The organism is Erwinia sp. MMLR14_017 (assembly GCF_033657285.1).
Taxonomy (GTDB): Bacteria; Pseudomonadota; Gammaproteobacteria; order Enterobacterales; family Enterobacteriaceae; genus Erwinia.
Window position 1 is genome coordinate 1 of record NZ_JAWVWP010000018.1, and the last position, 40,890, is coordinate 40,890.

Genomic DNA, 40,890 nt, shown 5'->3' on the forward strand with positions numbered 1-40,890 from the left:
CGGGTCGTTAGCTCAGTTGGTAGAGCAGTTGACTTTTAATCAATTGGTCGCAGGTTCGAATCCTGCACGACCCACCAATGTAAAAAGGCGCCCTAAAGGCGCCTTTTTGCTGTGCGCCATTCGTGTAGGATTTGAACCTGCAGCAGGTCGAGTCGAACGAAGAGAGACAGCGTTGCCATGAGCAACGACCCGGCAGGGCGAGGCAGAGCCGAGTCATCCTGCACGACCCACCAATGTAAAAAGGCGCCCTAAAGGCGCCTTTTTGCTGTCTACGATTTATGGATTTTTCTTGGCCGTGCAGCTGCGGCATAGATTAAAGGCTTGTCGCCTGTGGTGCTGGTAGCCGGATCAGACAGAACAGATTGCTGAATTGAAAAGCATGTCGTCTGAAGGGCCAGTAGCCAGGTCAGGAAGAGCGGGCTGAACACAAAAACGCCGTGAACCCCTCCCTGGGGGCTGCGAAGCGGCGTCCATGCCGCTTAGCTTTTGCTTATCAGCCCGCTCTCCCTTCCCCACAGCATTGGTGTTGCCTGTTACAGAAAATCAAAACCAACTTCCAGGTCCAAATCCAAATCCAAATCCAAATCCAAATCCAAATCCAAATCCAAATCCAAATCCAGCATCAAATCTGGTTTTGACCTGTGTGAATACCAGGCCAACCAGCAACACTGAATTTAACGGGTGGCACCCCGGAGTGCATTAGCCGAGTGTCTGCCGCAGGGATGCGGCAGCCAAGTCTCCAGGGATGGATTCACGACGTCTCGGATAAGGCACTCTGGGGTGACGCCTTTGCACCGACCCGGTTTTGACCTGTGTGGACGCCAGGCCAACCAACAACACTGAACTTAACGGGGGCGCCCCGGAGTGCCTTAGCGAGGCGTCTGCCGCAGGGATGCGGCATCAAGGTTTGCGCTAATGCCGCGCAACATACCAAAGTTAACATTTCGCACTACGACGTCCCGAATAATGTGCTCCGTGGTGACGCTTTTCCACCGCACCCGGTTTTAGTCTTTAATAACGTGCCCCGGAGTAATGCTTTTCCAGCACATCCGACTCAGCCCTTAACCGGCGCCAGATTTTTCCAGATATGCATCACTGCATAGCTGCGCCACGGACGCCAGGCTTGTGACAACCGTTCCGCCTCATTGGCCGTCACGCCACCCAGATTCTTCCTTATCACAATATCGCCATGGGGGAAGGCGTCAGGCCAGCGGAGCGCACGCATCGCAATATAGTGCGCCGTCCATTCGCCAATACCCGGCTGAGTCATCAGGCTGATGATAGCCTGTTCAGGATGCGTGGTGGCATCCAGCCTGAGATCCCCGCTTTCACACGCTGTCGCCAGCGCTATCAGCGTCCGGGCGCGGGCACTGACAATGCCCAGGCTGGCTACCTCATCAAGCGTTGCCGTGGCCACTCTGCCTGCAGGCGGTGTAAGCCGGTTTAGCTCAGGGAAGGGAGTCTGGATGGGCTCACCAAAAGCCTCAGCAAAACGCCCTCCAATCGTAGTGGCAGCCTTGACCGTGATTTGCTGCCCCAGAATAGCCCTGACGACCATCTCAAAAGCGTCAAAAGCGCCCGGCACTCGCAGTCCCGCATCTTTTATCAGACTTTCCCTTAGCAGAGGCTCCTGCTCAAGATGGGCGGCTATCCGATCGGGATGGGCGTCCAGGTCGAACAAATTTCGCAAACGCCTGAGTAATACAGGCAGCACAGGCGTAAGAGAGTGAGTAAACTCGACGCTTAACCCCGACTTCTCAGGCACCTGAATCACCCGGACCCAGCCCGTATGCGCTCCCAGACGCACGGTACGCGCATAACTCTGCTTATCCACACTCTCTACGCCCTTTAGCGCACGTAAGCTCAGGAAGGAGAGCAGGGCAGCCCAGTTATAGGGCGGGCGATAGCTCAGCAGTAAAGTTGAGGTTTCACTATTGATCATATGGCCCGGCTCACTTGCCGCTTTTCTTAATCGCGTAGGCGGCATGCGGTACTGACGATTAAACACCTCATTAAAGCGCCGCAGGCTGGCAAAGCCGCTGGCATAGGCCACTTCCGTTACCGGCAATGTCGTCTCGGTTAACAATTGCTTGGCCAGCAGCAGACGGCGTGTCTGCTTCAGTTCAAGAGGTGAAACGCCTAACTCCTTGTGCACAATGCGCCGCAGCTGCCTGAGACTCAGCGAAAACTGCGCGGCAATTTCTTCAAGGCTGTCGATATCTTCAATCAGCCCCTCCTCGATGCGCTGGATCAGCAAATCAGCTACGCGGTGGCTGCTGTCTACCGGGGCGTTACCAGGCGCAAGTTCAGGACGGCAGCGCAGACAGGGCCGAAAAGCGGCTTTCTCTGCCGCTTCGGCGCTGTCAAAAAACAGGCAGTTTTCCTGACGCGGCGGCTTCACCGGGCAGATCGGTCGGCAATAAATGCCGGTGGAAGTCACGCCGACAAAAAACACGCCGTCGAAACGCACATCTCGGGAGGTCATGGCACGGTAAGCTATCTGTGTATCAATCATAAACGGGTTCCGTCATGTTGGCTTCAGGGCAGAGTAGGAGCAATCAGAGTGCTGCGCTAGCCGTTTTCGGACATCTTGTTATCTGAGTTCACTGTCCGAAAACGGCTAGCTTAAGCCTGGTGTTCAGCGATAATAGAGCCTGTCCCTGAAACAGGGCATGACAGAGGGAGAAACCAATGAGCTATTTCTATAAATTGATGCCTTCGCCCGTAGGCGTACTGACACTGATAGCCAGCGACAAGGGCGTCGCCGCCATCCTGTGGGAAAATGAAAACCCTAATCGTGTCAGGCAGATGGCTACCGAAGAAGATCCTGCGCATCCGGTACTGGTGGAAACAGAGCGCCAACTGAAAGAGTATTTTGCCGGCGAACGCACCACCTTTACCGTTACGCTGGATTTTATCGGAACCGAATTTCAGAAAAAAGTCTGGCAGGCGCTGGTGGCTATTCCCTTTGGCGAAACGCGCAGCTATGGGGAGATTGCCCGCCAAATCGGCCATCCTAAAGCTGTCCGGGCAGTTGGGGCGGCAAACGGCAAAAATCCTATCTCTATTATTGCACCCTGCCACAGGGTTATTGGATCTAACGGTAAGCTGACCGGCTTTGCTGGCGGCCTTGAGGCCAAAGCCTTCCTGCTTAATATTGAAATCAGGCAGCCCGGCAATTTCGTTCTTAAGTGATCGCCATCACATCCCGACATCACCCTGAAAATTTCAGCGACACAGGCGACTATTTCGGCTATCGTGTTTAGCATATAAAACAAAGCTGCCGTTGGCTGGCGCGGAAAAGCACATTTCCGCTGTTTTGGTTAAGTTAAAAAAACGAGAGTCGCGATATGAGCCTGATGTTCGATCCTGAAACTGCCATCTATCCTTTCCCGCCCAAGCCTGCCCATTTATCCGGCGAGGATAAGCAGTTTTATCGGGAGAAAATCAAGCGATTGCTGAAAGAGCGCAATGCAGTCATGGTCGCGCATTATTACACCGACCCGGAAATTCAGGCGCTGGCGGAAGAGACCGGCGGATGCGTAGCGGACTCCCTGGAGATGGCGCGCTTCGGCAGCCAGCACGCTGCCAAAACGCTGCTGGTGGCTGGCGTGCGATTTATGGGCGAGACGGCTAAAATCCTCAGCCCGGAAAAAACTATCCTGATGCCCACCCTGCAGGCGGAATGCTCTCTGGATCTCGGCTGCCCTATAGAAGAGTTCACTCGTTTTTGTGATGCGCACCCTGACCGCACGGTAGTGGTTTACGCTAATACCTCAGCGGCGGTAAAAGCCCGCGCGGACTGGGTTGTCACCTCCAGCATTGCAGTGGATCTGATTGAACATCTGGACAGTCTGGGCGAGAAAATTATCTGGGCGCCGGACCGCCATCTCGGGCAATACGTCACGCGGCAGACCGGCGCCGATATTCTCTGCTGGCAGGGCACCTGTATCGTGCACGATGAATTTAAAACCCAGGCGTTGCAGCGCATGAAGGCCCTTTACTCGGACGCGGCGGTGCTGGTTCATCCGGAGTCGCCGCAGGCGATTGTGGATCTGGCGGATGCGGTAGGCTCGACCAGCCAGCTGATCCAGGCGGCCAAAACGCTTCCTCATCCGCAAATGATAGTGGCGACCGACCGCGGCATCTTTTACAAAATGCAGCAGGCGTGTCCGGAGAAAGAGCTGCTGGAAGCGCCAACGGCAGGAGAGGGCGCCACCTGTCGCACCTGCGCTCACTGTCCGTGGATGGCAATGAACGGACTGAAGGCAATTGCAGAAGGCCTCGAACAGGGCGGCAGCGAGCATGAAATTCAGGTCGATGCTGCCCTGCGCGAAGGGGCGTTGATCCCGCTGAATCGTATGTTAACCTTTGCAGCAAGTTTAAAGGGGTAATTCCTGACCCTCTTGATCAGGAAAAGGTGCCAATATGGATTTTTTTAGCACGCATAATATTTTGGTTCACATTCCTCTCGGCACTGGCGGTTACGATCTCTCCTGGATTGAAGCCATTGGTACCGTGGCGGGGCTGCTCTGTATCTGGCTGGCCAGCCTGGAAAAAATCATTAACTACGCCTTCGGCTTGATCAACGTTACCCTGTTTGCAGTGATCTTCTTCCAGATCCAACTCTATGCCAGCCTGCTGTTACAGCTGTTCTTCTTTGTCGCCAATATCTACGGCTGGTATGCCTGGAGCAGGCAGACGGCAGACAATCAGCACGTTCTTCAGATCCGTTGGATGACGCTGCCGAAAGCGTTGGGCTGGACAGCGGTATGTGTGGTGGCGATCGCGCTGATGACGCTCTATATCAACCCGGTCTTCGCCTGGCTCACTAACATAGCGGTATCGGTAATGCAGGGTATGGGGCTGGCTGTGACCCTGCCAGAACTGCAGCCGGATGCCTTCCCGTTCTGGGACTCCTGTCTGATGGTGTTGTCGATTGTGGCGATGATCCTGATGACACGGAAATATGTGGAGAACTGGTTGCTGTGGGTGGTGATCAACGTCATCAGCGTGATGATTTTTGCCCGACAGGGCGTCTATGCCATGTCGCTGGAGTACGCTATCCTGACGCTGATCGCCCTGAACGGCTGCTGGTTGTGGATTAAAAGCGCCCGCGAACAAGGTTCTCAAGCGCGCTCCTGACGTTTAATGATGATGGTGGGCATGAGTATGATCGTGCCCACCGCTTCCCCAGCTCAACTCGCAGTCGCCGTCCGCACATCCCTGATATTCCATCTGCACCGTGGCATGCTCTATCTGATAATGCTCATGTAGCCAGTGATGAATTTTGTGCAGCAGCGCATCATGGTCGTAAGGCGGAATAACGTGGACATGCAGCGTCATCACCGGCTTTTCCCCAACCTGCCATAAGTGAATATGATGCACGTTGCGAATTTCCGGGATACCAAGCGTTAACGCCCGCTTCAGCTTATCCACATCCAGCGACGCTGGCGCGCCCTCCAGCAGTTCATGAAAACTCTCTTTCATCAGCGCCCATGCGCTGCGCAACACCAGTAAAGAAACCAGAATCGATAAGATAGGGTCAACAGGCGTCCAGCCGGTGTACATGATGATCAGCGCGGCGACAATCGCCCCGACCGAGCCCAGCAAATCCCCTAAAACATGCAGTGCCGCTGCCCGAACGTTAAGGTTCTTCTCTTCACTCCCACGATGCAACAGCCAGAATGAGAGCAGATTAGCCAGTAAACCCGCGATAGCGATGCCCAGCATAAAACCGCCAGCAATGGGTTCAGGATGCATAAAGCGGATTACGGCTTCCCAGACAATCAGCACGGTGATAATCACCAGAGCTATCGCATTAATAAACGCGGCCAGGGTGGTCAACCGCAGCAGACCAAAGGTATGGCGGGCATTCGGCTTACGTTGGGCAAACTGAACCGCCAGCAGCGCCATTAACAGGGCTGCGGCATCGGTCAGCATATGTCCGGCATCCGCCAGCAGGGCCAGAGAGCCGGAAAGCAGGCCGCCAGCGACTTCTGCCACCATAAACAGCGCGGTGACGATGAAAGCGGCCAGAAGGCGGGAACGGTTTCCTGTTCCTTCAGAGTGGGTGTGCGCCATAAATTTCCAGTTCAGTGAGTAGACTTTCCGTTAATGATATCAATAAATTCAGATCGGCTGCAGGCTCTTGCCCTGCGCGACATTGTTCAATAATGCGCTGGCACAGTTTTTCGCCGTCGCCATAGCCTAACATCTGCCAGCTGCCTTTCAGGCGATGAGCCGCTTTTTCAGCGTTATCCCAGGCATGCTCAGCCAGCGCCGACTTCAGCCTGTCGCTATCTTCACGCAGGGTGCGCTGAAGCGTTTGACGAATTTTGCCGAAAAAGAGGTCATCTTCGCCGGCCAGCTTCCAGAGCCGTTCCTCCAGACCCGCCATTGACTGAGCAGCCAGGATTGGCTCAATTTCACGCAGCGTGACGGGTTTCAGCAGCACTTTATCGCTTACCGCCAGGATGGCAGGGCGGGAAAGGAGGTCTGCATCGGCAGAACAGATAACAATACGACTATGCGACGATCGCAGACGTTCGCGACGGCGCAGGATCTTTGCCACCGTCAGGCCATCCGGGTGCGGCATGCTGAAATCGATAAAGAGCAGATCATAGTGTTCTTTTGCAGCCAGCAGCGCCCGGCCATCCGGAAAGCACTCTGCTGCAATACCGAACCAGGCAAGCTGCTGTTGCATCACCAGCAGGTTGGTAGGATGGTCATCCACAATGGCTACTCTGAGCGGACTGACAGGTCGGCTGAAGGTAGAGGCAGGCAGCGGTTCGGCGGGAACCCGATCTGCCGTAAGCATTTGCAGAGGAAGGATAACCGTCAGCGTCGTACCGCGCCCCGGCGCAGAGTCCAGCCGGATCTCTCCCGCCATACGGGCCACAATCTCTTTACAGATTGACAGCCCCAAACCGCTGCCCTGTACAGAGAGCTGACGACCGGAAGGGGTCTGATACCAGGGTTCAAAGAGTTTAGCCTGCTCAGCCGCCGGGATGCCGCTGCCGGTGTCGATCACCCTCAGGCAGAGATGCTGCTTCGCCTCATCTGCCGCCAGCGTGACGCGTATCTCGCCCTGCCGGGTAAATTTAATGGCGTTACCGATCAGATTATAGGCAATCTGCTGCAACCGCTGCTCATCAATAAGAATCCATGCCGGTAATGGGGGAACGGCTTCGACCCGGAAAACCGGCCCGTCAGGCCGCATCAGAGGATGATAAAAATCCGCGAGACGGTTCAGCCACTTGGCCGGATCCAGCGGCTGCGGCACCAGAGTAAAACTGTTGCTTTCCAGCTTGGCGTGATCCTGAAGATCGTTCAGCAGCGTCATCAGGGCGGAGGCGCTGCTGTGGATCACGGTCAGATTTTTCGCCGCAGGCTGGCGTGAGACCTCCACTTCCAGCAGCCCAAGAATCGCCTGCATGGGGGTGCGTAGCTCATGACTTACCGTAGCCAGAAACTGGCTTTTCATCTGATTAGCCCGCTCGGCCTCTTCGCGCTCCAGCTCCAGCTGCCGTCGTTGTCTCCGCTCCCGGCGCTGCTCCAGATAACGACGCAGCAGCAGGATTAACAAGAAAAGAATGGCAAACAGCGCGGCTATCAGTACAAACAGAGAAACGGGCCGCATCTGACCCTCGCCGCTCTCTGCCAGCACCGAGCTGTTACTGCTCCAGTTTTCCCGCATACGCTGCTGCGTGTCGGCAGGAATTTGTTGCAGGCTGCTGTTGAGCAGGGTTCTTAACAGCGGAAAGTCAGGGCTGACGCCAAGAGTGATGGGCCATGCGGTATCGCTGGCGGCAAAAGCAAGACGCAGCGCATTACTGTAGCGGGACTGGATCAGCCAGCGGGCAGAAATAACGTTATCTACCAGCGCGTCGATTTGCCCGTTTGCTAACGCATCGTAGAGCGTTTTGCTCTCTTCAAACGTCACAATTTTGACCTCTGCGGGGATCAGCTGCCGGGCAATATCGCCACGCCGGATACCGACGCGCAATCCTTTAAGCTGCTGCCAGCCGGTCACGGGCGGTGACATCTGACCAACGTAAACGCCCCAGAGCGCACGCCAGACCGGTAACGTATTGGTACGCATGGCATCGTCACTGGTTAGCGGCAGAGTGAGTTGGATCATCGCCCGTCCCTGATCAACCAGCGCCTGAGCCTGTTCAGCATTGCTTACCCACCAGGGTTGAAAGCGCAGCCCGGTGTTCTGCCCGATAATATTCAGCAACTCTATGCTGTAACCGCTGGGCTGGCCGCCGGGGCCACGGAAGCTCCAGGGGTAATCATCGCTGATGGCGGCATAGGTAACCACCGGATGCTGCTCTGTCCAGCTACGCTCCATCGGGGATAAGTGGGCTGTATTGGTGTCCTGATAACGGGGAAGCTGGCTGCTCCAGCGACCCTGAATACCGTTAACTACCTCCATTGGCAGCTGCCGGAAAGCGGTGTCGATACGGTCAGTGAGCGGCTGGCTGGTGGTGACGGCCTGCAAACGCAGCTCACCCGGATTGAGGGACGAAGCAAGCTGGTAAATCTGGCCCTGCTGCAGCTGGCTCAGCAAAAAACCGGCGCTGGTTTCATCAGCGACCACATAGTCGCTTTGATTATTCAGCAGGGCATAAAGCGCCTGCAAATCATTGTCCACCACTTTCCAGTGGTGCTTTTTAGCGAAGTCAGGAGAAATAAGCTTTAGCGTGGCGCGGCTGACGGTAATCTGCGCATCAGCTGAGTTAAACATCACCGGGCGGAGGTTATCGCGGCTGCGGTAGATGCGTAGCGGGCTGGAAAACCAGGGCTGTGTTGCGCTTAGTCCGGGGGAGAGCGTTTGCTGCGGGACCCCGAAGATGATATCTAACTTCCCCGTCTGTAAAGCCTGCAACAAGGCCTGCCAGTCGGCATAACTTTCAACCTGAAATTTCATGCCGGTAGTCTGCGTCAGCGCCACCAGATAATCGGCGTTAATACCATAGAGATCCTGGCCCACTACCATATTCCAGGGGGTACTGTTGTCCCGCAGGATCCCCACGCGCAGGATCTTCTCCTGCCAGCGTGCGGGTTGCTCCAGCGGCATCATCTCCTGCGGCAGCGTGATGCTGCTGACAGGCCTTAACGCTGCCTCCGCCCTCAGGCAAAACAGCATAAGCAGCAGGCAGAGAACCCAGCCTTTCACTGCTGAGATTTCCAGAATCCAACCAGCTCCACCACCGAGCTGGCCCCGGTTTTATCCATGATGTTCTTTTTATGTGTGCTGACCGTTTTATTACTGATATTAAGCTGTCCGGCAATTTGCAGGTTAGAGAGGCCTTTTGCCAGCAGGCCAAGGATTTGCTGCTCTTTACTGGTCAACACGCTGGTTGTGACATTACCGGCGCTGGCCGGGAAAGCCTGCTGGCCGCCCAGCACGGCCAGTATAGCGGAGAGAAGCTGCGGCACAGGCTGACGCTTGGCAACGTAGCCGGTCGCGCCTGCGGCTTCAGCCAGACGTTGATAAAGGCGCTCTTCCTGGGCGGAATAAACGATCACTGGCAGCAGGGGAAAATGGCGGCGGATATATTTCAACAGCTGGAGGCCGTCGCCGTCAGGCAGACCAATATCCAGCACGACCACATCCACTTTCTGTGCCGAAAGCTTCTCTCTGGCACTGTTTTCGTCTTCTACCGCTAACAAATGAAAAGGAACAGGGGCATGCGCCAGAGCCGCTTCAAGTGCAACCTGGACCAGCGGATGATCGTCTATCAGCAGTAGCGTAAACATGGAGTTATCCGCGAAAAAACAGGGTGTTCAAGAATAGCGTAATGGCAGGGGGAAGCAACAGGCGCAAAAAAGGAGAGCCACAGCTCTCCTCTTATTCACCAGATGGCGTATTACTGCGTAGTACCATCGGTTTTGGTATCAGCACCTGGACCGACTTTTTTATTGATGTCGGGGCATTTACCATCTTTGCACTGGGTATTCTGGTCAATCTCATTGGCCGTCATTTTTTTGTGATGTTTCATCTTCTGGTGGGTACCGGAAGTTGCATCGCCAGTGTTATTGATTTGACTGTTATCGACCTTATTCGGGGCAAGATTCTCTTTGGCGCTACCTGCTGCCGCACCAGCCTCTGCTGCCTGGTTAGCGGTACCATTATTGCCGCCAGCAGCCATTGCTGCGCCACTGCCCAAAGTCATTGCTGCGGTCAGGAATACGATTGCAAACTTATTCATCATTATGCTCCGTTAAATTTTGAATATGGTTTAACCAAACCCCTGTGAAATGTGGTTTGAATAAAATATCAAAAAAGCTGAAATAACATCCGCACAGGCTCACCCTGTTGAAAGTCGGTGATCTTTATGCGTTTTTTTTAAATGTTCACGCTGTTAAGTGTAGTTCAGGATAGGAAAACAGCAAATCCGATCGCCAATAAGTTCTCTAAAGTCGATTTACAGTACGGTGCACACGCGATAAATTGGGCCTGATGCGCCCGATGTGCATAACGGCCTTTAAAACAGTGGAAAGATTATGAATTATCAGAATGATGACTTAAGAATCAAAGAGATAAAAGAACTGCTCCCCCCGGTTGCTCTACTTGAAAAGTTTCCTGCCACGGAGATGGCGGCAAAGACCGTTTCCGATGCCCGTCAGGCCATTCATAATATTCTTAAAAAAACGGACGATCGCTTATTAGTGGTGATTGGCCCATGCTCTATTCACGACACCGTAGCGGCGAAGGAATATGCAGCGCGTCTGCTGAAGCTGCGTGAGGAGTTAAGCGATTCACTGGAAGTGGTGATGCGGGTCTATTTTGAAAAGCCGCGAACCACCGTCGGCTGGAAAGGGCTGATTAACGATCCGTACATGGATGGCAGCTATCAGATCAATGACGGCTTGCGTATCGCCCGTAAACTGCTGGTTGATATCAACGACACTGGCCTGCCTGCGGCGGGTGAGTTCCTGGATATGATCACGCCGCAGTATATGGCTGACCTGATGAGCTGGGGTGCTATTGGTGCAAGGACCACAGAATCTCAGGTACACCGCGAACTCTCTTCCGGGCTATCCTGTCCGGTTGGGTTCAAAAACGGTACCGATGGCACCATCAAAGTTGCTATCGATGCTATTAATGCCGCCAGCGCGCCACACTGCTTCCTCTCTGTCACCAAATATGGTCATTCCGCTATCGTAGAGACCAGCGGTAACGGTGACTGCCATATTATCCTTCGCGGTGGTAAAGAGCCAAACTACAGTGCGCATCACGTCAGTGCCGTTAAAACCGGTCTTGAGAAGGCGGGCCTGGCGCCGCAGGTGATGATTGACTTCAGTCATGCCAACAGCAGCAAGCAGTTTCAGAAGCAGCTGGTGGTAGCGGATGATGTAGCCCAACAGATTGCGGAGGGCGAAAGAGCGATTATCGGCGTGATGATCGAAAGCCACCTGGTGGAAGGTAATCAGAATCTGGAAAGCGGCGAGCCGCTGGTCTATGGCCAGAGCGTAACTGACGCCTGCATCGGCTGGAATGATACGGAAACCGTGCTTCGTCAGCTGGCACAGGCAGTGAAAACCCGTCGCGGTTAGCAGCCCCAGCAATAAAAAATCCGCCAACTGGCGGATTTTTTATTGCTCAGAAACTTCTCTTCACTGGAAGGGGAGTTTTACTTCGCTTTACCCTGGTTTGCCACGGCCGCCGCTTTTGCAGCGATTTCGTCAGCATCACCCAGATAGTAATGTTTGATTGGTTTGAAGTTTTCGTCGAACTCATAAACCAGCGGCACGCCGGTTGGGATATTCAGCTCAAGGATCTCTTCTTCACTCATGTTATCCAGGTATTTCACCAGCGCGCGCAGGGAGTTACCGTGAGCCGCGATGATCACTTTCTCGCCGCTTTTCATACGTGGCAGAATTGACTCGTTCCAGTAAGGCAGCACGCGGTCAATAGTCAGCGCCAGGCTTTCGGTGGTAGGCAGCTGCTCTGGGGTCAGTTTGGCGTAACGTGGGTCATGGCCAGGGAAGCGCTCATCAGCACGATCCAGCTCTGGTGGGGTGACGGCGAAGCCGCGACGCCACTGTTTAACCTGATCGTCGCCATATTTGTTGGCGGTTTCCGCTTTATCCAGACCCTGCAGCGCACCGTAGTGACGCTCGTTCAGGCGCCAGGATTTTTCAACCGGCAGCCAGACCTGATCCACTTCGTCCAGAATGTTCCACAGCGTATGAATGGCACGTTTCAGCACGGAGGTATAAGCGAAATCGAAGGTAAAGCCCTCTTTTTTCAGCAGCTGACCTGCGGCTTTCGCTTCGGTACGGCCTTTATCGGAAAGGTCCACATCGTACCAACCGGTAAAGCGGTTTTCATTATTCCACTGGCTTTCGCCGTGACGTACCAGAACCAGCTTAGTTACAGCCATAGCTTAACTCCTTAATAATCTGACGTTTCTATGATAATGGTAAACCGGAAATTGCGCGTCACACCCTGGCGGCAATTTTACAGGCCATTACCATAACGGAAATCTGCGCACCGCGTAAGCCTGTCACGACGCTGATGCGCGTTTTTCATGCGCTGAGTCAAACCGCCGTCAGGCGGTAGCGCGTCACCGACTGATACGATTCACCCGGTTTCAGCCAGCAGTCTGGCTGCGGCCACTCCGGGTGATTCGGCGAGTCAGGCAAAAACTCGCTCTCCAGTGCGATACCCTGAAACGCAGTATAGACGCCCTGTTCACGAGCCGGGGTGCCTTGCAGATAATTGCCCGAGTAAAATTGCAGCGCAGGCGCGGAGGTAAATACGGTGAGCTGCAGTTGACCATCCTCAGACCAGAGTTCAGCCGCAGGCTGAGCTTCCTGCTGAGGGTTGAGCAGGAAAGCATGGTCATAACCTTTGACGGCGCGCTGGTCCTCATCCTGCAGGAACTCTTCTGCCACCGTTTTAGGCTGACGGAAGTCAAAGCTGGTGCCTGCTACCGCTTTGAGCGCAGCATTGGGAATACCTTCGCTGTCAACGGGCAGATAGCGCTCTGCATGCAGCTGGAGTTTATGGCCGCGTGCATCGCCATGCTGCGCATCAAGGTTGAAATAGGCATGATTGGTCAGATTGACCGGACAGGCCCGATCGGTAGTAGCGTGATACTGAATGGTGAGCGTGTTGTCATCTTCCAGGCGATAGAGCAGGGTAACCAGCAGATTGCCCGGATAGCCCTGATCGCCATCCGGCGAGTCCAGCTGATACTCCACTTCCTGTTCTGCCTGACGCACAATTTGCCAGCGACGGTTGTGGAACCCTTGCGGGCCGCCGTGCAGCTGATGCGGTCCCTGGTTGGCGGCCAGGGGCCAAGTTTTGCCTTCCCGGCTGAAGGTGGCGTTAGCGATACGGTTGGCATAGCGCCCCACGGTTGCGCCAAGATAGGCCGTCTGTTTCAGATAATCTGAAGGCGTGGCGCAGCCCAGCAGCGCTTCACGGACGCGGCCATCTTTCATCGGTACGCGCGCGGAGAGCCAGGTTGCGCCCCAGTCCATAAACGTCGCCACCATGCCGCCCGCGTTGCGCAGGGTGGTGATGTGCCATGGCTGACCGTCAGGCGCATGAGAAGTCTGTTCTGTCAGCACAATCCGGCTCCTTCTGATGCTTTGCAGACATAGAAAGTCTCTTTGATGCCCGATTTGGCTTCATACTGCTCAACCACGGCAGCTTTGACTTCATCAACCAGATCCAGCGGCATCAGCGCCACCACGCAACCGCCGAAACCGCCGCCGGTCATACGCACGCCGCCGCGATCACCCAGCGTCGCTTTTACGATATCCACCAGCGTATCGACAGGGGGAACGGTGATCTCAAAATCGTCACGCATTGAGGCGTGCGATTCGGCCATCAATACCGCCATACGGGCCAGATCGCCTTTTGCCAGCACGTCGGCGGCTTCCAGCGTACGGGCATTCTCGGTCAGCACGTGGCGCACGCGTTTCGCCACTATCGGGTCAAGGCTGGCTTCCTGTGCCTGGAACTGCTCAAGCTTCACGTCCCGCAGAGAGGTGTGGCCAAAGAATTTAGCGCCCGCTTCACACTGTTCGCGACGGACATTGTACTCGCTACCGACCAGACTACGACGGAAGTTGGTATTGATGATCACCACCGCAATCTCTTCTGGCATCGGCACCGGACGCGTGCTCAGCGTGCGGCAGTCCAGCAGCATGGCGTGATCTTTTTTGCCAAGAGCGGAAATCAGCTGATCCATAATGCCGCAGTTACAGCCGACGAACTGGTTCTCTGCTTCCTGACCGTTAACCGCAATCTCTGCGCCCTCTAACGGCAGCTGATAAAGCTGTTGGAACACGGTGCCTACCGCCACTTCCAGCGAGGCAGAGGAGCTGAGGCCTGCGCCCTGCGGCACGTCACCGGCGATAACCATATCCACACCGCCAAAGTCCTTGTTACGCTTCAGCAGATGTTTAACCACGCCGCGCACATAATTGGCCCACATCTGATCTTTCAGCGGTTCAATGGGTTCGTCGAGCGAGAAAATATCTTGTTGTTTATCGTAATCTGCGGCAATAACGCGAACCTGCCGATCGTCACGCTTAGCACAGGCGATGACCGTCTGATAATCGATAGCGCAAGGGAGAACAAAACCGTCATTGTAATCGGTATGTTCACCAATCAGATTGACGCGCCCTGGTGCCTGAACAGTGTGGTCGGCGGCATAACCAAATGCGTCGCTGAAAATCTGGTGAGTCAGAGTCTTTAAAGTCATTGTTATGCTCCCGTCTCGCGGAAATGAATATCACTGACGGAACGCAGACGTTCGGCTGCCTGTTCCGCGGTTAAGTCGCGCTGGGTTTCTGCCAGCATCTCATAGCCCACCATAAATTTTCGCACCGTGGCGGAACGCAACAGCGGTGGATAGAAGTGGGCATGCAGCTGCCAGTGATCGTTGGCTTCACCATTAAAGGGTGCGCCATGCCAGCCCATGGAGTAGGGGAAGGAGCACTGGAACAGGTTGTCATAACGGCTGGTGAGTTTTTTCAACGCCAGCGCCAGATCGCTACGCTGGGCATCATTTAAATCAACCAGACGTTTACTGTGCGCCTTCGGCAGCAGCAGGGTTTCGAACGGCCAGGCCGCCCACCACGGCACCACGGCCAGCCAGTGTTCGGTTTCCACCACGGTACGACTGCCGTCGTTCAGCTCACGGGCAGTGTAATCCACCAGCATTGGCGAGCCGTGCTGTTCAAAATAAGCGCGCTGCAGATCGTCTTCGCGTTTGGCTTCGTTCGGCAGGAAGCTGTTGGCCCAGACCTGGCCATGAGGATGCGGGTTGGAGCAGCCCATCGCCGCGCCTTTGTTCTCGAAAACCTGCACCCAAGGGTAGTGCTGACCCAAATCGGCGGTCTGCTCCTGCCAGGTTCGTACCACCTGCTCCAGATTGGAGAGCGTCAGTTCCGGCAGCGTTTTACTGTGATCGGGTGAGAAACAGATTACCCGGCTGGTGCCGCGAGCGCTCTCACAGCGCATCAGAATATCTTCGCTTTCCGGCGCGTCTGGCGTGTCGGTCATCAGCGCGGCAAAGTCGTTGGTAAAGACGTAGGTATTGGTGTAGTCGGGATTTTTATCCCCGGTCACGCGGGTATTGCCAGGACAGAGGAAGCAGTCTGGATCGTGAGCAGGCAGTATTTCCTGGGAAGTGGTTTCCTGCGCGCCCTGCCACGGGCGTTTGGCGCGGTGAGGAGAGACCAAAATCCACTGATCGGACAGTGGGTTATAGCGGCGATGCGGGTGATCGACCGGATTAAATTTTTGCATGTTGAGTCCTGATAACCTTCTTTATGCGTCGATAGCCTTAAAGAAAAATAGCACAGCGCGGGAGAATAAAGCGTGATCAAGTCTGGATAAATGGAATCGTTTACACAAGTTGAATAATCCGAACTGTCAGGAAAGACGGCAAAAAAATCCATGCCTGAATAACAGGAACGATATTTTAGTGGTAGCGGTTACATGAGAAAAAGTCCCGCCAGACTGGGTTTAGCCCGCTTTATCTGCGGGCAGGGGCAACAAGGGCGAGCAAAGGAATTTTCAGAAAAGGGCGAAATGGCGGCCAGCGCTGTTTTCCAGCCGCCAGCTTTTCAGTGCGCTTTTTCAGATAGCGCATCACTCTGGTAGCGATAGCTATCGCCGTCTGGGAGGAAGGTCAGACGATGCGTGATGCACTGCGGCGCATCTTCTGCATGATGCGAAACAAACAGCAGTTGCGTTTCGCCTTCCGCAATCAGCACATCAACAAAGCGACGCACCAGCTGGCGGTTGATCGGGTCCAGCCCCTGTAACGGCTCGTCAAGGATCAGCAGCGCCGGATGTTTCACCAGCGCACGGGCAATCAGCACCAGCCGCTGCTGCCCCCAGGAGAGGTCATGAAACGGCGACTCCGCCAGCTTTTCCATGCCCAACAGATGCAGCCACTGCTTCGCCAGCGACCGCTGTCGATCCGACACTGCCTGATAAATGCCGATTGAGTCGAAATAGCCGGAGAGGATCACGTTGCGCACGCTGCTGCTGACGCGGTAATCCAGATGCAGGCTGCTGCTGACATAGCCAGTATGCTGTTTGATATCCCAGATGGTTTCACCGCTGCCGCGTCGGCGGCCAAACAGTGTTAAATCGTTGCTGTAACCCTGCGGATGATCCCCGGTTACCAGACTCAGCAGCGTGGATTTACCGGCACCGTTCGGTCCGACAATCTGCCAGTGCTGGCCTGGCTTCACTTCCCAGCTAAGGTGATTGATGACAGGTTTATCATTGTAGGAGACCACGCCATCGCGCAGCACAATAAGCGGAGTATCCGCAGCCAGCTGAGGCTTGAGTGAGGCATCGTCAGGCTCGGGCAGCGTCATGCCGGTAAGCTGTTCGCTGTGCGCCAGTTGCGCTACCAGCGCCTCTGCAAGGATCGCTTTGCGCGGCCCCACGTGCGTCAGCGTGCATTCAGCCAGCACGCCTACATTGCCGATAAAGTCGGGGATATCATCAAAGCGGTTCAGCACCAGCACGACGGTACAGTGCTGCTGATGAAGCTCAGCCAGCACCTGGGCAAGGTTCGCGCGCGAGGCGACATCCAGCCCATCAAAGGGTTCATCCAGCACCAGCAAATCTGGCTGGGCCATCAGCGTCTGGCAAAGCAGCGTTTTACGGGTTTCGCCGGTAGAGAGATATTTAAAGCGACGATCCAGCAGGTGGCTAATGCCAAACAGCGCCGCCAGCTGCTGGCAACGTTCAGGATCGGCCCTTTCCTCCTGAATGATGTCGGCGGTGGTGCGGCCGGTATCCTCTTCACCGGGACTGAGCAGGTCGGTATTGTTGCGTTCCCACTCCTGTGCAACCAGCTGTTGCAGCTGTTCCAGCGAAAGACGAACCGGACGAACGAAGCTGCTGGTCAGCTCGCCTTTAGCGTTTTTCAGCTCGCCAGCCAGCACGCGAGCAAGAGAAGATTTACCGCTACCGTTAGCTCCGACAAAAGCCCAGCTTTCGCCAGCCTGCAGAGTTAAGGCATCAAGGGTCAGGGTTCGGGTATCGCTAAGGTGAAACGTGCCTTGCGAAATATGCAACGTTGACATTTTTCATTCCATTTTTTGCACTGTAACCGAAACTATTAAACCCTGACGCCCTGCTTGTCAAATTGCAGGGTAATAATCAGAGCAGCGTGGCGATAATGACTTTATCGGCGTTGAAATGTGCTGTCACCGCCATGCCCTGCTGAAGCTGTTGCTCACTGACCCGTTCATTGGCGAGGGTGGCACAAAGCGTTTCACCGCCGGGAAGGGCGATCAGCACTTCACTCTGCGTCTCGCCTTTTTCGATATGGCTGACGGTGCCGTCAAGCTGATTCTCCGCCTGTGAAGGGCTGCTGGTGACGTCAATCCACGGCGCTTTGATCAGCACCAGCACCTCTTTGCCGCTGCTCAGCGCCAGCCGGTTAGCGCTGGTTTCCGTCACAGCGGCCTTAATCCTGGTGCTGCCATCGGCCAGCAAAACCTCAATATGCTGCATTACAGCCTGTTCGTCGCGTTCGCTAACGGTGCCAAAGAGCTGATTACGCGCGCTGGTTTGCAGGGAAAAACGGGCAATCGCCCCCAGCAAACTCCCCAACGGGACATCATCCTGAAGCACATCAAAGGCTTTTTGCTGAATTTGTTCCAGCAGAGCAAACAGCTGGATCAGACGCTCGCCATAGGGTGTTACCTGAGCACCGCCGCCCCCTTTGCCGCCGGTTGCCCGTTCGACCAGGGTACGGTCCGCCAGGGTGTTCATTTCGTTAATTGCATCCCAGGCGCTTTTATAGCTGATACCGGCCAGTTTGGCGCCCTGGCTGATAGAGCCAGTCTGCTGCACCTGCTTAAGCAGTTCGATACGTCTTGGGTCTGCAAACAGGCGCTGTTGCAGTTTCAGGATCAGGGAAAGTTCAGCCTGCATAGTGGCGTTCGCTCCGGCAAGAATAAGAAGGGGAGAAGTGTACACCTTTGTGCCTGCCGGGCGTAAAAACAGGTAAAACGCACAAAAAGGGCAGTGCACTTTTTTCCGCTGTAGATACAATGGTTTTTTTCCAATTCATCAATGGAGGCTCCTGTGGTGGAATTACTTATTGGTCTGGGTGAAGCTATCCTGATGGTTCCTGTGGTGATGGCAATTATCCTTGGCCTGATTTACGGTCTGGGTGAAGTGTTCAACGTGATTTCCAAAATTGGACATTCGAAAGAGCAGCCAGCAAAAACCCGTCAGTAACCTCTTCTGATACGCCCGGCTCCTGCCGGGCGTACGTTTTTTTCTTCCCCGCTTAACTTTTTCCCGCCTGGTGCCGATAAACTTCATGACAGGGTAAGTAAAATCGTTATATTACAATCTACATAACGACCCTTGGAGAAGACCATGTCTGTACAATTACGTCATGTCATTGTGGCTGCCACGCTTTGCGGCCTGGCGGGGCAGGCGACGGCTGCAGAAAACATAACCGTGTTTGCTGCTGCCTCACTGACTAATGCCCTGCAGGAAATTGCCGACCAGTATCAGCAAGGCAAAGAGGTGAAGATTGTCTCTTCCTTCGCTTCCTCCTCTACGCTGGCTCGTCAGATAGAGCAGGGCGCGCCAGCCGATCTGTTTATCTCTGCGGATCAGCAGTGGATGGATTACGCCATACAGAAGAAAACTATCGACGAAGCCAGCCGTTTTACTCTGTTAGGCAATGAGCTGGTGCTGGTGGCGCCAACGGAAAGCAAGCCGCAACCGGTGACAATCTCTGCAAGTACCAACTGGAAAAGCCTGCTGAAAGGGCAACGTTTGTCGGTGGGCGATCCCGACCACGTTCCGGCCGGCATCTATGCCAAAGAAGCGTTACAGAAGCTGGGTGCCTGGGATACTCTCTCCTCCCAGCTCGCGCCGGGAAACAGCGTGCGCGTCGCTCTGGCGCTGGTAGAGCGTAACGAAGCGCCATATGGCATCGTTTATGGCTCTGATGCCATTGCCAGTAAAAAAGTCACGGTGGTGGGCACCTTCCCGGAGAAGAGCCACAAGCCGGTTGAATACCCGATGGCGATGGTGAAAGATCGTAATTCTGCCACCGTCACCGCCTTCTATAACTATCTGAAAGGGCCGGAAGCGGCGGCCATATTCAAACGATATGGATTTACGCCTGAATCATGATCCTCAGTGACCCCGAATGGCAGGCGGTAGCGTTGAGCCTGAAAGTCGCCTCGGTGGCGGTTCTCTTTAGTCTGCCCTTTGGGGTTTTGATGGCCTGGGTTTTAGTCCGCTGCCGTTTTCCCGGCAAAACTTTGCTGGACAGTGTGATCCACCTGCCGCTGGTGCTGCCGCCGGTGGTGGTGGGCTATCTGTTGCTGACCAGTTTTGGCCGTCGCGGTTTTATTGGTGAATACCTGTATGACTGGTTTGGTTTCACCTTCGCCTTTAGCTGGCGCGGCGCGGCGCTCGCCTCAGCGGTCATTGCCTTCCCGCTAATGGTCAGAGCGATAAGGCTGGCGCTGGAAGGCGTCGACAGCAAACTGGAACTGGCTGCCCGCACGCTGGGCGCGGGACGCTGGCGAGTCTTCTTCACCATCACGCTGCCGCTGACGCTGCCCGGCATCATTGCCGGAACCGTGCTCGCCTTCGCCCGCTCGCTGGGTGAATTTGGCGCAACCATCACCTTCGTTTCCAATATACCGGGTGAAACCCGAACGCTGCCCTCTGCGATGTACACTCTGATAGAAACGCCCGGTGCGGAAGGCGCAGCGGCGCGCCTCTGTGTGATAGCCATTCTACTGGCGCTCTGTTCACTGTTGATCTCTGAATGGCTGGCCCGCTGGGGCCGGAAACGGCTGGGGTTATAATGCTGGAACTTCATTTTACGCAGCAGCTTGGCGACCATACGCTGACCCTGAATGCACAGCTTCCCGCCAAAGGTATCACCGCAATTTTTGGCGTTTCCGGCGCGGGTAAGACCTCGCTGATTAATGCTATCGGCGGACTGACAACACCGCAGCAGGGAAGTATCAGGCTTAATGGCCGGGTGCTGAGCGATGCGGAAAACGGCATATATCTTCCGCCGGAAAAGCGCCGTGTCGGCTATGTTTTTCAGGATGCGCGACTGTTTCCCCATTATCGTGTCCGCGGTAATCTTGAATACGGCATGGCTAAAAGCATGCGTCCCGAATTTGAGATGCTGGTGAAATTGCTGGGCATCGAAGCGCTGCTGACACGTTTTCCCGCCTCGTTATCGGGCGGAGAAAAGCAGCGCGTGGCGATTGGGCGCGCATTGCTGACGGCACCGGAAATCCTGCTGATGGACGAGCCGCTGGCCTCGCTGGACCTGCCCCGAAAGCGTGAACTGCTGCCTTACCTGCAAAAGCTGGCAAAAACCGTTGATGTGCCCATTCTCTATGTCAGCCACAGCCTGGACGAAATTCTTCAGCTGGCTGACAACGTACTGGTGCTGGACAACGGCAGCGTGAAAGCGTTGGGCACGATTGAAAAAGTGTGGGCCAGCAGTGCAATGCGCCCCTGGCTGCCACGAGCGGATCAAAGCAGCGTGATGCGGGTTCAGGTGCTTGAGCACCATCCGCACTATGCGATGACCGCGCTTTCGCTGGGCGATCAGCATATCTGGGTCAGCCGGGTTAATGCCCCGCCCAAAACGCCGCTGCGCCTGCGCATTCAGTCTGCTGACGTGTCGCTGGTTCTTCAGCCGCCGGTAAACAGCAGCATTCGCAACGTGGTACCCGCCCAGGTAGCGGAACTGCTGGAGACAGATGATCAGATAGAAGTGAAGCTGATGGTGGGGCAAAGCGAGCTGTGGGCGCGTATCACGCCCTGGGCGCGCGATGAACTGATGATTAAACCGGGCATGTGGCTCTATGCCCAGATCAAAAGCGTGTCGATTATCGCCTCGTCTTATAGCAGCATAAGATAGAGGCCTGGCTACAGTTGCCCGTGCACCGCGATACTGCCGCTCTGTTTATAACACTTCGCGGTAGATAGTTTCCGCAATACCTGGCTCAAGGTTGGTGCCGATTACGCGGCCTGCACGGGCTTTGATCGCGTCATCAGCATTGCCCATCGCCACGCCGAGGCCTACCGTTTCCAGCATGCTGAGGTCGTTGTAGTTATCGCCAAAGGCCAGCACGTCGCTCATCTGATAACCTTCTGAGGCTACCCACTGCGCCAGGCGTTTGCCCTTGCTGTTACCCGCTTTGGCAATATCGACCTGATCGTGCCAGGACCATTCGCACGCCAGACCCATCTCTTGTTCAACACGATCGGCAAACTGCTGCAATGCACGCGTGTCAGGATGGGAGAGGGCAAACTTCCAGATCGACTCCGCATCCCTGGCGGCCTGGGCCAGGCTGTCGACTTTATTGAACACCGGACGCTGATGCTCTGGCAGAGACAAGCCCCAGTTGATGGTGCGTGTGACATGGCCGGTTTCGGTCTGATAGAGCATGGCGTTATCAACATAGAGCAGACCGTGGATCGCCGCTTCATCCAGCATTTCAACTACCCGCAGCGCCTGGTCTTTCGGCAGCGGATCGGACTGTATGACCTTTTTTGCTTGATAATCATACAAGTAGGTGCCGTTGCAGCAGATTGCAGGTGTATCTAACGCCAGCGCCTGATAAAAAGGATGGATAGCGACATGATGACGACCGGTGACGATGGCCACCTTGATGCCCGCCTGCTGAGCCTTTTTCAGGGCTTCCAGCGACTCAGGAAGAATGGTTTTGCGCGGCGTTAACAGGGTGCCGTCCAGGTCCAAAGCAATGATGCGATAACTCATAAACAGTTCCGGATGTGGCTAAACAAGAGCCAGTGAGTGTACACCCTGTGATGAGGTTAACAAAACCAGACGCCACAAAACTCCCCCCATGGGAGGGAAAAACACGCTACGCTTTGCCACAGGCCAGCTTACCCAGTAAAAGGAGAATTCATGAAACAAGTCGTTTATACCGCCAGCCCGGAGAGCCAGCAGATCCACGCCTGGCAGTTAGCCGATGACGGCGCCCTGACCCTGCTGCAGGTAGTGGATGCGCCGGGCCAGGTGCAGCCGATGGTTGTCAGTCCGGACAAACGTTTTCTCTACGTGGGGGTACGTCCGGACTTCCGCGTAGTGGCTTATCAGATTGATCGCGAGGGTAAGCTCACCGAGGCTGGTCACGCTTCGCTGCCGGGCAGCCCGACGCACATCTCTACCGATCGTCAGGGCCGCTTTATCTTTGTCGGTTCTTATAACGATGCCTGCGTCAGCGTCAGCCCCATTGGTGCCGACGGTCTGCCGGGCGAGCCGCAGCAGGTCATTGCTGGCATGGATGGCTGCCACTCCGCCAATATCGATCTCAGCAACCAGACGCTGTTTGTTCCAGCTCTGAAGCAGGACCGCATCTGCCTGTTTGATCTGCAGGAAAACGGCCAGTTGGTGCCGCACAAACAGACGCAGGTTGCCACCGTTGAAGGCGCTGGCCCGCGTCATATGGTGTTCCACCCTAATCAGCAATATGCCTACTGCATCAACGAGCTGGACAGCACCGTGGACGTGTGGAAGTTAAATAACGCGCATGGCGAAGTTGAGCGGGTTCAGAGCCTGGATATGATGCCGTCTGGCTTCAGTGAAACTCGCTGGGCGGCGGATATCCATCTGACGCCAGATGGCCGTTTCCTTTACAGCTGTGACCGCACCGCCAGTATTCTGACCGTGTTCAGCGTGAGCGAGGATGGTGCAATGCTGGCTGTTGAAGGACATCAGCCTACCGAAACGCAGCCGCGCGGATTTAATATCGATAATACCGGTCGTTATGTTGTCGCAGCGGGGCAGAAATCGCATCATATTGAAGTGTACAAAATTGGTGAAGATCGCGGATTACTGCAGCCGCTGGCGCGTTATGCCGTAGGGCAGGGGCCTATGTGGGTGGTTATCACGCAGCTGTAACCAGCCAGTAAAAGAAAAGGGGCGAAAATTCGCCCCTTATTTTATTCAACGTTCAGTAAGCTTACGTCGCAACAGCGGGAAATGCCTTGCTTCCCTCCGCGCCGTTACGCCCGTCAGCGTTTAAGTCAGCTATAGATCGCCGTTATTGAGGCGCTGCCTAACTGATGGAAATGCACGTTAAAGCCAAGGTAAGCGCCGCTGGAACTCTCATCCACTTCCAGTGCGTCCACATCAATGGCATAAACGGTGAAGATATAACGGTGGCTTTCGCCTTTCGGCGGTGCCGCGCCGCCGTAGCCGCTGCTGCCAAAGTCCGTACGCGTTTGTACCGCGCCGACAGGCAAATCAGCTACGCCGGAACCTGCACCCAGCGGAAGTACGCGGGTTTCAGCCGGTAAATTCGCCACTCCCCAGTGCCACCAGCCCGAGCCGGTAGGCGCATCCGGATCGTAGCAGGTCACGACAAAGCTTTTCGTGCCCGGCGGCACATCGTCCCACGCCAGATGCGGAGAGAGGTTATCGCCCTGATAACCCATGCCGTTAAAAACATGGCGCTCCGGGAGCTTATCGCCATCGTTAAAATTCGGGCTAAACAGTTTCATTCCACCTCCTGGTGTTATCGGTGAAGCAATTTCAGCAGCTCTTCGGCTGCGGCGGCTGAGGATGCGGGATTCTGACCTGTGACCAGATGACCATCCGTCAGCGTATACACGCCCCAGTCACTGGTTTTTTCATAGTTGGCACCCAGCGATTTAAGGACATCCTCAACCAGAAAAGGTACCACATTCGTCAGGCCAACGGCTTCCTCTTCCGTGTTGCTGAAGCCGGTGACACGCTTGCCTGCCACCAACGGCGTACCGTCTGGCTTTTTCACATGCCGTAGCACGCCCGGCGCATGACAAACTGCGCCAACCGGCTTGCCGTTGGCATAGAAGTTTTCAATCAGATCGATGCTGACGCGCTCGACGGCCAGGTCCCACAGCGGCCCGTGTCCGCCGGGATAGAACACCGCATCGAAATGGGTACTGTCGATATTCTCGAGCTGCTGCGTGTTGGCTAACGCCTGCTGAGCCGCAATATCCTGACGGAAACGCGCTGTGTCAGACGTTTGCGCGTCCGGCTCTTCGCTTTTTGGGTCCAGCGGCGGATGGCCGCCAGCAGGAGAAGCGAGCACCACGTTGATCCCCGCATCGCGGAACACATAGTAAGGGGCGGCAAACTCTTCCAGCCAGAACCCCGTTTTCTTACCGGTCTCGCCCAGACGATCGTGCGAGGTTAATACCATTAACAGTTTCATTTCCAGGGCTCCTTCAGGGTTTATCGCCCGCAACCCGTATCAGTACCTTGCCGAAGTTATTTCCCTCCAGCATGCCGATAAAGGTTTCCGGCGCATTATCCAGTCCGTCCACCACATCCTCCCGAAAGACGAAGCGTTCCTGCTCCACCCACTGGCTCATCTGGCTGAAGAACTCTTCAAAACGGTGACCATAATCCTGAGTGATAATAAAACCTTGCACGCGCAGGCGCTTACGTAATATCGCACTCTGGAACTGCGGCAGCCTATCCGGCCCGGTTGCGGCTTCCGTACTGTTGTAATCTGCAATCAGCCCGCAGACCGGAATACGGCCTTTACTGTTCATCAGCGGCAGAACGGCATTGAAAACTTTTCCGCCAACGCTTTCGAAATAGACGTCAATCCCGTCACGGCAGTAACGCTTAAGGGATTCGGCCAGGTCGTCGGAACGGTGATCGAGACAGCGATCAAAGCCTAATACCTCTTCGGCATAGCGGCATTTCTCTTCACCACCGGCTATCCCTACCACATAGCAACCCTTGAGTTTGGCAATCTGACCGACCATCGAACCTACGGCACCGGTAGCGGCGGCGACCACCACGGTTTCACCTGGCTGCGGATTACCGATATCCAGCAGCCCCATATAAGCGGTGAATCCGGTCATACCAAGCATGCCCAGCGCCCAGGAAGGGTGCTTTAACACCGGCCCGGTGAGTTTAAAGAGATCTTTGCCATCGGAGAGGGCAAAGTCCTGCCAGCCGCTCTGGCTGACCACCCAGTCGCCGGGAGCGTAATCCTGATTATTGGATTGCTCAACCACGGCCACCGTACCCGCGCCCATCACGTCATTAACGGCAATCGGAGGAACATAGGAGGGGGCATCGCTCATACGCCCGCGCATATAAGGGTCCAGCGACAGCCAGACAGTGCGCAGTAAAACTTCGCCCTGCCCGGGTACGGGAACATGCTCTGACTCAAGACGGAAGTTGGCTTCAGTTGGCGCACCATGCGGGCGCGAGGCCAGTACAATCCGGCGATTTGTCTGTTTATCTTGCGGCATAAAAGATCTCCTTTACGGTTTAGCATCGTAAAAGCGTAGTGCATCAGGGCACTCGCTGCTTTATAGCGCTTCGCAGCATGGAGAAAATCAGGCTCTGCGGAGGAGATCCCCTCCGGCCAGAAGAGAGGCCGGAAGGGCTGAAAAGGTTAAGCGTGCAGAAACAGTTCAGGGCGATCCAACGCTGCGGCAATGGCATCTGTGAGCTGCTTCAGTGCTGCCGGTTTAATGATGTAAGGCGGCATCAGGTAGATAAGTTTGCCGAAGGGGCGGATCCAGACGCCGCGCTCAACAAAGAAGGCCTGAAGAGCAGCCATCTTCACCGGTCGGTGCGTTTCAATCACGCCAATGGTGCCGAGCACACGTGCGTGCGCCACTTCCGGCATCGCCTGCAACGGCAGCAGGTCGGCCTTGAGCTGCGTCTCGATAGTGGAAACCTGCTGCTGCCACTGATTCTCCTGCAATATTGCCAGGCTTTCGCTGGCAACGGCGCAGGCCAGCGGATTGCCCATAAACGTCGGGCCGTGCATAAAGCAGCCCGCCTCGCCATTACTGATGGTATTGGCGACTTCGCGAGTGGTCAGCGTCGCTGAAAGCGTCATAGTACCGCCCGTCAATGCTTTGCCAACGCAGAGGATGTCGGGCGAAATACCCGCATGATCACAGGCAAAGAGTTTGCCGGTGCGGCCAAAGCCCGTGGCGATTTCATCGGCTATCAGCAGCACGTTGTGGCGATCGCACAGCTCCCGGACCCGTTGCAGATAGCGCGGATGGTAAAACCGCATCCCGCCTGCGCCCTGCACAATCGGCTCCAGGATCACGGCTGCCAGTTCCCCTGCATGCAGACGGATCAGCCGTTCAAAGTCATCCGTATCGCGATCCTGCCACTCATCATCAAAGCCACAGGCTGGCGCGACGGCAAACAGATGGGAAGGCAGATAGCCCTGATACAAGCTGTGCATGGAGTTTTGCGGATCGCAGACCGACATCGCCGCAAAGGTATCGCCATGATAACCGTTGCGCAGCGTGAGAAAGCGCTGACGGCGCTCGCCTCTCGCCTGCCAGTATTGCAGCGCCATTTTCAGCGAAACTTCAACCGCTACCGAACCGGAGTCGGCCAGGAAAACCGTCTCCAACCCGGCAGGCGTCATCTCGACCAGTTGGCGGCACAGCGCCACGGCGGAAGGATGGGTGATGCCGCCAAACATCACGTGGGACATCTGCTCAATCTGCGCACTCATCGCCTGGTTAAGGCGAGGATGGTTGTAACCGTGGATCGCTGCCCACCAGGAGGACATGCCATCAACCAGCTTGCGGCCATCGGCCAGATGCAGATCGGTCTGATGGGCCGCCACCACGGGATAGACCGGCAGCGGTTGGCTCATGGAGGTGTAAGGGTGCCAGATATGGTCACGGTCAAAAGCGAGATCGGCAGGGGTCATAAATAACTTGTAAACCAAATTCAAAAAAATTAGTTTACAAGTATAACCAGGCAGAGCCGGATCACCACAGCATTTTTTTGGAGCAAGCAATGGCAACTCGTTGGACTATTTCTCAGGCGCAGGCCCTTTTTGATAAGCCGTTTTTAGAGCTGATGTTTGAAGCACAGCAGGTTCACCGCCAACATTTTGATCCCCGCCAGGTGCAGGTCAGCACGCTGCTCTCGATCAAAACCGGAGCCTGCCCGGAAGACTGCAAATATTGCCCGCAGAGTTCGCGCTATAAAACCGGGCTGGCTTCCGAGCGGCTGATGGAAGTGGAGGAGGTGCTGAGTTCGGCACGCAAGGCTAAAGCCGCCGGTTCAGACCGCTTCTGCATGGGCGCGGCCTGGAAAAACCCGCACGAGCGCGATATGCCGTATCTGGAGCAGATGGTAAAAGGGGTGCGTGAAATGGGGCTGGAAACCTGCATGACGCTGGGGACGCTCAGCGACGACCAGGCCCAGCGTCTGGCGCATGCCGGGCTGGATTACTACAACCATAACCTCGATACTTCCCCGGAATTTTACGGCAACATCATCACTACCCGTAGCTACCAGGAGCGCCTGGATACGCTGGGGAAAGTGCGCGATGCCGGGATCAAAGTCTGTTCTGGCGGTATTGTTGGTCTGGGCGAGAGCGTCAACGATCGCGCCGGGCTGCTGGTCCAGCTGGCTAACCTCCCTGTGCCGCCGGAGAGTGTGCCGATCAACATGTTAGTTAAGGTCAAAGGCACGCCGCTGGCCGATAACGACGACGTCGATCCGTTCGACTTTATCCGCACCATCGCCGTGGCACGTATCATGATGCCTTCCTCGCACGTCCGTCTCTCTGCCGGACGCGAACAGATGAGTGAGCAGACGCAGGCGATGTGCTTTATGGCTGGCGCCAACTCGATCTTCTACGGCTGCAAGCTGCTGACCACGCCGAATCCGGAAGAAGACAAAGATTTGCAGCTCTTCCGTAAGCTGGGACTGAACCCGCGTCATACCACCACCGACGCGGGTGATAACGAACAGCAGCAGGCGCTGGCCGGACAGTTACTGAGTGCCGATACCGAACAATTCTACAACGCGGCTCTCTGAATGAGCTGGCAGCAACGGATAAGCCTGGCGCTGGATGAGCGCCGGGAAAAGGGGCAGTTTCGCCAGCGCAGAGTGAATCAGCAAAGCGATGCGCGAACCCTGAAAATCGACGGTAAGCGCTATCTGAACTTCTCCGCCAATGATTATCTTGGACTGAGCCATTATCCCGCTATCAAACATGCCTGGCAGCAGGGAGCAGAATGTTATGGTGTGGGCGCGGGCGGTTCAGGGCATGTGACTGGCTATCATGCTGTTCAGGCGGAGTTTGAACAGCGGCTGGCTGCATGGCTCGGCTATTCCCGTGCGCTGCTGTTTATCTCCGGTTTTGCGGCAAATCAGGCAGTTATTGCGGCTATGTTGAGCAAAAAAGATCGTATTTTTGCTGATAAGCTCGCCCACGCCTCCCTGCTTGAAGCCGCTTCGCTAAGCCCCGCAACGCTGCGTCGTTTTACCCACAATCAGCCCGCCTCATTAAGCAAGCTGCTGGAAAGCGGGGCGGAAGGGGAAACTCTGATAGTGACAGAGGGGGTCTTCAGCATGGACGGTGACAGCGCGCCGCTGGCGGAGCTGCACAGGCTCTCTGAGCATCACGGCAGCTGGCTGATGGTGGATGATGCGCACGGCATTGGCACCGTCGGCGAGCAGGGGCGCGGTAGCTGCTGGCAGCAACAGGTAAAACCTGAGCTGTTGGTGGTGACCTTTGGCAAAGCGTTCGGCCTGAGCGGCGCGGCCGTACTTTGCGATGATGATACGGCAGATTATCTGTTGCAGTTTGCCCGCCATCTGATCTATAGCACCGCCATGCCTCCCGCCCAGGTTTGCGCGCTTCACGCCTCGCTGACCGCTGTTCAGCAGGGTGATGAACTACGTCTGCGTCTGCATCACAACATTGCGCTTTTCCGTGAGGGGGCTACAGCGCGCGGGCTTGCTTTGCTGCCTTCCTGCACGGCTATCCAGCCGATGATTGTTGGCGATGAATATCAGGCGCTGGCGCTGGCAGAAGCGCTTCGTCAGCAGGGCTGTTGGGTCACCGCTATTCGTCCGCCTACCGTCCCTCCCGGCACCGCCAGGCTGCGCATCACGCTCAGCGCTGCGCATCAGCCGGAAGATATAGAGCGCCTGCTGGAGGGCCTGCATCATGCACAGGGTTAACAAGCAGGCTGTGGCCAGGGCGTTTGGTCGCGCCGCACAAACCTATAACCAGCATGCTGAATTGCAGCGTCTTTGCGGAGAGAAGCTGGCTGGCTTCGCCCGTAAACAGCAGGGGCAACGCGTACTGGATGCCGGATCGGGGCCGGGGTGGTTCAGTAAGCGCTGGCGCGAGGCGGGTAATGCGGTCACAGCCCTTGATTTATCAGCAGAAATGTTGGAGCAGGCGCGCTCACTGCAAACGGCGGATCGCTATCAGAGAGGGGATATCGAAGCGCTGCCGTTCACTGCCCCTCAGTTTGATCTCTGTTGGAGCAATCTGGCGGTGCAATGGTGCAGTGATTTACGGCTGGCCCTGACGGAACTTTACCGGGTGACGCTTCCCGGCGGTCAGGTGCTGTTTTCAACGCTGTCGGCTGGCTCTTTAAGCGAGCTGACAACAGCCTGGCAACCGCTGGATCTCGCGGCACCTGTTAATCACTTTTTGCCGGTTGAAGCTATTGCGCTGGCCGGAGACAAGCTGCCGCTGAGGCTGAAGCAGGAGACCCTGACTCTGGCCTTTGCCGATGTGCTCAGCGCCCTGCGTTCGCTTAAGGGGATTGGTGCCACGCACCTGCATGGCGGCAGGCGTGAAGGCGGTCTGAACAGAGGGCATTTTCAACAGCTGGAGCAGAACTGGCCGCGCGACAGCCGGGGCTATCTGCTCAGCTATCACCTGGTGTATGGAGTAATGGATCGTGAGTGAACGTTGGTTTATTACCGGAACGGATACGGAAGTGGGGAAGACGGTAGCCAGTACCGCACTGCTCCAGGCTGCCAGAGCGGCTGGTTTTTGCAGCGTGGGCTACAAACCGGTGGCGTCAGGCTGTGACGTTACCCCGGAAGGATTGCGTAACAGCGATGCGCTGGCGCTGCAAAAAAACAGCGTGCTGGCGCTGCCTTATGACTGCATCAATCCGCTGGCTTTTGAAGAGCCTACCTCGCCGCATATTGTCAGTGAAGAAGAGGGCAGACCCATCACTTTTGCACGTCTCTCGGCTGGTCTGGCCGCCATAACACAACAGGCGGACTGGGTGCTTACTGAAGGTGCCGGAGGCTGGTTCACGCCGCTCTCTGCCACCACGACGTTTGCCGACTGGGTGCAGCAGGAACAGCTGCCCGTGGTGCTGGTAGTAGGGATAAAGTTAGGCTGTATTAATCATGCCATGTTAACGGCACAGGCGATACAAGCCAGCGGCCTGCGTCTGGCTGGCTGGATAGCTAATGAGATTCAGCCTGCGGGAAAACGGCACCAGGAGTATCTGGCGACGTTAAAACAGCGTTTGCCCGCGCCGCTGCTGGGAGAGATCCCCTGGCTGACTCACGCCGATGAGTTTGACCACTTGGGGCGCTATCTGCGTTTACCGCAGTAATTGCCGCTCTGGCATGCTGATTCCGGGGAGATTGCCCCCGGAATCGCTCTCTCTACTATTAAGATACCGTAAGCCAGGTATTTACCATGCTCTCATCCAACTGAGCGACTTTGCCATGGGCCACATTGCGCCCGCGATGCAACAGCAGGAAGTAATCCGCGACTTTGCGGATAAAGGAGATACGCTGTTCAAGCAGCAAAATCGTCAGCCCGAAATCATGGTTCAGCCGGTGGATCAGGTTGCCCATCTCCTCTTCCAGCCACGGCGACATGCCCTCGGTCGGCTCATCCAGAATCAACAGCTTCGGCTGTAACACCAGCGCCCTGGCAAGCGCTAACTGCTGCTGCTGGTCCATCTGTAGCTCTCCGCTGCGCTGATGTCGCAAAGAGTAGAGCGCCGGAAACAGGTCATACACCATCTGCGGGATCGCTTTGTGACACTCCAGTCCGGCACCGGCCAACAAGGCGATCTGTAAATTCTCCTCCACGCTGAGCTGCGAGAAGATTTGCCGCCCCTGCGGCACGTAGCCAATGCCCAGCGCGGCACGCTGTTCCATCGGTTGTAGCAGCAGATCCTTGGGGGGAAGATTCGCCTCCTGCCAGATCATCGACCCGCTGTTAATGGGCAGATGACCCATGATGCAGTTGACCAGCGTGGTTTTCCCCATGCCAGGCCGCCCCAGAACCCCAGTACAGGTGCCAGGGGTAAGATCCAGGTCAACATCCCATAAGATGTGATTCTGCCCATAAAATTGGTTGATAGAACGTAAGCTGAGCATCTGACACTCTCCTCCAGACAGTTTTCGATCGCACCTGGTTGCATCCGCTCTACGTCGTGTGGCAAACAGTCGTCAACGTTTCCTGCGAAACGCCTGCGGCTTTGGGCTTCTCGCTCTGGTGTTAAGAAAGCGTGAGGCGGTTACCGTAGGTCTTGCAATTGACAGGCCAATCTGGCGTAAAGAGGGGAAAACGGCAGGGGAGCTGATAATCAGCGCCAGTGATTGGTAATAAAAGTTAAATAATTGCCCCAGGTAATATTCTCCTGCACTCACGCGGTGCTGAGTAAGAATCATTTCTGGTGCAACTGCTTGTCTCAGAGGCAATCCGGGCTGTCATCAAAGTGAAAAAATCGCTGAGAAAAGGGTGGCGGCAATCAGGGATATATGCTCTTCGCTGGTATCAATCCTGAAGCCACAGGCGAAAATAATGCAAAAAAAAATATTTGTGGGGGCAGCGCCAGGGGGATAACGATTTATACACAGCAGACGGGTCGGGCGCTGAAATCAGTTATCCACCATTCCTGTGGATAACCATGTGCATGAGCGTCTGAAAACTTACGCCAGGCGAGAGCGGGCGCGGGTTGGGCACGAAGTGATGCGAAACTCGTCTCTGGGGATAAATTAAATAAAATCAATGCGTTATTTAAAATCAAGACGCATAAAGTTCTGCGATATGATGGCCCCCGCATTTTGTCAGTGAAGCTTGACAATTGTTAAAGTTACTACCCTCTTGGGGATAACCCTGCCAGGCTGTAGCAGAAGTGACGCTTAGCCATACCCTGGCGGGAGCGCTACGCTTCTCGCTTCACCATCTTGCAAAATAACTGTGATTATATCCAGTCTTTTTTGCTGGTAAAATCGTTGTGGCAGAGTAAAATTAGGTTTGCACTTCATCACCAGGTAGCCATTCAATGAGCAAAGTCTTTAAACTCAACTCCGATTTCAAACCCGCTGGGGACCAGCCCGAGGCGATCCGTCGCCTGGAAGAGGGGCTGGAAGATGGGCTGGCGCATCAGACGCTGCTCGGGGTAACCGGCTCCGGGAAAACCTTTACCGTCGCCAACGTAATCGCCGATCTCAATCGTCCAACCATGGTGCTGGCGCCCAACAAAACGCTGGCAGCGCAGCTCTATGGAGAGATGAAAGAGTTCTTCCCGGACAACGCGGTGGAATATTTCGTCTCCTATTACGATTACTATCAGCCTGAAGCCTACGTACCCAGCTCAGATACATTTATCGAGAAAGATGCTTCAGTAAATGAGCATATTGAGCAGATGCGTCTTTCCGCCACCAAAGCACTGCTGGAAAGGCGGGATGTGATTGTGGTGGCGTCAGTATCGGCTATTTACGGTCTGGGCGACCCCGATCTCTATCTGAAAATGATGCTGCACCTGACCCGGGGCATGGTTATCGACCAGCGCGCTATCCTGCGCAGGCTCTCTGAGTTGCAGTACACCCGTAACGATCAGGCATTTCAGCGCGGCACCTTCCGCGTGCGCGGCGAGGTCATTGATATCTTCCCCGCAGAGTCAGATGATTATGCGCTGCGCGTGGAGCTGTTTGATGAAGAGGTGGAGCGGCTGTCGATTTTTGACCCGTTAACCGGGCAGATTAGCTCTGTTATTCCGCGTTACACCATCTATCCGAAAACGCACTACGTTACGCCGCGTGAGCGTATTCTTCAGGCGATGGAAGAGATTAAGGTGGAACTGGCCGATCGGCGTAAAACCTTACTGGAGAATAATAAACTGCTGGAAGAGCAGCGCATTTCCCAGCGCACCCAGTTTGATCTGGAGATGATGAATGAGCTGGGCTACTGCTCGGGGATTGAAAACTACTCGCGCTATCTTTCCGGCCGTGGGCCGGGTGAAGCGCCGCCCACGCTCTTCGATTATCTGCCCGCTGATGGCCTGCTGGTGATTGACGAATCCCACGTTACCATCCCGCAAATTGGCGGCATGTACCGCGGTGACCGCGCGCGTAAAGAGACGCTGGTAGAGTATGGTTTCCGCCTGCCCTCAGCGCTGGACAACCGTCCGATGAAGTTTGAGGAGTTTGAAGGACTGGCACCGCAAACCATTTATGTCTCCGCCACGCCGGGCAACTACGAGCTGGAGAAGTCGGGCGGTGAAGTGATCGATCAGGTCGTCCGTCCTACCGGCCTGCTTGATCCGCTGATTGAAGTGCGCCCGGTGGGGACGCAGGTCGATGATCTGCTGTCGGAGATCCGCAAGCGTGTCGCCATCAACGAACGCGTGCTGGTAACGGTGCTGACTAAGCGGATGGCAGAAGATCTCACCGAGTATCTGGAAGAGCACGGTGAGCGGGTACGTTATCTGCACTCCGACATTGATACCGTGGAGCGCGTCGAAATCATCCGTGACCTGCGTCTGGGGAAATTTGATGTGCTGGTAGGGATTAACCTGTTACGAGAAGGGCTGGATATGCCAGAAGTCTCGCTGGTTGCCATCCTGGATGCCGACAAAGAGGGCTTCCTGCGTTCAGAACGCTCGCTGATCCAGACTATCGGACGCGCGGCGCGTAACCTTAACGGTAAGGCAATCCTCTACGGCGATAAAATTACCCCCTCTATGGCGCGGGCCATCAGTGAAACCGAGCGCCGTCGTGAGAAGCAGCAGATCTATAACGAGGAGAACGGCATTGTACCGCAGGGCCTGAACAAGAAAATTGCCGATATCCTTGAACTGGGGCAGGGGATCAACAAAAACAAAACCAAAGGTCGCGGCAAGTCGCAACGCGCTATTGTGGAAGATGATACCCCTTACCTGGATCTCTCGCCGAAAGGGCTGCAGAAGAAAATCCACGAGCTGGAGGCCCGGATGCAGGAACATGCGCAGAATCTGGAGTTTGAAGAAGCGGCTAACGTGCGTGATCAGCTTCATCAGGTACGCGAGCTGTTTATCGCCGCTTCTTAAAAAGCGGCGTGGGCGCGAAAGCGTCCTTACGGCAGGCGGCAGCTGTTTCGCCCCGGAGGATTATCTGAAGTTGCGAAGCGGGAGCCAGGGTAACGCCTTCAGGCGGACTTAATCGCCTGAACCGCATGTTCAATGGCAATGTGCAGCAGCTGGCGGTCGTGGCGGTACTTAATGTCAGCGGCTTCCAGCGGTTCCTGAATAACCACTCTGTCAGTAACGTTGCGGGTATCGACAGCGGGGCCGACCACCACGGCATCAATCACCTTTTTGCCGATATATTTTTCCATCATGGCCAGTTTCCCTTCCAGCGTAAGCTGCGCCGTCGCCGGACTGAGTTCCCGGCCCAGGTTGCCGATAAACACCATCGTGGCTGGCGTGCGGCGCAGCGCCTGCGCCATATCAGGCATCAGCAGCACCGGCATCAGGCTGGTGTAGAAACTGCCGGGGCCAATCAGAATTAAATCCGCTTCTGCCACCGCTTCAACGGCTTCCCTGGTAGCGCTGACCACAGGGGAAAGCATCAGCTCCTGCGGCGGCTGCTGCATCTGATCGATAGCGGTTTCGCCATAAACCTGGTTGCCTTCACTGTCGACAGCCACCAGATCCACTGGCTGCTCTGACATCGGGATCAGGAACGCATCCACTTTAAGCAGATTACGGATCAGATTGATCGCTTCAAAAGGGCGAACGCTGAGATGATCCAGCGCTTTAAGCATCAGGTTTCCCAGATTATGACCCGCCAGTTCGCCGTTGCCGCTGAAGCGATACTCAAACATGGCCGAAGCCACGCTGGGTTCGGCAATCAGCTGATTGAGGCAGTTGCGCATATCACCCCAGGCGATCCCCCCTTCAGAGCGACGAATACGCCCGGTAGAGCCACCGTTATCTGTAGTGGTGACAATACCAGTCAGCCGGGATCCCAATGGAGAAAGCGCAGACATCACGCGCCCCAGGCCATGTCCGCCGCCTAATGCCACTACCCTGTCGAGATCGGCTAACGTGCGATTACGCATAAAAATCCTTGGCTTAAGTTTGATTGAGGCGAGACGTAACGCGCTGGTAAGGCTATTTTAGCGTAATGTGTGACTAAAATACGCCAAAATACGTTATATACCCAAATACATAGCGAAACTCTCTTCTGGCATCCCTCACACAATAGCGCTAGAATTTTCACACCAAGGTTTGCCGATGTGCGGTAAATCACACTTAGCCTCTACCCCTACGTCATCTGATATGGAGTATTGGCCGCAACCCCGAGTTGCCAGGGTGCAGAAAGAAATGCCTGCATCTCCCGTTTTGGAAAGGTGTTCTGGTGTCACAATTTATTGATAACTTCGATCGCAAGTTCTATTACCTGCGTCTGTCGATCACAGACGTCTGCAATTTTCGTTGCAACTACTGTCTGCCTGATGGCTATAAACCACAGGGCACCAGCAATAAAAGCTTCCTTTCGCTGGATGAGATCCGGCGCGTTACCCGTGCCTTCGCCGCTGCGGGGACGGAAAAAGTGCGTCTGACGGGCGGCGAACCCTCCCTGCGCCGTGATTTCACCGAAATCATCGCTGCCGTGCGCGAAAACAGCGCTATTCGCCAGCTGGCGGTGACCACCAATGGTTACCGTCTGGCCCGCGACGTGGCGCAGTGGCGCGACGCCGGTCTCACCGCGCTGAACGTCAGCATCGACAGTCTGGACGCCCGTCAGTTTCATGCCATCACCGGTCAGGACAAATTCCATCAGGTGATGAGCGGCATCGATGCGGCGTTTGAAGCCGGTTTCAGCAAAGTGAAAGTGAATACTGTGCTGATGCGCGACATCAACCATAACAGCCTCCAGACCTTCCTTGCGTGGATCCGCACCCGGCCCATTCAGCTACGTTTTATCGAGTTGATGGAGACGGGCGACGGCGGCAATCTGTTCCGCAAACATCATGTCTCTGGCGAAGTGATCCGCGACCAGCTGATTATGCAGGGCTGGATCCGTCAGCCAGGGGAGCGCAGCGCGGGGCCTGCTCAGGTGTTCCGTCATCCTGATTATCAGGGCGAAATCGGCCTGATCATGCCTTACGAAAAAGATTTCTGCGCTACCTGTAACCGGCTGCGGGTCTCCGCCACCGGCAAGCTGCATCTCTGCCTGTTCGGCGATGGCGGGGTTTCCCTGCGTGATCTGCTGCAAAATGATGGGCAGCAGGCCGAATTGCAGGAACGGATCGCTGCCAGCCTTCGTACCAAAAAGCAGACGCATTTCCTGCATCAGGGCAATACCGGCATCACGCAGAATCTCTCTTATATCGGCGGTTAACATTAAGGACGTGAACATGGCTAAACCTTCGGCTGAATTTATGCCGCTTAACGTGGCAGTACTGACCGTTTCTGACAGCCGCGATGCTGCCAGCGACAGCTCTGGCGACTATCTGCGCGAGGCGCTGACGGAAGCGGGGCATCAGGTGCTGGACCATGCGCTGGTGAAAGACGATCGCTATCGCATTCGGGCCGTTGTCTCCAGCTGGATTGCCAGCAGCGATATGCAGGTGGTACTGGTAAACGGCGGGACAGGATTTAACAGTAAAAACAGTACGCCTGAAGCGCTGCTGCCGCTGTTCGACCGCGAAATTGAAGGGTTCGGCGAACTGTTCCGCATGATCTCCTATGAAGATATCGGCTCCTCCACGCTGCAGAGCCGTGCCGTGGCGGGCATCGCTAATCAGACGGTGATTTTTGCGGTACCAGGGTCTACCGGTGCCTGCCAGCTTGCCTGGGAACGGATTATTCAGGATCAGCTCGATGCCCGTACCCGCCCTTGTCATTTTGTTTCACACGTGAAGAAGCCCTGATTTATGTCTCAGTTAACCCACATCAATGCCTCTGGCGAGGCGCATATGGTGGATGTTTCTGCCAAGAGCGAAACCGTACGTGAAGCGCGTGCCGAAGCGTTTGTCAAAATGCATCCCGACACGCTGAAAATGATTATCGACGGCAGTCACCACAAAGGGGATGTGTTTGCCACCGCGCGCATCGCCGGTATTCAGGCTGCCAAGCGAACCTGGGAGCTGATCCCGCTTTGCCATCCCCTGTTGCTAAGCAAGGTCGAGGTTACGCTGTTTGCCGATGAGGCTAACAGTCAGGTGCGTATTGAGTCGCTCTGCCGTCTGACTGGCAAAACGGGCGTGGAGATGGAAGCGCTGACGGCGGCCTCCGTGGCGGCGCTGACCATCTACGATATGTGTAAAGCCGTGCAGAAAGATATCAGCATTGAGCAGTGTCGTTTGCTGAGTAAAAGCGGCGGCAAATCGGGTGATTTCCTGGCGGTTCCCCATGATTAACGTGCTGTTTTTTGCTCAGGTACGCGAGCTGGTGGGGACCGGAAGCCTGACCATGACGCAGGATTACGCCACGGTAGAAGCCCTGCGTGCGGCGCTGGCTGCCAAAGGCGACCGCTGGGCGCTGGCGCTGGAGTCGGGGAAAATCCTCGCTGCGGTGAATCAAACGCTGGTTTCGCCGCAGCATGCGTTAAAAGCGGGTGACGAAGTCGCCTTCTTCCCACCGGTAACCGGAGGCTGAGATGGAGACGAGGATCAGGGTTGGGGCGGCGCCATTCGATATGGGCGAAGAGTATCGCTGGCTGGCGGCCTGTGATGAAGATGGTGCGGTAGTGACCTTTACCGGAAAAGTGCGAAATCACAACCTGGGGGATAACGTGTCGGCGCTGACGCTGGAACACTATCCGGGCATGACTGAAAAAGCGCTGGCAGAGATCGTCGCCGAAGCGCGTGAGCGCTGGCCGATGCAGCGTGTTACGGTTATTCATCGCATTGGTGAGTTATTCCCCGGCGATGAGATCGTGATGGTAGGCGTTAGCGGGGCGCACCGGGCAGGCGCGTTTGCCGCTGCCGAATTCATTATGGACTACCTGAAAACCAGGGCACCGTTCTGGAAACGGGAAGCGACGCCGGAGGGTGACCGTTGGGTGGAGTCCCGTGACAGCGACCATCACTCTGCCGCACGCTGGAAGTAGCGCCATGGAGGATTCAGAAGCCGATGTGATAGCTTCCTGCCGTTGCGCTGTGTACCCTGAGGGGATTAGCCGTTGAAAAACAAGGAAAGTAATGAGTTACCCTAAACGCCTTTCCCTGCTGGCCCTGATGGTGCTGGCAGGTTGTACCAGCCAGCCGAAAAAAAACCTTCCTGAACGCCGTCCGGCAGATGTTAAAGCACAGATAGCGCAACTGCTGCCTGCTAAGGTGAGCGACCGTCAGGGATGGAGTAACGATATTTTTGCTGCGTTTAACGGTCAGGGGCTGGAACCCAGCGTCTCTAATCTCTGCTCGGTGATTGCGGTCACCGATCAGGAATCCACCTTCAACGCGGATGCAACCGTGCCAGGTCTGCCAAAAATTGCCTGGGGCGAAATAGATCGTCGTGCCGCAAAGCTACATATTCCCTCTTTTGTCGTTCGCACGGCGCTGATGATCAACTCCCCCAACGGCAAAAGTTATGCCGCAAGACTGGATAACGTGCGCAGCGAGAAGGAGCTGAGCGCAATATTTGACGATTTTATCAGTATGGTGCCGATGGGGCAGACGCTGTTTGGCAATCTCAATCCTGTGCATACCGGTGGGCCGATGCAGGTCAGCATTGCGTTTGCAGAAGCCCATGCTAAAGGCTATCCCTGGCCTGTAGATGGCTCTGTTCGCCGTGAGGTGTTTACCCGTCGCGGTGGCGTCTGGTTCGGAACGATGCATCTGCTGGGCTATCCGGCAAATTACAGCCGACAAATTTACCGGTTTGCCGATTTCAATGCAGGCTGGTATGCCAGCCGTAATGCGGCGTTTCAGGCGGCAGTATCCCGGCTGAGCGGCATTAAGTTAGCGCTTGATGGCGATCTGATCCTCTACGGCTCTGACCAGGCTGGCTCTACGGAACTTGCCGTAAGGACGCTGAAATCGCGTCTGGATATGAGCGATCGGGCTATCCGCAATGCGCTGGAGAAGGGCGAAAGTATAGAGTTTGAAAAAACGGATTTATGGCAGCAGGTCTTTGCCCTGGCCGATAAAAATGCCGGAGGGCGTCAGCCGCGAGAGAGGCTGCCTGGCATCAAGCTTGAAAGCCCGAAAATCACCCGTAACCTGACCACCGCCTGGTTTGCGCAGCGTGTGGATGGACGTTACCAAAGCTGTCTGGCGCGCGGGAAATAGTTTTGCCGAAGCGGCAGCTGTGATGATTTCCGCATCCCTGCGGCAGACACTCGGCTAAGGCACTTCGGGGCGCCCCCGTTAAGTTTGGTGTTGTTGGTTGGCCTGGCGTTCACACAGGTCAAAACCGAGTTGGTGCAAAGGTGTCACCCCGAAGTGCCTTATCCTGGACACCGCAGTGCGAAAGGTTAACTTTGATATGTTGCGCGGCATCAGCGCAAACCTTGATGCCGCATCCCTGCGGCAGACACCTGGCTAACGTGCTCCGTGGTGCCACCCACGAGATTCAGCGTTGCCTTTGATTTCAGCGCTCGCACAGGTCAAAACCGGCTGCGGTGCAAAGGCGTCACCATAGAGCACGTTATCCGAGACGCCGTAAATACGTCCATGTAGGCCTGGCTGCCGCATCCCTGCGGCATACACTTGACTAACGTGCTCTATGGTGCCACCCACGAGATTCAGCGTTGCCTTTGATTTCAGCGCTCGCACAGGTCAAAACCGGCTGCGGTGCAAAGGCGTCACCATAGAGCACATTATCCGAGACGCCGTAAATACGTCCATGTAGGCTTGGATGCCGCATCTCTGCGGCATACACTTGGCTAACGTGCTCTATGGTGCCACTCGGGCGATTCAGCGTGGCCTTTGATTTCAGCGCTCGCACAGGTCAAAACCAGATTTGATGCTGGTTTTGGATTTGGATTTGGTTTGTTTTTCTATAACAGACAACACCAACGTGTTGGGGAAGGGAGAGGGGGCTGATAAGCAAAAGCTAAGCGGCATGGACGCCGCTTCGCAGCCCCCAGGGAGGGGTTCACGGCGTTTTTGTGTTCATCCCCCTCTCCCTGACCAGGCCACCAGGCTTTCAGGCAACACGCCTTTTCGCCCAGTCTTCAAACGTTTCTGCTCTCCCTGACCAGGCCACCTTGCTTTCAGGCAACACGCCTTTTCGCCCAGACTTCATACGTTTCTGCTCTCCCTGACCAGGCCACCTTGCTTTCAGGCAACACGCCTTTTCGCCCAGTCTTCAAACGTTTCTGCTCTCCCTGACCAGGCCACCAGGCTTTCAGGCAA

38 protein-coding genes, 1 tRNA gene, 1 other RNA gene and 1 riboswitch are annotated in these 40,890 nt (G+C 55.6%); of the genes, 22 read left to right on the top strand and 18 right to left on the bottom strand.

Annotation, left to right across the window (positions count from 1 at the left end):
* The first annotated feature begins 1 nt into the window (after nt 1).
* Together SD961_RS20820 and SD961_RS20825 are read left to right on the top strand one after the other, a co-directional pair.
* Nucleotides 2-77 (top strand) — tRNA-Lys (locus SD961_RS20820).
* Between the two features lie 31 nt (nt 78-108).
* A non-coding RNA gene (locus SD961_RS20825) (RtT sRNA) lies at nt 109-233 on the top strand.
* Nucleotides 234-1,054: 821 nt separating this feature from the next.
* Here SD961_RS20825 and SD961_RS20830 read toward each other — a convergent pair.
* Entirely contained in the window at nt 1,055-2,515 is a 1,461-nt protein-coding gene (locus SD961_RS20830) for an AlkA N-terminal domain-containing protein (RefSeq protein WP_318792233.1), read from the bottom strand.
* A gap of 176 nt (nt 2,516-2,691) precedes the next feature.
* Between SD961_RS20830 and SD961_RS20835 the strand changes: the two genes are divergently transcribed.
* The 3 genes from SD961_RS20835 to pnuC all read left to right on the top strand — a co-directional run bounded on the left by SD961_RS20835 (nt 2,692) and on the right by pnuC (nt 5,145).
* Nucleotides 2,692-3,195, top strand: coding sequence for a methylated-DNA--[protein]-cysteine S-methyltransferase (locus SD961_RS20835; RefSeq protein WP_318792234.1), 504 nt, complete (start codon nt 2,692-2,694; stop codon nt 3,193-3,195).
* Nucleotides 3,196-3,350: 155 nt separating this feature from the next.
* Nucleotides 3,351-4,394, top strand: coding sequence for a quinolinate synthase NadA (nadA, locus tag SD961_RS20840; protein WP_318792235.1), 1,044 nt, complete (start codon nt 3,351-3,353; stop codon nt 4,392-4,394).
* A 34-nt stretch (nt 4,395-4,428) separates the two neighbouring features.
* Nucleotides 4,429-5,145 carry a nicotinamide riboside transporter PnuC gene (gene pnuC, locus SD961_RS20845; RefSeq protein ID WP_318792236.1) on the top strand — a complete coding sequence of 239 codons (717 nt, stop codon included), beginning with the start codon at nt 4,429-4,431 and terminating at the stop codon, nt 5,143-5,145.
* Between the two features lie 3 nt (nt 5,146-5,148).
* Here pnuC and zitB read toward each other — a convergent pair whose 3' ends face one another.
* The 4 genes from zitB to SD961_RS20865 all read right to left on the bottom strand — a co-directional run bounded on the left by zitB (nt 5,149) and on the right by SD961_RS20865 (nt 10,223).
* A complete protein-coding gene (gene zitB, locus SD961_RS20850) occupies nt 5,149-6,084 on the bottom strand; it encodes a CDF family zinc transporter ZitB (RefSeq protein WP_318792237.1) in 936 nt (311 codons plus the stop codon).
* Nucleotides 6,065-9,154: an ATP-binding protein gene (locus tag SD961_RS20855; protein ID WP_318792269.1), complete on the bottom strand. Its 3,090-nt coding sequence runs from the start codon at nt 9,152-9,154 to the stop codon at nt 6,065-6,067. Before SD961_RS20855 ends, zitB begins: the two co-directional genes overlap by 20 nt.
* 26 nt (nt 9,155-9,180) lie before the next feature.
* The gene (locus tag SD961_RS20860) at nt 9,181-9,768 is read right to left on the bottom strand and encodes a response regulator transcription factor (protein WP_318792238.1); all 588 of its coding nucleotides are present in this window, start codon (nt 9,766-9,768) and stop codon (nt 9,181-9,183) included.
* 110 nt (nt 9,769-9,878) lie between these two features.
* Entirely contained in the window at nt 9,879-10,223 is a 345-nt protein-coding gene (locus SD961_RS20865) for a protein YbgS (RefSeq protein WP_318792239.1), read from the bottom strand.
* Between the two features lie 292 nt (nt 10,224-10,515).
* Here SD961_RS20865 and aroG point away from each other — a divergent pair, with 292 nt between their 5' ends.
* Nucleotides 10,516-11,568: a 3-deoxy-7-phosphoheptulonate synthase AroG gene (aroG, locus tag SD961_RS20870; RefSeq protein ID WP_318792240.1), complete on the top strand. Its 1,053-nt coding sequence runs from the start codon at nt 10,516-10,518 to the stop codon at nt 11,566-11,568.
* Nucleotides 11,569-11,645: 77 nt separating this feature from the next.
* On the opposite strand, the gene gpmA is transcribed toward aroG, so the two are convergent.
* The 6 genes from gpmA to modE all read right to left on the bottom strand — a co-directional run bounded on the left by gpmA (nt 11,646) and on the right by modE (nt 18,442).
* Entirely contained in the window at nt 11,646-12,398 is a 753-nt protein-coding gene (gpmA, locus tag SD961_RS20875; protein ID WP_318792241.1) for a 2,3-diphosphoglycerate-dependent phosphoglycerate mutase, read from the bottom strand.
* A gap of 157 nt (nt 12,399-12,555) precedes the next feature.
* The gene (gene galM / locus SD961_RS20880; RefSeq protein WP_318792242.1) at nt 12,556-13,593 is read right to left on the bottom strand and encodes a galactose-1-epimerase; all 1,038 of its coding nucleotides are present in this window, start codon (nt 13,591-13,593) and stop codon (nt 12,556-12,558) included.
* The gene (galK, locus tag SD961_RS20885; RefSeq protein WP_318792243.1) at nt 13,587-14,735 is read right to left on the bottom strand and encodes a galactokinase; all 1,149 of its coding nucleotides are present in this window, start codon (nt 14,733-14,735) and stop codon (nt 13,587-13,589) included. The genes galM and galK overlap by 7 nt, the downstream gene beginning before the upstream one ends.
* A 2-nt stretch (nt 14,736-14,737) precedes the next feature.
* On the bottom strand, nt 14,738-15,784 hold the full coding sequence (gene galT, locus SD961_RS20890) for a galactose-1-phosphate uridylyltransferase (RefSeq protein ID WP_318792244.1): 1,047 nt from the start codon (nt 15,782-15,784) through the stop codon (nt 14,738-14,740).
* Nucleotides 15,785-16,104: 320 nt separating this feature from the next.
* Nucleotides 16,105-17,586, bottom strand: coding sequence for a molybdate ABC transporter ATP-binding protein ModF (modF, locus tag SD961_RS20895; RefSeq protein WP_318792245.1), 1,482 nt, complete (start codon nt 17,584-17,586; stop codon nt 16,105-16,107).
* Between the two features lie 76 nt (nt 17,587-17,662).
* Nucleotides 17,663-18,442 (bottom strand): molybdenum-dependent transcriptional regulator, encoded by a 780-nt coding sequence (gene modE / locus SD961_RS20900; protein WP_318792270.1) that lies wholly within the window; start codon nt 18,440-18,442, stop codon nt 17,663-17,665.
* A 153-nt stretch (nt 18,443-18,595) separates the two neighbouring features.
* Between modE and SD961_RS20905 the strand changes: the two genes are divergently transcribed.
* From SD961_RS20905 to modC, 4 genes are all read left to right on the top strand, one after another.
* Nucleotides 18,596-18,751, top strand: coding sequence for an AcrZ family multidrug efflux pump-associated protein (locus SD961_RS20905; RefSeq protein ID WP_318792246.1), 156 nt, complete (start codon nt 18,596-18,598; stop codon nt 18,749-18,751).
* A 144-nt stretch (nt 18,752-18,895) separates the two neighbouring features.
* Entirely contained in the window at nt 18,896-19,666 is a 771-nt protein-coding gene (gene modA, locus SD961_RS20910) for a molybdate ABC transporter substrate-binding protein (protein ID WP_318792247.1), read from the top strand.
* Entirely contained in the window at nt 19,663-20,352 is a 690-nt protein-coding gene (gene modB, locus SD961_RS20915) for a molybdate ABC transporter permease subunit (RefSeq protein WP_318792248.1), read from the top strand. The genes modA and modB overlap by 4 nt, the downstream gene beginning before the upstream one ends.
* Nucleotides 20,352-21,431, top strand: a complete 1,080-nt coding sequence (gene modC, locus SD961_RS20920) for a molybdenum ABC transporter ATP-binding protein ModC (RefSeq protein ID WP_318792249.1) — start codon at nt 20,352-20,354, stop codon at nt 21,429-21,431. The genes modB and modC overlap by 1 nt, the downstream gene beginning before the upstream one ends.
* Before the next feature lie 45 nt (nt 21,432-21,476).
* Here the strand turns inward: modC and SD961_RS20925 are convergent, their stop codons facing one another.
* A complete protein-coding gene (locus tag SD961_RS20925) occupies nt 21,477-22,295 on the bottom strand; it encodes a pyridoxal phosphatase (protein ID WP_318792250.1) in 819 nt (272 codons plus the stop codon).
* 150 nt (nt 22,296-22,445) lie between these two features.
* Here SD961_RS20925 and pgl point away from each other — a divergent pair, with 150 nt between their 5' ends.
* Nucleotides 22,446-23,441: a 6-phosphogluconolactonase gene (pgl, locus tag SD961_RS20930; protein WP_318792251.1), complete on the top strand. Its 996-nt coding sequence runs from the start codon at nt 22,446-22,448 to the stop codon at nt 23,439-23,441.
* 125 nt (nt 23,442-23,566) lie between these two features.
* Here pgl and SD961_RS20935 read toward each other — a convergent pair whose 3' ends face one another.
* The 4 genes from SD961_RS20935 to bioA form a co-directional block, all read right to left on the bottom strand.
* Nucleotides 23,567-24,043 (bottom strand): kinase inhibitor, encoded by a 477-nt coding sequence (locus tag SD961_RS20935; protein WP_318792252.1) that lies wholly within the window; start codon nt 24,041-24,043, stop codon nt 23,567-23,569.
* A gap of 14 nt (nt 24,044-24,057) precedes the next feature.
* On the bottom strand, nt 24,058-24,738 hold the full coding sequence (locus SD961_RS20940; RefSeq protein ID WP_318792253.1) for a type 1 glutamine amidotransferase domain-containing protein: 681 nt from the start codon (nt 24,736-24,738) through the stop codon (nt 24,058-24,060).
* 13 nt (nt 24,739-24,751) lie between these two features.
* A complete protein-coding gene (locus SD961_RS20945) occupies nt 24,752-25,795 on the bottom strand; it encodes an NADP-dependent oxidoreductase (protein WP_318792254.1) in 1,044 nt (347 codons plus the stop codon).
* 146 nt (nt 25,796-25,941) lie between these two features.
* Nucleotides 25,942-27,234, bottom strand: coding sequence for an adenosylmethionine--8-amino-7-oxononanoate transaminase (gene bioA / locus SD961_RS20950; protein ID WP_318792255.1), 1,293 nt, complete (start codon nt 27,232-27,234; stop codon nt 25,942-25,944).
* A gap of 89 nt (nt 27,235-27,323) precedes the next feature.
* Here bioA and bioB point away from each other — a divergent pair, with 89 nt between their 5' ends.
* The 4 genes from bioB to bioD are packed head-to-tail and all read left to right on the top strand — an operon-like array spanning nt 27,324 to nt 30,916.
* A complete protein-coding gene (gene bioB / locus SD961_RS20955) occupies nt 27,324-28,355 on the top strand; it encodes a biotin synthase BioB (protein WP_318792257.1) in 1,032 nt (343 codons plus the stop codon).
* Nucleotides 28,356-29,507 (top strand): 8-amino-7-oxononanoate synthase, encoded by a 1,152-nt coding sequence (gene bioF / locus SD961_RS20960; protein WP_318792258.1) that lies wholly within the window; start codon nt 28,356-28,358, stop codon nt 29,505-29,507. It abuts the gene before it with no gap.
* On the top strand, nt 29,491-30,249 hold the full coding sequence (bioC, locus tag SD961_RS20965; protein WP_318792271.1) for a malonyl-ACP O-methyltransferase BioC: 759 nt from the start codon (nt 29,491-29,493) through the stop codon (nt 30,247-30,249). The genes bioF and bioC overlap by 17 nt, the downstream gene beginning before the upstream one ends.
* Nucleotides 30,242-30,916 (top strand): dethiobiotin synthase, encoded by a 675-nt coding sequence (gene bioD / locus SD961_RS20970; protein ID WP_318792259.1) that lies wholly within the window; start codon nt 30,242-30,244, stop codon nt 30,914-30,916. Before bioC ends, bioD begins: the two co-directional genes overlap by 8 nt.
* A 58-nt stretch (nt 30,917-30,974) precedes the next feature.
* Here bioD and SD961_RS20975 read toward each other — a convergent pair whose 3' ends face one another.
* Nucleotides 30,975-31,694 (bottom strand): ABC transporter ATP-binding protein, encoded by a 720-nt coding sequence (locus tag SD961_RS20975; RefSeq protein WP_318792260.1) that lies wholly within the window; start codon nt 31,692-31,694, stop codon nt 30,975-30,977.
* A gap of 911 nt (nt 31,695-32,605) precedes the next feature.
* Between SD961_RS20975 and uvrB the strand changes: the two genes are divergently transcribed.
* A complete protein-coding gene (uvrB, locus tag SD961_RS20980) occupies nt 32,606-34,630 on the top strand; it encodes an excinuclease ABC subunit UvrB (protein ID WP_318792262.1) in 2,025 nt (674 codons plus the stop codon).
* A gap of 98 nt (nt 34,631-34,728) precedes the next feature.
* Here uvrB and SD961_RS20985 read toward each other — a convergent pair whose 3' ends face one another.
* The gene (locus SD961_RS20985) at nt 34,729-35,643 is read right to left on the bottom strand and encodes a uridine diphosphate-N-acetylglucosamine-binding protein YvcK (RefSeq protein ID WP_318792263.1); all 915 of its coding nucleotides are present in this window, start codon (nt 35,641-35,643) and stop codon (nt 34,729-34,731) included.
* Between the two features lie 178 nt (nt 35,644-35,821).
* Nucleotides 35,822-35,953, top strand: a riboswitch (molybdenum cofactor riboswitch).
* On the opposite strand from SD961_RS20985, the gene moaA reads away from it, so the two are divergent.
* From moaA to SD961_RS21015, 6 genes are all read left to right on the top strand, one after another.
* Entirely contained in the window at nt 35,940-36,929 is a 990-nt protein-coding gene (gene moaA / locus SD961_RS20990; protein WP_318792272.1) for a GTP 3',8-cyclase MoaA, read from the top strand. It overlaps the preceding riboswitch by 14 nt.
* A gap of 16 nt (nt 36,930-36,945) precedes the next feature.
* A complete protein-coding gene (moaB, locus tag SD961_RS20995; protein WP_318792264.1) occupies nt 36,946-37,461 on the top strand; it encodes a molybdenum cofactor biosynthesis protein B in 516 nt (171 codons plus the stop codon).
* A gap of 3 nt (nt 37,462-37,464) precedes the next feature.
* Entirely contained in the window at nt 37,465-37,950 is a 486-nt protein-coding gene (gene moaC / locus SD961_RS21000; protein ID WP_318792265.1) for a cyclic pyranopterin monophosphate synthase MoaC, read from the top strand.
* The gene (gene moaD, locus SD961_RS21005; RefSeq protein WP_318792266.1) at nt 37,943-38,188 is read left to right on the top strand and encodes a molybdopterin synthase sulfur carrier subunit; all 246 of its coding nucleotides are present in this window, start codon (nt 37,943-37,945) and stop codon (nt 38,186-38,188) included. Before moaC ends, moaD begins: the two co-directional genes overlap by 8 nt.
* A 1-nt stretch (nt 38,189) precedes the next feature.
* On the top strand, nt 38,190-38,642 hold the full coding sequence (gene moaE / locus SD961_RS21010) for a molybdopterin synthase catalytic subunit MoaE (RefSeq protein WP_318792267.1): 453 nt from the start codon (nt 38,190-38,192) through the stop codon (nt 38,640-38,642).
* Between the two features lie 127 nt (nt 38,643-38,769).
* Nucleotides 38,770-39,822 carry a DUF1615 domain-containing protein gene (locus SD961_RS21015; RefSeq protein ID WP_412916731.1) on the top strand — a complete coding sequence of 351 codons (1,053 nt, stop codon included), beginning with the start codon at nt 38,770-38,772 and terminating at the stop codon, nt 39,820-39,822.
* The last annotated feature ends 1,068 nt before the right edge of the window (nt 39,823-40,890 follow it).

What these genes read in the sequence shown, in the direction of transcription:
- SD961_RS21015 (WP_412916731.1), top strand. Translation starts at nt 38,770, where the DNA reads ATGGTGCTGGCAGGTTGTACCAGCCAGCCGAAAAAAAACCTTCCTGAA.
- SD961_RS20925 (WP_318792250.1), bottom strand. Translation starts at nt 22,295, where the DNA reads ATGAGTTATCGCATCATTGCTTTGGACCTGGACGGCACCCTGTTAACG.
- SD961_RS20985 (WP_318792263.1), bottom strand. Translation starts at nt 35,643, where the DNA reads ATGCGTAATCGCACGTTAGCCGATCTCGACAGGGTAGTGGCATTAGGC.
- SD961_RS20975 (WP_318792260.1), bottom strand. Translation starts at nt 31,694, where the DNA reads ATGCTCAGCTTACGTTCTATCAACCAATTTTATGGGCAGAATCACATC.
- modF (WP_318792245.1), bottom strand. Translation starts at nt 17,586, where the DNA reads ATGTCAACGTTGCATATTTCGCAAGGCACGTTTCACCTTAGCGATACC.
- moaC (WP_318792265.1), top strand. Translation starts at nt 37,465, where the DNA reads ATGTCTCAGTTAACCCACATCAATGCCTCTGGCGAGGCGCATATGGTG.
- modE (WP_318792270.1), bottom strand. Translation starts at nt 18,442, where the DNA reads ATGCAGGCTGAACTTTCCCTGATCCTGAAACTGCAACAGCGCCTGTTT.
- SD961_RS20935 (WP_318792252.1), bottom strand. Translation starts at nt 24,043, where the DNA reads ATGAAACTGTTTAGCCCGAATTTTAACGATGGCGATAAGCTCCCGGAG.
- bioB (WP_318792257.1), top strand. Translation starts at nt 27,324, where the DNA reads ATGGCAACTCGTTGGACTATTTCTCAGGCGCAGGCCCTTTTTGATAAG.
- zitB (WP_318792237.1), bottom strand. Translation starts at nt 6,084, where the DNA reads ATGGCGCACACCCACTCTGAAGGAACAGGAAACCGTTCCCGCCTTCTG.
- moaE (WP_318792267.1), top strand. Translation starts at nt 38,190, where the DNA reads ATGGAGACGAGGATCAGGGTTGGGGCGGCGCCATTCGATATGGGCGAA.
- bioA (WP_318792255.1), bottom strand. Translation starts at nt 27,234, where the DNA reads ATGACCCCTGCCGATCTCGCTTTTGACCGTGACCATATCTGGCACCCT.
- moaB (WP_318792264.1), top strand. Translation starts at nt 36,946, where the DNA reads ATGGCTAAACCTTCGGCTGAATTTATGCCGCTTAACGTGGCAGTACTG.
- SD961_RS20855 (WP_318792269.1), bottom strand. Translation starts at nt 9,154, where the DNA reads ATGCTGTTTTGCCTGAGGGCGGAGGCAGCGTTAAGGCCTGTCAGCAGC.
- pgl (WP_318792251.1), top strand. Translation starts at nt 22,446, where the DNA reads ATGAAACAAGTCGTTTATACCGCCAGCCCGGAGAGCCAGCAGATCCAC.
- SD961_RS20945 (WP_318792254.1), bottom strand. Translation starts at nt 25,795, where the DNA reads ATGCCGCAAGATAAACAGACAAATCGCCGGATTGTACTGGCCTCGCGC.
- SD961_RS20830 (WP_318792233.1), bottom strand. Translation starts at nt 2,515, where the DNA reads ATGATTGATACACAGATAGCTTACCGTGCCATGACCTCCCGAGATGTG.
- SD961_RS20940 (WP_318792253.1), bottom strand. Translation starts at nt 24,738, where the DNA reads ATGAAACTGTTAATGGTATTAACCTCGCACGATCGTCTGGGCGAGACC.
- nadA (WP_318792235.1), top strand. Translation starts at nt 3,351, where the DNA reads ATGAGCCTGATGTTCGATCCTGAAACTGCCATCTATCCTTTCCCGCCC.
- aroG (WP_318792240.1), top strand. Translation starts at nt 10,516, where the DNA reads ATGAATTATCAGAATGATGACTTAAGAATCAAAGAGATAAAAGAACTG.
- SD961_RS20865 (WP_318792239.1), bottom strand. Translation starts at nt 10,223, where the DNA reads ATGATGAATAAGTTTGCAATCGTATTCCTGACCGCAGCAATGACTTTG.
- SD961_RS20860 (WP_318792238.1), bottom strand. Translation starts at nt 9,768, where the DNA reads ATGTTTACGCTACTGCTGATAGACGATCATCCGCTGGTCCAGGTTGCA.
- modC (WP_318792249.1), top strand. Translation starts at nt 20,352, where the DNA reads ATGCTGGAACTTCATTTTACGCAGCAGCTTGGCGACCATACGCTGACC.
- galK (WP_318792243.1), bottom strand. Translation starts at nt 14,735, where the DNA reads ATGACTTTAAAGACTCTGACTCACCAGATTTTCAGCGACGCATTTGGT.
- modA (WP_318792247.1), top strand. Translation starts at nt 18,896, where the DNA reads ATGTCTGTACAATTACGTCATGTCATTGTGGCTGCCACGCTTTGCGGC.
- modB (WP_318792248.1), top strand. Translation starts at nt 19,663, where the DNA reads ATGATCCTCAGTGACCCCGAATGGCAGGCGGTAGCGTTGAGCCTGAAA.
- pnuC (WP_318792236.1), top strand. Translation starts at nt 4,429, where the DNA reads ATGGATTTTTTTAGCACGCATAATATTTTGGTTCACATTCCTCTCGGC.
- gpmA (WP_318792241.1), bottom strand. Translation starts at nt 12,398, where the DNA reads ATGGCTGTAACTAAGCTGGTTCTGGTACGTCACGGCGAAAGCCAGTGG.
- bioF (WP_318792258.1), top strand. Translation starts at nt 28,356, where the DNA reads ATGAGCTGGCAGCAACGGATAAGCCTGGCGCTGGATGAGCGCCGGGAA.
- uvrB (WP_318792262.1), top strand. Translation starts at nt 32,606, where the DNA reads ATGAGCAAAGTCTTTAAACTCAACTCCGATTTCAAACCCGCTGGGGAC.
- galT (WP_318792244.1), bottom strand. Translation starts at nt 15,784, where the DNA reads ATGCAAAAATTTAATCCGGTCGATCACCCGCATCGCCGCTATAACCCA.
- moaD (WP_318792266.1), top strand. Translation starts at nt 37,943, where the DNA reads ATGATTAACGTGCTGTTTTTTGCTCAGGTACGCGAGCTGGTGGGGACC.
- SD961_RS20835 (WP_318792234.1), top strand. Translation starts at nt 2,692, where the DNA reads ATGAGCTATTTCTATAAATTGATGCCTTCGCCCGTAGGCGTACTGACA.